The sequence below is a fragment of the Trichococcus sp. ES5 genome (assembly GCF_900067165.1).
GTDB lineage: Bacteria > Bacillota > Bacilli > Lactobacillales > Aerococcaceae > Trichococcus > Trichococcus flocculiformis.
Genome location: NZ_FJND01000014.1, coordinates 1 through 57,671, shown reverse-complemented (window position 1 = coordinate 57,671; position 57,671 = coordinate 1). Strand labels below are relative to the sequence as shown.

Below are 57,671 nucleotides of genomic sequence, written 5' to 3'. Positions count from 1 at the left end.
TTGAGTTGAAAGGAAAATATTTTGATGCCTTGGTTGAAGTTGGCCAAGAAGTGACTAAAGGTCAATTATTGCTGACTTTTGACATGAAGAAAATTCAAGAAGCTGGGTATTCTACTCAAGTTCCAGTCGTTGTAACAAACACTCCACAATATTCATCTGTTGATACAATTGTGCAAGGAAAGGTCAGTAAAGCGGAGGATGTACTGGTCATCAAAGTTTAAGGAGAGATTTAAATGGGATTAAGCAAAAATTTTTTATGGGGCGGTGCGACTGCTGCCAATCAAGCGGAAGGTGGTGTACTAGAAGGTGGACGTGGTTTATCCAATGTAGACTTATTGCCAACTGGACCGGATCGGAAAAAGGTAGCCTCAGGAGATTTGGAAATGCTTGAATGGAAAGATGATTATTACTATCCTGCAAAAGAAGCCATAGATATGTACCATCGATATATGGAGGACATTCAACTATTTGCGGAAATGGGTTTTAAAGTCTATCGCATGTCTTTATCTTGGTCCCGCATTTTTCCTAATGGAGATGATCTGGAACCGAATGAAGAAGGACTTGTTTTTTATGAGTCAATTTTTGAAGAATTAAAGAAACATAATATCGAACCGTTAGTAACGATTGCTCATTTTGACGTACCGATTCATTTGATTAAAGCATATGGTGGTTGGAGAAACCGTAAATTAGTAGACTTCTATTCCCGTTATGCAGAGACAGTTCTGAAGAGATATAAAGGTTTGGTGAAATACTGGCTGACGATCAATGAAATCAACATCCTGCTGCATCAGCCGTTTGTAGGTGGAGGGATCGTATTTAAAGAAGGCGAAAACAAACTGGAAATCAATTACCAAGCAGCACATCATCAATTGCTCGCCAGCGCTTTAGCAACGAAAATTGCTCATGAAGTTGATTCTGAAAATATGGTTGGGTGTATGTTAGCGGGAGGGAGTCATTATCCGTATACTTGCAGACCAGAAGATTATCAAGAAGCGATCAATCGCGATCGTGAAGGTTATTTCTTTATTGATGTGCAAGCCCGCGGGAAATATCCCAATTACGCATTAAAGAAATTTGAACGAGAAGGATTGAATATTCAAATGGAAGAAGGCGATCATGCTATTCTGGCTGCCTCACCAGTAGATTTTGTAACGTTCTCCTACTATTGTTCAAGAACTGTCAGTGCCCATTCTGAAGATTATACACAAGCAACCGGAAATTTATTCCCATCGATCAAAAATGAGCATTTGCCATCAACAGAATGGGGATGGCAAATAGATCCATTAGGATTGAGAAATTCATTAAATCAAATGTATGATCGTTATCAAAAACCATTATTCATTGTAGAAAACGGATTGGGTGCGATCGATATCCCAGATGAAAATGGGTATGTGGCTGACGATTACCGCATCGACTACCTGAAAAAACATGTTCAAGCTTTAAAAGATGCTGTAGAGATTGATGGCGTCGAACTGCTAGGATATACAACCTGGGGCTGTATTGACCTTGTTGCCGCAAGCACCGGGCAAATGAGTAAACGTTACGGATTTATTTATGTCGATCGTGATGACGAAGGGAAGGGTACTCTGAATCGAACGAAGAAAAAATCGTTTGAATGGTATAAAAATGTAATTGCTTCAAATGGTGAAGAATTATAGAATGCTTGCATCAAAGTCAGCTTTAATGTGTAGGATAATAATGAACAACAAAAGAATGGTGCCTAGTGCGCCATTCTTTTTTGCCTCCGGTGTACCTGCTCTTACCCGGATTTCTGTCGTCTTCAAAGCATGAAAAGGGTGTTGGGTGCGGAGTAGTCGGCCTCTACGATTGATTAAAGACTATATTACTGGGCCCCGCTTGTCGGATTTAGATACTTGTGTCATCATGGAAGTGTGAACGCCTTTAATGGCGAAATGATCAGTAAATGGAGTACGTAAATTATGGAATTAAGGGTTCTGAATTATTTTTTGACAGTGGTTTATGAAGAGAACATCACTAGTGCCGCTGAAAAGTTGCACATCACTCAGCCGACCTTGTCGCGCCAATTGATGCAGTTGGAAGAGGAATTAGGCGTTTCTTTGTTCCGGCGCGGCAAAAAGAAAATCACGTTGACCAGCGAAGGGTTGCTGCTGAGAAGACGGGCGGAGGAAATCCTCGATCTGACCAGCAGGACCGAACTGGAGCTGAAGGAGCAGAAAACGCTCATGAACGGCGAAATCGCCATCGGTGGGGGAGAAACGCAGTCCATGCGCGTTTTGGCTGATTTCATCAAGACCTTCAGCACGGAATATCCGCAAGTGACCTACAAATTGTACAGTGCCGATGCCGATGACATCAAGGATCGGGTCAACAAAGGGCTGTTGGACATCTGCCTGCTGACGGAGCCGGTCGATGTCGATAAATATGATTTCATCCGGATTCCCCAGAAAGAACGCTGGGGTGTCATCATGCGGAAGGACAGTCCGCTGGCGCAGGAGCGCTCCGTTGCACCTGAGGATCTGTTGGCTTATCCGATCCTGATTCCGGGGAGAGCATTGGTCCAGAACGAACTTGACAATTGGTTCGGCGACGCCTATGGGGCCTTGCATATCATCGGGCGCTACAATCTGATCTACAATGCGGCCATCCTGGTGGAAGCGGGCGTCGGGGCTGCGTTGTGTCTGGAAAAACTTGTCCCGGTCCGTGAGGAAACCGAGCTCTGCTTCCGGACCTTGGCGCCTGCCTTGGAGACAGGCGTGGTCATCGCCTGGAAAAAGAATCAGATTTTCCCGCCGGCAGTTGCTAAATTCATCGAGCTTCTTAAGAATGCCTTCAGGGCATGATTAATCATGCGAAAAAACTATTATCTTTTTCTACGGTTGCGTTTTAAACTGGTATTAAGAAAAATGATGTATGCATTATAGGCATGGATATTCAGAAAGGAAGATCATCAGTATGGATATGAGGACACTCAAGAAGCTTTCGCTGTTGTCCAGCTCATTTGTTGTTGTTTCCGGTGGAGCCATCGCGGTGAATGTGCCCGCCATCGCCCAGGATTTTCCGGAAATCCCGTTGCCGTTAGTTGAATCTTTGACAACGATGCCTTCCCTGTTCTTGATCGTTTCGGTTCTGCTCAGCCACGCCATCGCAAGGAAAATCGGCTATAAGAGGACGGTTCTTGTGGGGCTGGCTACGGTTCTGGTTTCAGGCTTGGTTCCGGTATTTGTGCATCATTTCTGGATCATTTTCCTTTCTAGGGCACTCTTCGGATTCGGGATCGGACTTTTCAATTCGCTCCTGGTCAGTTTTATCCGGCATTTTTATGAGGGGGCCGAGAGAGCGGCGATGATCGGGCTGCAGAGCGCTTTTGAAGGCATCGGCGGGATGACCATTTCCTTCCTTGTGGGGCAGCTGCTGAAAATTGACTGGCAAACTTCCTTTTGGGTCTACTTGGCGGCTCTGCCGGCGATGCTTCTGTTCGCGGCCTTGGTTCCGGATATCCCGGCTGAACCGGCTGCCGTTTCCAGTCAGCCACAGCAAACGGACCCTTTGAGCACACGCAGCAATGCGATGGACAAGGCGGTTTTCGGCTATCTGACCCTGCTCGTTGTGGCGGTGATGTTCTATATGACGATCACGGTCCGGGTCACGCCGCTCATGCTGGCGAACGGTTACGGCGACGCTACGAACGGAAGCTACATCCTTTCCCTGATTGGCATCGGTGCAATGACAGCTGGTTTTTTATTCGGAAAAGTTTTTGGGGCTGTCGGGAAATATACTTTGCCGCTTGCCTTGTTCGGGATGGGAATGGCTCTGGTCACGATCGGGCTCTCGGACACTGTATGGGTGACCGGTTTGGCTGCTGCATTCTGCGGCTTCTCCTTCCGTACTTTCATCCCTTATCTCTTCAACAAAGTCAACAGCTCGGCGTCGGGGAACGCGAATGCCGCCACATCGCTGCTGCTTGTCGGATTCAATATCGGCGCAGCCTTTTCCCCTTACGGTATCGTTCTGGTGGAGCGCCTGTTCCGGCTGACTTCAGAACGGGGAATTTTTTTCCTGGAAGGGGCACTGCTGCTGGGAGGCGGTATCCTCGGTGGCGGCTATCATTTTCTGGCGAAGCATGCTGAATCCAGTGCGGAGGAAGTGTGAGCAGCTCGGTTTCGGCGCAACATTGATCTCAATGGAGCGCTGAAACAGGGTCCTTGCTGGTCCTGCTTAGCGAATTGTGTTATTTTGGATATGTGAACGCATTCATTTTGAGAAAAACAAAAAAACTAAGACTGCATGAAAAAGCTAGACAACTTTAAGGAGGAAAAGAAAATGGCAACACACAAACAAGCCGTTCCACCACCTACCGTATTTTTTGGAGAAGAAGCCTTTCAACCGATCGACCACACGGAGGTCCGCTGGCTGGGCAGCGGCGGGATGTTCGTGAACACCCGCGGCACCTGCATCATGATGGATCCGATGCTGAAGGACTTCGATATGCCGCTTCTGATCGACATGCCGATTGCGCCTGAAAACATCCCGCATCTGGATGCTGTGCTGATTACGCACTGCGACAATGACCATTACAGCGTGCCGTCACTGCACGCAATGGAGCATGTCTCCAAAGCATTCCACGGGCCGCATTATGTGGCCGAACTGATGCAGGCGGAAGGATTTCCAGCAAGCGGACATACTATCGGCGACAGTTTCGAAATCGGACCGGCCAAAATAACGCTGACACCGGCGGACCATGCCTGGCAGAATGAAAAAGCCAAATACAATTACCGAGTATTCCGGTTGGAGGATTACTGCGGCTTTTGGATCGAGACACCGGATGGAATCATCTGGGCACCGGGCGATTCCCGGTTGATGAAGGAGCACTTGGAAATGCCGCAGCCGGATGCGATTCTCTTCGACTTTTCCGACAACGAGTGGCATATCGGATTGGAAGGGGCCATCCAAATGGCGAACACCTATCCTGAAGCACATCTGATTCTTTGCCATTGGGGCACGGTGGATGCGCCGGATCTGAACGTGTTCAACGCCGACCCGCAATCCTTGTACGACCGGGTGGTTAATCCGGAAAGGATCCATGCTTACGCACCGGGGCAGCCATTCAGCCTGAAAAAATCCTAAATGATGGGAGATTCGCGGATGAAACGATTATATTTGGTCCGTCACGGCGAGACTTTGTTCAATACCCAAGGAAAGATTCAGGGCTGGAGCGACTCGCCTTTGACGGAACGGGGCATCAAACAGGCTCAGGCCGTGCGGGATTATTTCGGATCGGAAGGCATCCGCTTCGATCATGCCTACAGTTCCACATCGGAAAGGGCCAGCGATACGCTGGAATTGATCACCGGCATGCCCTATGCACGTTTGAAAGGATTGAAGGAAGTCAATTATGGCTTCTTCGAAGGGGAGCGGGAGATGCTCAAACCGAAAGAGCCGCAGGAAATCGTGTCTTTCTTTGTGCCATTCGGAGGGGAAAATACGAATGATGTGGCGGAGCGGATGAGAAAAACGTTGACCGACGTGATGGAGAAGAATGACCATACGAATGTTTTGGCGGTTTCGCACAGTGGGGCCTGCTACAACTTTTTGAAGCTTTGGCAAGACCCGGCGGAGGAGTTGGCGAAAGGTTTCCCGAACGGGAGCATCTTCGTTTACGAATACAAACAGAAGGTATTCCGATTGGAGGAAGTCGTCAGGCCGGTTTTATAGCGCAATAAGACTGTACGTTTAAGAGGAACGGAGGAAGAAAGATGGAATATGTGAAATTCGGCAACACAGGAATGGATGTATCACGGATCTGTTTGGGCTGCATGAGCTTCGGGGATCCGGATACCTGGCTGCACAAATGGGCGCTGAAGGAAGAGGAAAGCAGACCGATCATCAAACGTGCTTTAGAATTGGGCATCAATTTCTTTGATACAGCCAATGTCTACTCGCTGGGAAGAAGCGAAGAAATCCTCGGACGCGCCATCAAAGACTTTGCCAAGCGGGATGAAGTGGTCATCGCGACGAAGGTTCACGGTAAGATGCACGAGGGTCCGAATGGCTCCGGGTTGTCCCGTAAGTCCATCCTGAGCGAAATCGACAACAGCCTGAAGCGCTTGGATATGGATTATGTGGACCTCTACATCATCCACCGTTGGGACTACAATACACCGATTGAGGAAACGATGGAAGCTCTGCACGATGTGGTGAAATCCGGAAAGGCCCGTTACATAGGAGCTTCCGCGATGTATGCCTGGCAGTTCCAAAAGGCCCTGCACGTAGCAGAAAAGAACGGTTGGACGCGCTTCGTATCGATGCAGAACCATCTGAACCTGCTTTACCGTGAAGAGGAGCGGGAAATGCTGCCGCTTTGCCGGGAAGAAAAAATCGCCGTGACCCCATACAGTCCGATGGCTTCAGGTCGTTTGACGCGCGACTGGTCGGAGACGTCCAAACGGATGGAAACGGACAATGTGGCGCGTTCGAAATACGACGCCACTGCCGATAAGGACCGGGTCATCGTCGAACGATTGGCCCAGATAGCCGCCGATAGAGGCGTTTCCCGTGTCGAAATCGCCTTGGCTTGGCTCCTGCAGAAGGAACCGGTCGTAGCTCCCATCATCGGGGCGACAAAGCTGGAGCACTTAGATAAACCGGTGGATGCCGTCTCTGTAAAGCTGACCGCTGACGAAGTCGCATTCCTGGAAGAACCGTATGTTCCGCATTTGATTGTCGGGCACAGCTGAGGCATTCAGACAGGCCAAAAAATCATTCTTGAGACTGATTCATTTACTTAAGATAAGTAGTATACTTTGTTCACGATAACTAGTCATAGCCCGCTCACAAGCTAGGTGCGAAGAATGGTTGTCCAAATCAATCAGCAAAGGAAAATGCAAAATGAAAGTAAAAAAGAAAATCAGTCTGACACCGTTCAGTAAAGTCAAGTCACTTATCCTTTCCCTGTTCGATTCCAAAGTCGAAGGCAAGAAAAAATGGCTGGTGTTGGGGATCATTCTTTATATCATCAGTCCAATCGACATTATCCCGGATTTTATCCCGATGGCCGGTTATGCGGATGATGTGCTGTTGCCGATCCTGTTTTTGGTCGCTGAAAAATTATTGAGCGACGGAGCGATTGAAGAACACGAACGCCCAATCAAAGAAGCCAAAAAAATATAATGCCTGGATTTTCCGGCCCCGTTCCTCGCCTAAATGGCAAAGGAGCGGGGCTTTTTCGCTGTTGGGACCTTGAGCACCCGGTTGGACGTGGCTGCTGCATTCCTTTAGAATGATCTTATGGATTCAATATAAGCTATTCTGAAGGCGAGGAAAACAATAGATGAATGAAATGATCGCGCGCATCCTGGCGCATCGCACGGTAAGGGATTTTGAAGAACGGCCTTTGAGCCCGGAACAGATAGAAACGATCGTCCGTAGTGCCCAAGCTGCATCCACCTCAAGTTTTGTGCAGGCCTATTCCATCATCGGAGTCACGGATCGCGACAAAAAACACGCATTGTCGAAAATCGCGCGTAACCAACATTTTGTTGCCGAGAATGGCCATTTCTTTGTATTTTGCGCCGATCTTCATCGCCACGATGTGATCGGAAAGATGGAAGGGAAGGATGTTGCAGACTCGCTTGAGAGCACCGAGAAATTCATGGTCAGCGTGGTAGATGCATCCCTGGCTGCCCAGAATGCAGCTTTGGCGGCTGAAGCGATGGGGCTCGGGATCTGTTACGTAGGCGGCTTGCGGAATGACCTCGAAAAAGTCAGCGAACTCCTGAAGATTCCCGATAAAGTGATCCCGCTCTTCGGACTGGCGGTCGGTTATCCGGCCAGCGTCAATGATCAGAAACCGCGCCTGCCTTTCGAACATGTTTATCATGAAAATGAGTATCAACAGAATGATGCACTCTATAGAGCGCAACTGGAGCAGTACAACGAAGAAATCCAAGCGTACTATCAGGCGCGGACCGAAGGCGAACGCTGCGACACGTGGACCGGACAGATGGCAGAGATGCTCTCCCATCCGCAACGCATGTACATGCATGACTTCGTTGAAAAGCAAGGGATGAACAAGCACTGATTCCAGAAATAGTTTCACTTGCATCGAACGGATATTCGTGTTATAGTTACATTTCAACGTCCAAGAACATATGCATCTTATATGTATGGAACCATGGCTTTTCTCTATTCTGCAGCGGATGCTGCAGGCAAACGGAACCAAAAATAAGCGAAGTTAAATTTATTATGTAGCGCCACACTGTGGTGCCCGCAACATGAATTTCCAAGATTTAGATTTGATAGTGAAAAAGCCGCGATTCCTGTACAGGAATACCTTTTTCTTTCTTATGATAATAAGTAGAGACACAAAAGGTACTCGATTGAGTGCCTTTTTGATTTCTCTGAATACAGAAAAAAAGGATATATGAGGAGGTTGAAAGATAGTAGCGTACGCATATGGTTACGCTAAAGAAGGAGCAAGAAATATATGAAGAACATCGTCTATACGAATTCGCAGAACGTGACTATTGAAATATCATGGGAAGCGTATTACAAAGAGATCGACATGCGCAAACAAGAGCGTTTGAAGAAAAAACAAGCGCAAACAAGCGGCAAATAAGGTCTAAGCGGCTCTCTATGAACGGAGAACTGTAAATAAAAAGCTCGGAATCCCTGGCTCACAGTTGTGGAGGCAGCGGCTTCCGGGCTTTTTTGTTGTTTCCGTTTCAAGGAGCGGGTGGTCCTGCATCCCAAAGTTTCGTTCGGCGAATCAAATTGTCGAATGCTACAAAATTATTCAACAATTTGCCCCCAATAGAGAGCTGATTTGTCGAATGTTCAAAAACATTCGACAATTTGGGCATAGCGAAAGGCAAGATTGACGAATACAGGTACTTTATTCGTCAATACGGGCATCTGGCCGGTGCTATCTGCAATAACCAAATAAAATTGCACGCTTCACCCACTCTATACCAATCCGATACCATTAAAGAATCGGACAACCCGAGGACTATTACCAAAAAGTAAGGCTCTGTCTCATCCCGAGACAGAGCCTTACTTTTCAATTCATTATCTTCCAGCGATATTCATCTTTTTCAAAATTGCCGACAGCGGCAAGGAAATGGCGATTCCGACCGCGTTCTGGACGAGGTTGCCGGGAATCGAAGCGAACGGGGTGATGGCATTGCCGTACAGGATCCATTCGCACAGATAATAACCGACCAGCATGATGGGAACCGAAAGCAGCGTGGCTAAAAGATTCACAGCAAAGCTGTTCCCTTGACGATCTTTCGACCAGGCCAATTTACCGACCAGATAGCCTTGCAAGCCGCGGGTTACTAATGTGAAGGGAGCCCACAGAACCCATCCGGCCATAAGGTCGAAGATGGCCATGCCGACCGCTCCGGCGATAGCGCCTTTTTTCGGCCCGAACAGGATGGATGCGAGGAAGAGCATCGCAGTGCCGAGGTGGATCAGTCCGCCGTTTGCCGTGATAGGCAATTTGATGTTCAGGAAGACCGTCGCTACGAATACGAGCGCAATCAGGATTGCCGTCAAAACCAAATCATACGTGCGTGTGTTTGAATAACCTTGTGCTTTTTGCATAGTGAAGCCTCCTAATTATTTTCTTTGTAAATGTCGATGAAAAGTTGGGCCAAATCCCCGTTTCCGGCGAAGCCGAGATCGCGCAGACCGTTGTCGATGATGGACAAAACATAGATAAGTTTGTCGATGAAGGCATTTTCGCCCATATGTCCGATGCGCAAGATCACATCTGCGTATTGTGCCAATGAAGTTGCGACCAACAGATTGTAGTTTTCGCTGAGGTGGTCCTGCAGGCGCAAGGCGCCGATTTCTTCCGGTATCCTGATGGCAGTGACTGTATTGGAACGGTCGGAATCCAGGAACAACTCCAATCCATACGCTTGGGCGGATCCGCGTACTGCGGAAGCAATCCTGTCATGGCGTGCAAAAACGGTCTCGATGCCTTCCTCCAGGATGTTGTCCAAAGCGGCATCAAGCGCTGCGACATCGCCAGCAGAAGTCGTGTAGGGCAAGTATTCTTTTTCCGCGTAGCCTTTGAAGACCTGTAGATTGGCATAAAAGGAAGCGATAGGCGTTTTGCGGTTGTCCATCGCTTTTTGCGCGTCTGCGCTGACTGAGACAATCGCCAGTCCGACCGGGGCCGAAATGGCTTTTTGGGTCCCGCCGCAACAGATATCGATTTTATTTTCGTCGACGTTAATCGGCTCGCCAACCATGCCGGCGACGGAATCGACCACCGTCAGGATGCCGTATTTCTTCAACAATGGACAAAGCTCGGCGACGTTGTTCAGTACCGATGTCGGCGTGTCGCAATGGACCAGGGTAGCATATTTGAAGTCGGAATCCTTCTCCAGATAGGCGCGTACCGCTTCAGCAGGGATGCCGCTGCGATGGTCGAAACTCAGGACGACCGGTACGCCGCCATAGATGCTGACGAAATCCTTGAAGCCTTCGCCGTAGATGCCGTTGTCCAGTACGAGCACGCGGTCGCCAGGTTCCGTCAGGCTTGCGCAAGCGGCCTCAAGAGCCAGGATCCCTTCACCAGCAAGTAACAGGACCTCATTTGTGGTGCCCATGACTTTGCCCATTTTTTGGCTGACCTCACGGTAATAGCGGACGAATGTTTTGTCAAAGTCGCTGTTGCTGGTTCTTTTTGCGCGGGCCAAACGTACATTTTCGCGTACCTCAGTCGGACCCGGGGCGTAATTCGGTTTGTATCTCATCAGGAAGTCCTCCTTCTCGTTTCGTATATTGCTGATAATTTTAGCAAATGCAAAGGACTATGGGACCGTCCAATCCGAGAGAAAGTGAACGGTCCAATTTTCCCAAAAATGGCTTCTCGCATGCGTTTTGCAAATGTTAACGTATCCAATTTCGGATTGCGTAAGTTTTTCCGCAAATCTCTTCCTTTTTTTCGGGGATTAGCGGACGTCAGGAAGCCTATACTGTGGAAAAGGACAGGCACACAGGCCAGGCTTGTCGATCAGCTCACAGCAAACGCTGTGAAACCAAGTACAGTGAGGAGCACTCCGATGCAAGACATCAGCGAGATTCAAAAAGACCTATCATCCTATACATTGAAAAATTTTGCGATATTCGCAATGTTCTTCGATCATATTTTTGCGGTATTTGTGCCGCAGGACAGTCTTGAAGGTGTTGCGCTGCGCGTAGTAGGGCGGATTGCTGCACCAATCATGTGCTATATGATTGCGGAAGGCTATCATTACACATCCAATCTGAAGAAATATATGGTACGGCTACTGTTGTTCGCCGCCGTCTCGCATTTTCCGTATGTCTGGTATTTCGGTCTCCCGTGGTGGCAGGCAACGAGCGTCATCTGGGGATTGGCGCTAGGATTGATCGCATTGGCGGCGGCCAAAAGGGAGGACTGGTCGCTTCCGCTTAAGGCAACAGTCGTTTTGGCATGCTGTCTGTTGGCGGTCCCGGCTGATTGGAACTACGTAGCGGTCTTGTGGATCCTGTTTTTTGGATTGTTCAGGGGACAAACCGAAAAGCAGCTGCTGAGCTTTGCAATCATAGGGATTCTGTTCCACATCATCCCTTCCATCAGCGAAATCGGCTGGACGCAATCCTACCAAGTCGGCATTTTTCTGGCGGTACCGCTGTTGCTGTTCTACAAAGGCCGTCAAGGCAAGAAATCCAATGTGATGAAGTGGGGCTTCTATGCTTTCTATCCATTCCATCTGTTGCTGTTGGAACTAGTGAAAATAATCGTATCCGCGTAATGGAGGGCTGAATATACATATGTTAATAAGACAAATTTGGCGCCGCGTTTTCATCGGCATCCTGACAGGGATGGTGCTGTCCGCTTGCTCCGGCTCGAATGAACAAACGGAAACGAATGAGTCTAAGACCGCTTCGTCTAGTTCGACTGCCGAAGCGGGAACTTCCGAAGAAGCAGCGGTGGTCCGGCCGGAAGAGTCAGAGCCATTGCTGTATGAAGGTGATCTGGAACTTCCGGTCAACGGGGCGACCGGCTATGCTTCGGTCCGGATGGATCTGAAAGCGGCTGCTGATGCAGGATCCGAAACGATTTCGGCACTGGAGGCGGGAACCGCTTTTGAAGTGGTGGAGGAAGTGGGCGATTGGTGGTATGTCCAGACCGAAACAGAATCAGGCTGGGTGCAACACCTTTATTGCTTCATCAACCTTCCGGACGTGATCCCTTCCATCATCTACGACAATACCAACACGTACGCATCCAAGTTCGTTTCTTCCGGAAAAGCGATCCCTGGCATAACCGGAGTGGCGCTTTATGACGGGAAAGCATACAATATGCGTCTGGGTAAGGTATCCGATATCGTGCCGGTGCTTTACAGCATGTCAAAGAAAATTTATTTAGCACAACAAGCTGCCTTGGCGGAGGGAAACACCTTGGTCATCTATGAGGGGTATCGTCCTTATTCCGCCCAGAAGATGACGGTGGATGCTTTGACGAATCTGGCTGCATCCGATCCGGAAGTGATGGCTGGAATCAATACCCATCCTTGGGACACCAACTGGTTTATTGCGACAAGCGTCTCAAATCATCAGATGGGCTATGCCATCGATGTCACTCTGGCGAAAATAACGGAACAACAGGAAATCGTCATCGGCGACTATGCTGCGACCGCCATAACGGGCTACACGGAATACACGATGCCGACAACCATCCATGAATTGAGTATGGCTTCGGCTACATTCACTGGACCGGTCAAATCCAGTTCCCCGACCGCCTGGCTCCAAGCCACCTTGGCAGATACGATGAATGAGGCGGCGATTCTCCTGCAGCGCTATTGCACCGATGCCGGACTGACCCCTTTGGCTTCGGAATGGTGGCATTTCAATGATCTGGACGCGCGCTTCGCTACCGAAGACAACAGCAGCAAAGGCGAGTACTTATTGGATGCAACGATGAGCGAGGCACCGGAAGCGGCTGAATGACGAGTAGACAAGGCTCAAAATGGACATAAAAAGAGGCACAATCGAATTTCTCGATCGTGCCTCTTTCCTATTTTGTACTGAAGCTTGATGGTCCCTACTGGGATTGAACCAGCGACCCCTACCATGTCAAGGTAGTGCTCTCCCGCTGAGCTAAGGAACCGTTAAACAGATGAATCACCTGCTCGTATATCTGATTATAACATATTTGCGCGAGAAGTGAAGAGGTAAATTAAAAAAAATGTGGAGCGAATAAGGCATGCATTCCACATGACAACAAGGTATACTGGAAAAGGATAATTTTACAGGAAAATTTGGAGGTTTAATATGGACAACAATGATATATTGATCCGCTTGCGCTATGCGCTGGATATCAAGGATGCGGATATGGTGGAAGTGTTCCGATTGGGTGGACTCGAAGTGACGAAGGAAACCGTACAGCAGATGCTCAAAAATCCAAAGAAGGATGACGCAACTGATGCTGCGGGCGCAACTGCACCTTCAAGCGATGATCAACTGGCTTGCGATAATGCGACACTGGAATCTTTCCTGAACGGACTCATCACTTCCCAACGCGGCAAACCGCAAGTGAAGCCCGGCGAACCGGAACCAAAGCCGGAATTTGTGCTGAACAACGGAAACGTCAACAATTTGCTGCTGAAGAAAGTCAAAATCGCGCTGACTTTGACAAACGAAGATATGCTGGAAATCCTGGAATCGGCAGGCGTCACCGTTTCGAAAAGCGAACTGAGCGCGGTCTTGCGCAAAGAAGGGCACCGCAACTACAAGCCTTGCGGCGATCGTTATGCGCGTAATTTCCTGAAAGGACTGGCGTTGCGTTACCGCGGATAGGCTTTATTTTACCCAGCCAAACCGTTTTTTGGCGAGTTATTCCGGTTCCGCAGAATCCTGCATTAAAAACAAAAAAACATGATTCTCCGCAAAAAAATGGGGGGAATCATGTTTTTCTCTTATTTCGAATACAGCAGAAAAGCTTTCGGCACCGGTGCGCTGAAGCGGACGAGCTCACCGGTCGCAGGATGGATGAAAGCGAGTGTGGTAGCGTGCAGCCCCAAACGCTTCATCGGATTGCTATGGGCACCGTATTTCTTATCTCCGGCAACCGGATGGCCCAAGGATTCCATGTGGACGCGGATCTGATTCTTGCGTCCGGTCTCCAGCTCCACTTCCAAGAGCGAATATTCCTTGTTTGCGCGGATCTTGCGGTAATGGGTCACGGCATGCTGGCCGCCGTTGTCTTTCGGACTGGAATGGACCTTCATGGCTTTGCTCTCGGTCAGCCACGAGGAAATCGTGCCTGCATCCTTCTTGATTTCGCCCTCGACCAGAGCGGTATAGATGCGTTCTTTGACGATTTCTTTCCAATTATTTTGCAGCTTTTCTTTCAGCTCTTCGGATTTTGCGAACAGCATGACGCCGGAGGTATCCCGGTCCAGGCGATGCACGACGAATATCCGGTTTGCTTTGTTGTCTTCTTTGACGTATTGGCTTAATTGGCGGTAAGCGGTTGGTTCTTTAGGATCGTCGGTTGCCATCGATAACAGGCCGGCATCCTTATTGATCACAATGATGGCTTCATCCTCAAACAGGATCTTGAGGCCTGACAGGGACGTTTTTTTGAGGGCTTCCTTGTTTGCCAAAATGCCGACAGTCTGCCCGGGTTCCAAGGGATGGTTGTGCTTGGTGATGGTCTTCCCGTCGACCGTCACTTGTCCGCGGGTAAGTATTGATTTGACTGAGTTGCGGCTTTGCTTGCTGAGGATCTGCAGCAAGAAGGGCAACAATTCGCTCGGTTCGGTCACAGGGTATTGGGTAACCCCTTTGGTGGACGGGCTTTTTTGGGGTTCTGTCGCCTTGACCTGACGATTGCGTTTATTGTTATTTGTATTCTTTTGGTTTGTTTTTTTCATCTGATTTCGCTCCTGACTCTGTTCGCCGCCTGAGTATCGCGGTCGTCTCTCTTCTGAAGTATAACAGAAAACTGAGCATCCATCCCGCCTAATCAGGACAAAAATGCAGCAAGTGGCATATAATTGAAACAAAAGGATATCAAAAGGAAGCGAGGGAGCAGTCATGGAATACATAAGCATCAGCGGTGCCAAGGAAGGCAATCTGAGGAACATCAGCGTGGACTTGCCGCGGAACAAATGGATCGTCCTCACAGGGGTATCCGGTTCCGGGAAAACGACGTTGGCGATGGATGTGCTCTATCAGGAATGCCAGCGCCAATATCTGGAGGCGATCGGCTACCAAGGGATCCGTAAACCGAACATCGATGCGATCCGCAATGTGTCCCCCGCCATCCAAATCCAGCAGCAAGCCTACAATAAAAATCCGCGTTCGACTGTGGGAACGGTCACGGACATCTATACCGATCTGCGGATGCTGTTCGAGAAGTTGAGCACGAGGGACTGCCCGGCTTGCGGGAAGGAATTCAGTTCGGCCGACTGCCGGGAGGAAACCGAAAAGACCGCCGATGACTTCAAGGTGTTCCAGTATTGCCCGCACTGCGATCAGCGGATGGAGAAGCTGACCCGCACGCATTTTTCCTACAATACTCGAGAAGGCGCCTGCGCTACCTGCCAAGGATTGGGAGAGGTAATGAAAGTTGCTGAAGAGAAGGTGCTCCATGAAGAGTTGTCGCCTGAGGAGGGCGCGATCGTTTTTTGGGAAAAACGCTACCGGGAGTATCAACTGGAGTCGCTGGTTGCCGCTAGTGTCCATTACGGGATTCCGCTGAAAACAAATATGCCTGTGAAGGAATTTACGTCGGCGCAGCGTTCACTGTTGCTTCAAGGGGCCGAAAGTGAAGCAGTGCGTCGGTTGTTCCCGGATCTGCCGGTGCCCCGAACGGTTGCCGAAGGCCGCTATGAAGGGGTATTGCCGAACCTTTGGCGCAGAATGGCGGATCAAAAAGGGAGTTCCAAACTCCGGGAAACCTATTTTGAATCGGTCATCTGCCCGGAATGCCACGGCGAACGACTGAACGAGCTGAGCAGGAGCGTGACCGTGAAGGGGATGCGCTTGCCTGGATTGTCCGCGTCATCATTGACCGGTCTCGTGGATTGGATCCGCGAACTTGATGCAAATCTGACGCATTCGGAACAACTGTTGGCGGGCGTCTATGTGGCGGATCTGAAGACTAAGCTGAAACGGATCCTGAAGTTGGGATTGGGCTATCTGTCGCTCGACAGGCAAACCATGACACTTTCAGGAGGGGAAGCACAACGGTTGAGGTTGGCGGCTGTCCTCGATTCGGATCTGACGGGTGTCGTCTACATCCTCGATGAACCGACAATCAGTCTGCATCCAAAAGATACGGAAGGGCTCCTGACTGTCTTGCGGACGCTGAGGGATAAAGGCAATACGGTTCTCATCATCGAACATGACACAGCTGTCATGGCGGCAGCGGATTATCTGATTGATATCGGTCCGGGAGCCGGGAAATATGGGGGCGAAGTCATCGGGTCGGGAACGCTGAAGCAACTGAAGAGTCAAGCGACATCCGTCACCGGTGCCTATCTGAATAGCACCCCGGAACCGCGCGGAATTTTCCGCAAAGGATCCGGTGATGGCATCGAAGTGAGCCAAGCGAACAAGCATAACCTCCACAATCTGACAGTCCGTTTCCCTATCGGCTGTCTCATCTGTGTCACCGGTGTATCGGGGTCCGGGAAATCGACGCTCGTCTTCGATGTGCTGGCGAAGGGGGATACGGACCAATCACAGAATTCGAATCAGGTGAAAGGGACCAGCTCCTTTGACCGGATTGTGATTGTGGAACAGGCTCCGCTCACCCGGATGAAGCGTTCGAATGTCGCGACATATTCGGATGCTTATACGGAAATCCGGAAAATCTTCAGCCGGCAGCAGACTGCCATCGAAAAAGGAATGACCGCCAATCACTTTTCCTTCAATGTGAAAGGAGGACGCTGCGAGCATTGCGAAGGATTGGGGGTTGTCACAAATAACCTGTTGTTTTTTGAAGATCAGGAAGTCCCTTGCCCCGTCTGTTCGGGCAGACGCTTCAAGGATGAAGTGCTGTCCGTGACTTACCGCGGCCATTCGATCACAGGAGTGCTTGGCTTGTCGGTTGAGGAAGGCGCGGAACTGTTTGCGGATTCGCCCAAAATCAGTGCCATCCTTGAACTGCTGCAGGAGGTTGGCCTCGGCTACCTCGAGCTCGGCCAGACGACAACGACTTTATCCGGCGGCGAAGCGCAACGGCTCAAATTGGCAGTGGAACTCCTCGCAAATCGGGGGAAAAAGAATCTCTATCTGATCGATGAACCGACTACTGGTCTGCACCCGCTCGATGTCGAAAAATTCCTGAAATTATTGGATCGGATGGTCGGTTCCGGCAGCACGGTGGTCGTTGTGGAACACAATCAACAGATCATCGGAGCGGCTGATTGGATCATCGACCTTGGTCCGGGAGGCGGGGATGCCGGCGGTAGGATCATTGCGGAAGGAACGCCATCCGACATCCGGAAAGACAAAAATTCGGTGACGGGAAAATTCATTTAAGGCCGACCAAGTGAAAAAGATTGACAGACACCGGAAAAATCGCTATCTTATTAGAAAGAGATTAGAAGGATAGGGGAGGCAAAACCATGCAAAAGATGATGTGTTGTATGTGCGGATGTAAGAAACATGCAGGAATATTCTTATCATCGTTTGATCTCCACAACCGGGCGTTTTTACCGGCTCTGTAGAGGGGATCATGGGGCAGATTGTGCATCCGTATCCAAGTGAAGCGCTGAAATGATGATGAATACTCGTGCATGTGTGTTTTGTTGACGCGCATGCACTTTTTTTGTGGAAACGATGGGAACCCATCGGAAATTAGGGCCAAGGAGGCAAAAATATGAACTTGCAACAATTGCGATATGTCATAACAGTGGCGAAATACGGCACTTTTAGGGAAGCTGCAAGGCAATTATATATGGCGCAGTCCAGTCTGTCGTCAAGCATCAAGGATCTGGAGGAAGAATATGGCATCCAGATCTTCGAGCGTTCCAAAAAAGGCATCGAAATTACCAAAGAAGGGGCTATGCTTTTGGAGTTCGCCGATCAGATCGTAGCCCAAGCGGATCAGCTGGATTACCGCTATCTGTCTGCAACCGAAAACAGAAGACTCTTTTCCGTTTCGAGTCAGCACTATGATTTTGCTTCGGAAGGCTTTGCCCGACTGGTTTCGGAAAAGAAGGAAGAATCATTGAATTTCCGCTTCCTGGAGACGAGCACTTCGAAAGTGATGGAAGATGTGCGCGATGCCGTCAGTGAAGTTGGCTTCATCTATCTGAATGATTTTAACGGGAAAGTCATCAAGCAGTATCTTGAATCCTTCGATTTGAAGTTCGATCCGCTGATTGCGTTCCAACCGCATGTGTTCCTCAGCGAATCACACCCGTTGGCGAAGCAAGCGAAGATATCCCAAGAAGATCTCCACGCTTATCCTGTCATTTCTTTTGATCAAAGCAAAAACAGCACCTTGCAGTTGATGGAAGAATCGATCCAAGTCGATCAAAATGCTCAGCGAATCAGTGCCAGTGACCGCGCGACCGTATTGAATCTGTTGTCCGTGACGAATGGCTACTTGGTCGGATCCGGTCTTCTGAAATCGAATACGCAGGACCATATCGTCGTGGTGCCGATGGATGTCGATCAAAAAAATACCATAGGCTTCATTTATTCGAAAGTGCGTCCGCTCAGCAAAATATCCAAGCGCTACATGGAAATCGTAAGGGAACTTTTGGAGGGAGATCAACGCATCGAACTGACGGATCATGTAGACTGAAATATCAGTATCGCGTGTTGTCCGATACTATGTGGATATCGGACAACGAGTAGAGCATTAGCGTTCGGATTGTCCGATACTATACGGATATCGGACAACGAAGCACAAATCCCAAGCCGCAAAAACATAGCAGCCAACCCCAAACAAACAGGAGGCTATCCCGCAAGCGGGATAACCTCCTGTTTGTTCATTCCGAGAACAAGGTGTCGATTTCCACCCGCAGTACCCGGTCGATGCTTGGGTTGCCATGGTCGCGGTAAGGGTAAGCACCTGATTCGAAGAGGATGTAGAGCTGCTTCCCATCCACGGCAATCTGTTCCAGATAGGACGGCATCGTGATTTCGGTGCTGGCGTTCTTGTCGGTGAAATTTTCGTTTTCCTTCAAGCGATCGAAAGAAAGCAGCGTCGAATCTTTCTTTCTGCCGGCAGAGCGCGACAGCATAAGCTTTTCTTGATAAAAAGCCAGTCCTTGGATCTCTTTGCCGATCTTGTCGACATCGTCGGGATAAGCCTCTTCTGTACTTTTTCCTGTATCAAGCGCATGGACTTCCTTTCCGTCCTCATCTTCTGTTGTGGAAATGAGGTAGCGGTGCATGACACTCGTCTCTTCGTCATCGAAATGCGCCACGTAGAGGTCATCACCGTGTACCGTGATCGTTGAAGCGCGTTTGATGTCAGGCAGTTCGATGCTGTCCGTATAGGTAATCGGTTCAGCGGAATCCGCGAAGTCATAGGCTTCAATATCCTTCAAAGACAGCGTGATGACCTGCGCGGTGTCGCCTTTTTCCGAGGTGACCCAGAGCAGCTCATGGTTGTTGTCGTAGGCGAGGCCGCCTGCATGCGGAATGCCGTCCAAGACGATTTCCTTGATGAAGGAACCGCTCTTCTTTTCCAGCACATAGATGACGGAATTGTGTTCTTTGGTTTGGCAATAAGCCGATATGAACAGGTAATCTTTGTTGACAGCCAAACCTTGCGGCGTCATAGTAGTGCAGATTTCTTCCTCTCCGTGTTCATGATGGAGCGTCAAAGTGGCATCCATTCCCGGGATGATGAAAATGTTGTCTTCCGGATCGATGCCATCCTCTTCAAAAGCCGCTCGGTACAGTTCGGGATAGTCGGACAATCCCTCCTTTAGTTCATCCAGTGAACCGAGGCTGGCTTCCGTGTTCGTTTCTTCGGCAAAAGTCAACCGTTCGATTTTTCCGTTCTTAGTCAGGAAGGCAAGCGTGACCACCCCTATCATGATGATGCCGATCAGTGCGAGCTTAAATTTTTCCATTTTCCTTGCCATATGATCACTTCCTAAACTATATATTTCGACGAATTTGTTATTGTATTCATTTTACTATAGGAGTTTATCAGTAACCAACGAAAAGCTTCCGACACAAAGACACGCAAGGTGGGACTGGTCTCACGAAAGTATTTGTTGATGTGGTAAAATCATGTTAGAGAAGCATTGAGAAAAGTTGGGAATGTCAACCAGTCAGAAAGTGAATCGCTATCCACAAGTATGGAGTTAGCGTATAATGGAAGAGCGGAATCAGGCAAAGTGAGTCGGTCCGATGAGGAACCATCAATAATGATCAGAAAGAGGATTTTACCATGTCGAAGTTAGGTTTGCAGCTCAGCCCGGCAGACAGCGAAAGCAAATGTTGGGTGGCGGAAATTACCGGAGCGGACGAAGTATACATTTTAAAAAGAGACTTCATCCCGGCCGAACCGGAAGGCGGATGGATCCTCTACGATGGCTGGTACCAGCTGAATGGAGCGGTGCCCGGTGTCACGGAGTTCAAAAAAGAATATATCCGCATCAAGGACGGAAAAGTCAGAAGGAACCTTCCATTCCGGGAACTCGTCGAAAGCCTGGATGAAATAAAAGCCGGTGAAGGCCCTCGTGTTGAAAGGATGCGCAAGGAAATCATCGCCATTTTGGATGAAATCAAAGAAGCTGCCTACTGTGAGCCTGTGGTGGAGGGCATCGAAAAACAAAAGGAAGATTTGGACATGGCGGATGAGCCGGATCAAATCAAAAACGCGCTCTACATGCTGAAAAAACAAAAGCAATCCTATATCCAGCAGTACCGAAAGATGTTCAACCTATAAAGAACGGAATCACCAAAAATGAAGAAAGACAGCAAAAAATACTGAAAACAATAAAATTTCCGGTATAATCTTATTTAAATGGAAAAATGGAAGGCGGTGGAACAATGATCAGAAAAGCAATGCCAACGGATCTGCCTGCAATCATGGAAATCATCAATGAGGCGAAAGTCACACTGAAGGTATCCGGCATCGATCAATGGCAAAAAGGGTATCCGAATGAAGCGGTCATTCTTCAGGATATGGCCGGAGGGTACAGCTATATCTACTTGCGGGACGGTATCCCAGCGGCAACTTTTGCATTTTTTTACGGCGAGGACCCTACCTATAAAGTCATTACCGAAGGCCAATGGCTAACGGATAATCCTTACACGGTCATCCATCGCATCACGATAAAAGGAACATTCCGTGGTCAGGGCGTTCTTGGGGAAATCGTCGCATGGGCTGGGGACGAATCGCGTAAAAGAGGCTATTCCAGTATGCGCATCGATACGCATCCCGACAACAAAAGCATGCAGCGGGCCCTGCAGAAAGCCGGCTACACCTACTGCGGCCACATCCTGACGAGCATCGGCGATATGCGTTGGGGGTACGAAAAGCTACTGTAAAAAGAACTCTGCAGATTTTCAAGAAGGATTGCGCCTGACCAAGAGGCGCAATCCTTTTCGCATGGAATGATCGATCAGTGGAAACGATGAGGAGATAATGAAATGAACGTGCACCTAAAAAATTTACCATTGAACGAAGAACTGATCCAGGCAGTGCGCCGTTGGGAAAATGACCCGGCTATTTCACCGTTCATCACGCCGCACTATGTTGAAACAAGTGAGCTGCCGTTGGTGACGGAAAGCGATGTCCGCGAGAGCCTGTCCAATCCGGACAAGCGAAATTATTTCATCTGCGTGGATGACAAGCCGATCGGGATTGCATCGATCATCCGTGACTTTCCTGCCCTGTTGAAGAATGACGGGAAAACAGCTTGGCTTGGAATCTATATCGGCGATCCGGATTGGCGCAACAAGGGCATCGGCAAAACGGTCATGGCTCTGTATGAAGAGAAATGCCGGAGTCTCGGCTATCGGCGCATCGAACTGGGTGTATTTTCCCACAATGCCGGCGCAATCAGATTGTATGAAAGATCCGGCTTCACACAAATAGGCGTCATTCCTCACTTCACCTATTCACAAGGCCAATGGCGCGACGACATCCGAATGGAAAAGATTCTCTGTCACAATCTAGGATAAAATCCATGCGGCAATCTATTGGAGGGAGGAAAAACAACGAATGAAAAAATGGTTGTTGGTTAGGGGAAAAGCGATGTTATTGACCTTCTTTGCGGCGTTGTTGGGGATGCTGACGCTATTCAGCTACAACAACTACGCGTGGTACGAAGAGCCGATCGCCAAGATAACCGCATCTGAAGCTGTTGGAACCGATGAAACGGTTGGTGCAGGTCAGGAAAACTATCCCATATACAACCAAAAACTGACGGCTGTACTGATGAACGGGGAGTCGAAAGGGACGCAAGTCGTGATAGAAAACAACTATTCCGACTCACTTGCTTACAGCCAGATTTACCGTTCAGGCGAGGAAGTGTTCCTTTCCCTCAACGAGAGTGCTTCGGGTGCCGTGACAGGAAAAATCGTCGGAGTAAAGCGAGATAAATATGTTGTCCTTTTTGGGTCCTTGTTTCTTTTCGTATTGGTGGCGGTAGCGGGGAAAAAAGGCCTACTTTCCCTCATCAGCATAGCGGGTAATATATTGCTGTTCAATATCGCTTTGGACAGCTATGAAATTGCAGATAACGCACAGCTATTATGGATAAGCAGTGCTGCAGTGATCGGATGGACCGTCCTGACACTGCTCTTGGTCAGCGGCCGAAACAGAAAGACTTACGCGGCTATCCTTTCTACTTTGATCGGAACATTCCTGACTTTGATCATCGCCTATGGGGTCATTGCCGGGACGAACGGGCAAGGCCTGCGCTATGAGGAAATGCAGTTTGTGACGCATTACCCGCGACGAATCTTCCTATCCAGCATATTGATCGGATCGTTGGGTGCGGTGATGGATGTCGCCATTACGATGACCGCGGCCATTCAGGAACTGTACGAAAAAGACCCCGCAATATCCGCCAAAGCTTTATTCCAGTCGGGACGCGAAATCGGCAAGGACATCATGGGAACGATGGCAAATGTGTTGCTTTTTGCCTATGTCAGCGGAGCGATTCCGATGCTCGTTTTTTATCTGGAGAACGGCTCCGATGTGTTCCATACCTTTTCGATGCAATTATCTTTGGAAATCACCCGGGCTTTGGCGGGCAGTTTGGGTATCGTTTTGACGGTTCCGTTGGCAATGCTCACAGCTGTCCGTCTGATTCCCAAGAAAGCGGGTGATCGGCGATGAGCGTGCAACTGGTATTGGCGCTGTTGCTTTTGCTGCTGATGGTTGTAGTGGGCGGCAGACGTGGTATTTCTTCGTTCCTGTCGTTGTTTTTCAACTTTGCTGTCCTCTATGTATTGGTGTTGCTGTTGATAAATGGCTTTCCTGCACTTGTTGTTACCCTGCTGGCTTGTGCGGTGGTCAGCTACATCAATTTATTCTACATAAACGGCGTGAATGTTAAAACGAAGGCGGCCTTTATTGCGACGATCGTTACGACTTTTTTTTTGTTGTTACTGACTATTGTTGTGCATCGGTTTGCGATGATCCAGGGCTTCGGTCCCGAGGAAGTGGAGGAGTACACCACGCTTTCCTTTTTTGTGAATGTTGATTTTGTCCAAATCGGAATTTGTACCATGATAACCGGAACGATAGCTGCCATTACGGACACGGCTATCTCCATTTCATCTTCATTGTATGAGGTCCATAACTGCAATCCGCAGTTGGGGGAAAAAGAATTATTCCGTTCGGGGATGACAATCGGAAAGGACATCATCGGAACAACGACGAATACGCTCTATTTTTCTTTCGTCGGCAGTTATCTCGCACTTTTTCTCTGGTTCAGGGACCTGTCTTATTCTTTCGGGGAGGCGCTGAACGCAAAAGTGCTCGTTTCGGAAGTCCTTTCCATGTTCGTCATCGGCATCGGAGTGACCGGCATTATCCCACTCACCGCGTGGGTTACGGCTCACATGTTGTTGAACGAATCATCGCGGGATTAAAATGCTTATTGCCAATCAAAGAAATTGCTCTATAATAGTTAGAGTTGAAAACAAAGCTTTTTGGATGAGGCAGATCATACAGTTTCGCATCCGGGAAGAGACGCATAATAGTAAGTATACAGATACACCATTCAGACAATCGGAGGAAAACAGATGAAAAAAATCGGCTTTGATCCACAGAAGTACATTGAAGAGCAATCGAAATATATTCTCGAACGGGTCAACAATTACGATAAATTGTATCTTGAATTCGGAGGGAAACTGATCGGCGACAAGCATGCGAAACGCGTATTGCCTGGTTTCGATGAAGACGCAAAAATCAAATTGCTGCAGAAACTAAAAGACCAAGCGGAAATTTTGATTTGTGTATATGCGGGGGATATCGAACGCAATAAAATCCGCGGCGACTACGGCATCACTTATGATATGGACGTCTTCCGCTTGATCGATGAGCTGAGGGATTATGGATTATCCGTCAACAGTGTCGTCATCACGCGCTATAACGGACAACCGGCCACAAAGGTGTTCATCAACAAACTCGAAAAACGCGACATCAAAGTCTATACCCATGGCGCCATCGAAGGGTATCCTTCCAATATCGAAAAGATCGTCAGCGAAGAGGGTTTCGGCCAGAACACTTATATTCCGACGACCAAGCCGATTGTCGTCGTTACCGCTCCGGGTCCCGGCAGCGGCAAGTTGGCTACCTGCTTGAACCAGCTGTACCACGAACGCCTTCAAGGGCGCGTGGCCGGCTATTCTAAATTCGAGACTTTCCCGGTCTGGAATGTTCCTTTGAAGCACCCGCTGAACATTGCCTATGAAGCCGCAACAGTCGATCTGAAGGATGTCAACATGATGGACAACTATCATTTTGAGACTTACAACGAAGTGGCGGTCAACTACAACCGTGATCTGGAGACTTTCCCGGTCATCAAACGGATCATCGAGCGCATCACCGGCAAGGAATCCGTCTACCAATCACCGACTGACATGGGCGTGAACCGAGTAGGCTTCGGCATCACCGATGATGAAGCGATCCGTGAAGCATCGAAGCAGGAAATCATCCGCCGCAGCTTCGACACGGAATGCGACTATAAGAAAGGTCTGAGTGATGAAGAGACGCGTGATCATATGCGTCTGATCATGGAAGAACTTGAGCTGAAGCAGGAAGACCGCGCGCCAGTAAAACCTGCCCGCGCATACGCGGAACGCTTGATGAAACGTACGGTTGACAACGAAATTCCTGCGGTCATCGCTTTCGAATTGAATGACGGAAGAATCATCACCGGCAGGACTTCCGATCTGATGGATGCCTGTTCCTCCGCCATCTTGAACGCGATCAAAGCCTTGGCAAACATTTCCGACGACATCCTGTTGTTGTCTCCGGTCATTCTCGAGCCGATCAAAAAGCTGAAAAGCGATGGCTTGCACAAGCGCATCCCGACATTGACTGCGAACGAGATCCTGATCGCTCTATCCATTTCGGCGGTCACCAATCCGACAGCCCAGTTGGCTTACGATAAACTTTCCGAGCTGAAGGATGTGCAGGCACACTCGACTGTCATCCTGAACAAAGACGATGATCAGATCCTCCGGAATCTTGGCCTCGATATCACCTGCGATCCGGTTTACCCATCCGAGAATTTATATTACGTTTAATAGAGTGTGATGATTCGCGTTTAGACACCCGTACGTTGGAGAAACCAGCAGCCGTTCACCTCTTTTGTGGACGACAGCTGGTTTCGAAACGGTAGTGGTGTCTGCAAATCAGAACACGTTTGCGATAAATCGTCAGAATCCAATTTCAAAGGCTATCCGCTCCCTATCATTTTCGGGAGCGGATAGCTTTTTTTCGGGGCTGATGCGGATCGTTATTGTCATTGGTCCTCAAAATGGATGCCCCTGGGACCGACCGAGGTGGAGAAGACAATCTGCGTGTAGGTCTTGCCGAACTGCTGCAGTTCGCCGATGAAAGTATCCAATTCCTTCGTCGTCGGAAAGGCGACCTTCAGGAGCATCGAAAATTCTCCGGTCACGCAGTTGCATTCCAGCACATTCGGAATGCTGTCTACGAAAGGATAAAAAACCGGCTTTTGCTTGGGATCGACCTCCAGATTGATGAAAGCCTTGATATTGTAGCCCAGCGTCTGTAGGTTAAGATGGGCGCCGTAATCTGTGATGACGCCGTTCCTTTCCAGCTGGGAGATCCTTGCGGAAATTGCCGGCGAAGACAAAAAGGTAGCCTCACCGATTTCCTTAAGCGAAGCCCGCGCATTTGTCTGCAAAATGTTCAAAATTTGCTTGTCGATTTTATCCATTGGAGGCTCCTTCCCTTGCTGTTGTTTGCTTTGTATTCTTAAGATTCTATATCAGACCTATCAAGGGAAGCAAACGAATGCTGACATGACTTAAGAAAATAAAGTTACATGGGAAATAGCGTGTGATTCTTCTGTGAGATGGTCGAATATGCAGGTTTTGTTCGCAACTTCCCTTAAACTATTTCATTCATTTTTCAGGGGTGGTATTGTTTGCACAATGAATTACAGAAAAATTTCAGGGGGCAAACAGAGATGAACATGAGAATTGAAGCAGACTCGATCGGAACGTTAGCAGTACCCACAGAAGCGTATTATGGTGTGCAATCGTCGCGTGCAAAGGAAAATTTCTCCATCACGGGCACGAATCTGCATCCGGAATTAATCAGCAACCTGGCGCGAATCAAGAAAGCCGCAGCTGTTGTGAACGCTCAATCCGGGAACCTGACAGCCGTTAAAAAGGATGCGATTGTCCAAGCCTGCGACGAAATTATGGCGGGATATTTTCATGAAGCCTTCATCGTGGATGCCATCCAAGGCGGTGCCGGTACTTCAGCCAATATGAACGCCAACGAAGTCATCGCCAATCGCGCCATCGAAATATTGGGTGGGAGAAAAGGCGACTACCGCATCGTTCATCCAAATGATGATGTGAATCTTTGCCAGTCCACCAACGATGTCTTCCCGACAGCGGGTAAAATGACCGTGCTGCAAATTCTGCCTGAGCTGATTGCCGAACTGGAAAAGTTGGAGAGCGCATTGGGTGAAAAGGCCGAAGCATTTGCCGGGGTCATCAAGATGGGGCGTACGCAAATGCAGGATGCGGTCCCGACTACGTTGGGGCGGACGTTCCGGGCTTATCAATCCTTCGTCAAGAGGGATATCCGCCACCTCATGAGTGCCGCGGAAGAGATGAAGAGCCTTAATCTCGGCGGGACCGCAATCGGTAATACCATCAATGCGACGCCGGAATACCTGGAGAACATCACAGCTTTTGTGAGCGAGGAAGTGGGGATTGTTTTCACGCAGGCGGATGATCTTTTCGATGCGACTCAGAACGTGGATGGCTTTGTCAGGATGTCATCGGCCATCAAGACGGCGGCGGTGAACTTGTCGAAGATGAGCAATGATCTGCGCTTGTTGTCGAGCGGACCGAGGGCGGGCATCGGTGAAATTAATTTGCCTGCCAAGCAAAATGGCTCTTCGATCATGCCGGGAAAAGTAAATCCGGTAATACCCGAAGTCGTTTCGCAAGTCGCTTTCCGCGTGATCGGAAACGATTTGACCATCACGATGGCCGCCGAATCGGGTCAGCTGGAGCTGAATGCCTTCGAACCGATCATTTTCCACGCGCTGTTTGAATCAATCGACTGCTTGACGCATGCAGTCGCCACTCTGACCGCCAATTGCATCACAGGGATCCAAGCGAATGAGATGATCTGCTACAAACAGGTGGAGGAGAGCGCCGGTATTGCGACCGCCCTTTGCCCGACAATCGGGTACCAAAAAGCCAACGCAATCGCCAAAGAATCACTGGAGACAGGGAAAACAGTCAGGGAATTGGTGCTTGAAAAAGGCTTGTTAACAATTGCGGAAACGGACAGCATCCTCGATCTAAAGCACATGGCCGGCATCCCAGCTGCGATATTGCTGAGGGATAAAGTCATCTGAGCGACAAATGAAAAGCAAGCCCGGGAGATGATCCTGGACTTGTTTTTTTGTTGGACATATAGGAATTTATAAAATTTTTTCAACTCAAAAGTGCATCACCGTAGGTGTTTCACAAGTTTGCAACATGTTTCATGCATCTAAAATGATGTCCAGCTTCACGGGTTAGCCCTTCGGAAAAAAGAATAAGGAACCTCTTGTCTCTGCGAGCCAAGACATACTGTTCGACTAATCTGCTGACGCAGAAAGTCTCTCAGCAATTGCGCTCTGCGATGCTCAGTTGCATGGGACTCTTAGGGATTCATCCCTTAGAGCCCCAGTACAAGGTGACCGTAGGGAACGTTGCGTGGACAGATTTCCTAAATTGTCATGACTCTTGCGATTTCAATCGCTTAGAGGCATGATACACTTGACCGATTAGGTCACAGTGTTTCCTTAATCAGGGCTGAACGAACCCGTTCAGCTTTCCTTATTGAATTGGATCAGGTGCCAAGTTTCCGGATAACACCGGTTTCTGATAAATGCTTTCCTTGCTTGGAAATAGTATAATTGGGGCACATAGAAAGGCTGATTTTCAGATTTACAGAAAATGGGGAGGGGATGATGATTTGAAAACCAGAGTCAAGGAAATTTCGGAAGAATTGAAATTAGTCATCTCAGGGAAGACGGTCGATGCTGTATTGCCGCCCTTACTGTTTGCCGTGGTCAACAGCCGTTATCAGTTGACTGTCGCCAGTATTATGGCTATTGCTTTGGCTTTGCTGTTGGCCATCATTCGGTTGGCACGGAAGCAACCGTTGCGCTATGCCATGGGTGGTTTGGTCGGAGTTATGTTTGCCTCCGCAATCGCTTATTTTTCCAACAATGCCGCCAATTATTACCTGCCCAAAATAGTATCCAGCGCCATGTTCGTATTGGCGGCGCTGGTGAGCCTCATCATGGGGAAACCGATGGCCGCGTTGACGAGCCATCTGACGCGCGGGTGGGATCTGGAATGGTATTGGCGTAAGGACGTGAAGCCGGCCTATCAGGAAGTGACAGTCATTTGGTTGCTGTTTTTTCTGATGCGATTGGCTTTGCAGGTCATTCTTTTCCGACGCGGTGATGTTGCCGAGTTGGCTTGGACAAATACGCTCCTGGGACTTCCGTTCACGCTTGCTGGATTGATCCTTAGCTATCTTTACGGCATTTGGCGCCTCCGCAACTTGAAAGGTCCCAGCGTGGAAGAACACCGGGAAGGCAAGCAGCAGCCGTGGGAAGGGCAGACACGTGGTTTTTAGTCGGAAGGGTTTCGGAAAGAAGGCATTTTGATGAAAAAAGCGAAAACAGTCGGAGCAAAGTGCCACTATAACAATCGCATTCTCAATAAATACCTAGTTCTGCTGCTGAGTCTGTTATTTTTTGGGTGTGGAACCTCGAATGATGACACTTTAAACCAAACTGATCTTCAAGAACTGACCAAAATCGAGGTGACCGAATACGAGGGGAAAGATTTATCTTCCTTGACCGATTTTCGGGAAAACTCCATCAAAGGTCCACAATATATAAACACCGATGTCTACACGCTGACGATCGATGGTTTGGTCGAGCAGCCGATTTCCCTGACCTACGACGAAGTGCTGGATAATCAGAAGTACACGAAGGTTGTGACCTTGCATTGCGTGGAAGGATGGAGCGTCGATATCCTTTGGGAAGGGATCCTGCTTGCGGATCTATTCGAAGCAGTGGACATTCAGGAAAGCGCCGATACGGTCATTTTTCATTCAGAGGATGGCTACAGTACAGCCTTGCCGTTGCAGACGATCATGGACAGGCAACTGATGATCGCCTATAAGATGAATGGGGTAGTGTTGCCACCAGAAAGAGGCTTTCCGTTCCAACTGGTGGCGGAGGATAAACTGGGATACAAATGGATCAAATGGATCACCCGCATCGAACTGTCCGATGACGCGGACTATCAAGGGTATTGGGAACAGCGGGGCTTTGACAACAAGGCGGATGTCAAACCACAAATAAAGTGACTTCAGTTATGATCAGACTGTATCCGCGCAGGTTTCCGCTTTCGGTACAGACTGAGTGGCCAGGGCTCTTGTCCTGGCCATTTTTTCGATAGGATTCAGTTTCCTCAAAACTATAGGCTGGAGTCCCGGCATTTGGTATGATGGACCTATCATTTTTAGGAGATTTGACAGAAAGAACGATAGAAAAAATAACAGTGATGATGAGGGACCGTATGATACTTGTAATAGATAATTATGATTCCTTCACCTACAACCTCGTCCAATACCTGAAACAATTGGATGAGAATGTTGTGGTGAAACGGAACGATAAGATAACGATCGATGAGATAGCGGCACTGGATCCGCTGATGATCCTGATTTCCCCGGGTCCGAGGACTCCTGATGAAGCGGGCATCAGTCTGGCTGTCGTCAGACATTTCGCAGGGACTGTCCCGATTCTGGGCATCTGTTTGGGTCATCAGACGATCGCCGGGCTGTTCGGCGCGGAAATCGTGAAGGCGAAAGAACCTGTCCATGGCAAGGTTCACGCCATCCAACACACAGACAAAGGCGTCTTCCAAGGCTTGAAAAACCCGCTGAATGTCACAAGATACCATTCCTTGATCGTGGAAAAGGTAAGCCTTCCGGATGCACTGGAGGTTACAGCTTGGACAGCGGATGGCGAAATCATGGGCTTTCTTCACCGGGAAGAGCTGATCGAGGGGGTCCAGTTCCATCCCGAGGCGATTCTGACGGAGCACGGTTTGGATATGTTGCACAACTTTTATGGGCGCGCCCAAAAAAAGCGGGAAGGGGCGGTTTCTGATGAAAAAAAGCGTGACTGATATCGTGATCAAGGAAATCGTTACCGGACTTTCGAGTTTCGAACTGTTCTCTTTGTTCCGCGGCCGCAAGCATTGTTTTTTTCTTGACAGCGGCATGGATCCGCAAAAGCTGGGGCGCTATTCCTTCATCGGATTCGATCCCGAACGGACGCTGACCGCCAAAGCGGGTGTGGATGCTTTTGCAGAACTAAAATCGTTGCTGGAAGACTATCAGCTGGATTATACAGGGGAACTCCCTTTCATCGGCGGAGCTGTCGGTTACTTCGGTTATGAATTACGTCACCAAGTAGAACGGTTGCCGAAGGAAGCGCACGATGATGTCCAGATTCCGGACAGCTTCTTCGGCATCTATGACGGGGCGATCGTGGTGGACCATCTTTTGGGGAAGGTACATCTAGCTTCGCCGGGGTTCTTCGGCGATCCGGAAAAGTGGGTGGCCGAGGTGGAAAAGGTCATCCTGGCAGCGGAAGAGATGCATTTTCCAGTTGCGGACTTTGAATTGGCCAGTGAAGCCAGACCGAAGCTCACCGCGAACATGACAAAAACCTATTATCTGGATGCAATCGCGCGCATCAAGGAATATATCCGGTCCGGCGACATCTATCAGGTCAACATGACCCAACGTTTTCAGTGCCGGACGGAAGCATCGCCCTACGAACTGTACACGCGCTTGCGCAATATCAATCCTGCTCCGTTTGCCGCATATCTGGACTTCGGAATGGGCCAGCTTTTGAGCAGTTCGCCGGAACGGTTCCTGCAAATCCGCAACGGCAAGGTGCAGACACGGCCAATCAAAGGTACCCGGCCACGCGGCGCTATCGAGCAGGAGGATAGCGCCAATCGCCAAGAATTGCTGGAAAGCGAGAAGGACCGTGCCGAATTGCTGATGATCGTCGATCTGATGCGCAATGATTTGGGTCGAGTCTGCAAAACCGGCAGCGTCAAGGTAACGGAAATGTATCATATCGAAGACTACAGCACGGTTTTTCAGCTTGTTTCGACAGTCGAAGGGGAGTTAGAGGAAGGCCTCCACGCGCTCGATTGCATCAAAGCCGCCTTCCCGGGCGGATCGATAACGGGTGCGCCGAAAATCAGGGCGATGGAAGTCATCGATGAAATCGAACCGACGCAACGCAACGTCTATACCGGATCAATCGGCTATGTCGGCTTTAACGGCGATGCCGATCTGAACATCGTCATCCGTACGATCCTACAGAAGGATGATACGGCCTATTTTCAGGTCGGCGGCGGCATCGTCTGGGATTCGGATGCGGTAATGGAATACGAGGAGACGCTTGTGAAGGCGAAGGCACTCATCGAAGCCTTGCAGGCGGAATTACCGGAAGGGGAAAACGAATGAAAGTATTTTTGAATGATGCCTATTCTGCAGAAAATGCAGCATTGCTCAGTCCGCTGTCGCCGGGTTTCATGTACGGTTACGGGGTTTTTGAGACGATCCGCGTTTCCGGTAAACAAGCGCTGTTTCTGGACCAGCATTACGCACGCATGGTCCAGGCGCTGTCCGTTCTGGGGATGACTTGCCCTTATCAAGAAACCGAGCTCCAGCCGATCATCGGAAAATTACTGGAGCTGAATGGCGTTTCCGAAGGCTTCGTAAAGGTCGTTTGCATCAAACCGACCCCAACAAAACAGGCACAACAGAAAGCGGATATCCTGATCCTGACAGGAACGAAAACTTACAAAGAGGAATATGCGAAAGGCTTGAAAGTATGTCTGGCTGATGCGAGAAGGAACGAATTCTCGAAAATTGTCGGCATCAAAAGTATGAACTATGCGGACAACATTCTGGAAAAGGAAGCGGCCGTTCAGAAAGGCTTTGATGAAGCCATCTTTTTGAACACGCATGACCATGTTTCCGAGGGGTGCGTTTCGAATGTTTTTTGGGTGAAGGACGGAATCGTATACACTCCGTCGCTGCATTGCGGTATCCTGGAAGGAACGGCTAGAGCGCGGATAATCAAGAAATGCGCTGCATTACAGATTCCGTTCCAAGAAGGAGCGTACGTTCTGGAGGAGCTTTTGAGTGCGGATGAAGTATTCGTCACCAATGCCTTGATGGATGTCATGCCGGTGAGTCTTCTGGAGGAGCGTCATTTGGACCTCGGGGCATATCAAGTGGTGCCCCAGCTCCGGGGAAACGGGCGCTAATCGGAGCACACCGTTGATTCCTGGCCGCAACTCCGATGAAGCCAGTTTTATCGGAGAACGCCTGCGAAATATAGGTTGAACTCCGGCGAAGCCTGCGTTCCCCGGAGCAAAAGAATAAAAAATAAACCGGGCAGCCCGCAAGGAAGGAAACCCTTATCAGATGGAAAAATGCGATCAAATCGAACGAAGTCTCATCAAAAAATACCGAAAACCCCTATGGCGGCCCTTCATCAAAGCGATCCAGGAATATGACCTGATCCAGAACGGCGATAAGATAGCCGTCTGCATCTCCGGCGGGAAAGATTCGATGCTGCTGGCCAAACTGATGCAGGAGCTGCAACGGCATGGCACGACACGATTCGAGCTGGTCTTTTTGGCGATGAATCCGGGCTACAGTGAACAGAATCAGCAACAGATTTTGGCCAATGCCGCATTGATGGACATCCCGCTGACCGTTTTCGAGTCCTCCATTTTCGATGTCGTGGAGAATGTGGATTCGTCCCCGTGCTATCTTTGCGCGCGGATGCGCAGGGGCAATCTGTACCAAAAAGCCCAAGAGCTCGGCTGCAACAAGATCGCTTTGGGCCATCATTTTGATGACGTCATCGAAACGATCCTGATGAATCTGTTCTATGGCGGGACGATCGAGACGATGATGCCGAAACTGCACAGCCGGAATTTTGAAGGAATGGAACTGATCCGACCGCTTTATCATGTGAAAGAAGCGGATATCATTGCTTGGAAAGACTATCATCAACTGACTTTTCTCCGGTGCGCCTGCCGTTTCACGGAAATGTACGATGATCAACCGAGCGATCTGGGAGGCTTCAAGCGCAAAGAGGTGAAGGCATTGATCAGGCAGCTTCGCGAAACGAGTCCGCTTATCGATGCGAATATCTTCCAGAGTGTGCAGAGCGTGAACCTCGAAAAAATCATTTCCTGCCGCGATGGGGACGGAAGGCATCATTTTCTGGAAAAATACGCTGATGGGGCTGAACGCCCGCAGCCGGATATGGTAGAATGAACCGAGCCTCCGCAAAATCGGAGAACATTAACGAGGAGTGAATAAAATGACCCTGTCATTCGAAGAAAAAAAAGCGATATTTGATGATTACGAGGAATTGACGGCTGTACCGGTTTCGATGAACCGGATCAATTATCATTTCAATGCGAGTGCGGTGGACCACAAAATCGCTGTCCGCTTCCTGCATCCAAACGGCAATGCCTTCATATATGCAGGCTATCTGCCGAAAGAAGAGACGGATAAAGGCTATATTTCCGTATTGGAAAGCGACGAAGGAACGATCCGTTTCCTTTTGGAAAAAGCGATTTCCTTCCTGAAAAAAACCGCAGACGGCTATGTGGAAGGTTACTCGGAAAAATGGGTGGATCGGTCCGGAGATGTTCTGTTGCTGATCTACGATAATCCGATGTGGTCGGTTGCGTTGAAGAACGGTCAAATGGAAGGAATCTTCAAGACACGTGATGCGGCTGTCGGTTATCTGAATGATGAAGGTTTCTCGCGCACCAATTAACCGTTAAAAGCATGTGAAAGGAGGGCTGTCATGGAAATCAGACAATTGCTTGCGGACTATTCTCCCTTTAATGAACAGGAAGAAAAAGATCGTGAGCTGATGCTTCGGTATCTTGATCAATTCGATGATCTGTTCAAGCGCGAGAATCAGTTAGCCCACTTCACCGCTTCGAGTTGGGTCGTCAATCGCGATCGTACCAAGGTGCTGATGGTTTACCATAACATCTACCAGTCTTGGGCTTGGATGGGTGGTCACATGGATGGCGAAACCGATTTTCTGGCGACAGCCATCCGGGAAACGAAGGAAGAGACCGGTATCGAGCAGGTAACGCCGATATCGCAAGAGCTCTTTTCGCTCGAAATATTGAGTGTGGACGGGCACGTCAAAAACGGCAAACAGGTAGGGACGCATGTGCATCTGAACCTGACTTACTTGCTGGAGGCGGACGAAACGCAACAGACGAGCGTCAAACCGGACGAAAACAGCGGTGTCGCCTGGATGGGGTTGGAAGAGGCGCTCACCAAGTGCAGCGAGCCTTACATGAGGATCATTTACGCCAAGCTGAATGATAAATTGAACAGAATACAATAGCCGCTCAGCGCCGATGGTTCTCATTTTCGATCGCCAACGAAAAGTGGCATAATGGCAGTGGAGAGCATCGACTTCGCCGAAGAACTTCTTCGGCGGGTCGGTGCAGCCGCTATTTTTTTTGTCCATTTGCACTGTCGGGATCGGTATGAAAAAGATCAAGGAGGATTTTATATATGAATAAAATTGTTCCGCATTTTTGGTTTGATACGCAGGCTACAGAAGCAGCCGAATTCTATACCTCGCTGTTCGATAATTCCAAAATCACAAACATCAGCCAAATCCAAAATCCACCACCATATGGAACGGCCGATATTGTCTCGATGACGTTGGCTGGTCAGGATTTCATGGCGATTGCGGCAGGTCCGTATTTCCGCTTCAATCCATCCATTTCCATCCGAATCGATTGCGCATCGATGAAGGAAGTCGATTTCCTTTGGGAAAAGCTTTCCGATGGCGGCACGGTGCTCATGCCGTTGGACGCTTATCCCTTCAGCAAAAGGTATGGTTGGACAGAAGACCGCTACGGCCTGTCCTGGCAGGTCATGCATGTCGGCGAACGGGAGATAGAACAGAAATTGACACCAACCTTGATGTTCACAAAAAAAACAATGCGGCAAAGCAGGGGAGGCCATCCTTTTCTATGAGGCTGTATTTTCAGATACTTCAATCGATGCAATGGATTACTACGGAGTGGGTGAGGAGCCGGATGCGCCAGGGACGGTAAAGTTCGCTTCTTTCAAGTTGGAAGACCAAGCGTTCGCAGCCATGGACAGTGCTCAGGCCCATGATTTTGAATTCAATGAAGCCTTCTCTTTCATCGTCAATTGCGAAAATCAGGAAGAAATCGATTACTATTGGGAAGCCCTTTCTTATGTCCCGGAAGCGGAAAACTGCGGATGGCTGAAGGATAAATACGGGGTATCTTGGCAAATCGTTCCAACGGACATGAACGAGATGATGCAGACCGCGGATCTTGAAAAATTGGCACGCGTCACAGAGGCGACTCTGAAAATGAAAAAATTAGACCTTGGGGAACTGAGAAGAGTTTACGAAGGATAGTCAATTGGTCACTTGCGCTTTATTTGAAAGAAGGAAGCAAGATGAATAAGGAGGTTTGGTGGAAAGGGTTCTTCTGGAGCATCAACTTGTTATTTTTGGCGATTTTGTTGGGATTTTCAGGTGTTGCTTCGGCCACTACCATGAATGCGGAAAATTTGGATACTTTAGCTGCAGGTGAAACGATTGAAGGGCCTGGTTTCTTTGCGGGCAATGTGGTGAAGGTGGACGGAAATGTTGAAGGGACTACGTTTGTGTCCGGGCAGGATGTCCGGATCAACGGCAACATCAACGGCGATCTGTTCGTGGCTGCCCAATCGATTACCATCAACGGGACGGTGATCGGCAATATTTATGGAGCGGGGCAAGCGCTCACCTTTGATGGGCAGTCGGAAAGCGATGTTTTCTTTGCCGGTCAGAATATCGCCATCGGTCAGGATGCATCTGTAGGCAGGGATATCTTCGTTGCAGGTGCAACCATCCTGCAGGAAGGGGTTATCCAACGCAACCTCTTCGGGGGTGAAGCCGAGATCGTGCTCAGCGGCCAAATTGGCGGGGATGTCAATCTGCAAACGGATAGTCTGAAACTTCAGGACGGCGCGAACATAGCCGGCAACCTCAACTACAAGGGCGGAAACGAAGCTGACATCGGGACTGGTGCAACGATCGCAGGAGACACGGATTGGGAATTTGCCGAAACGATGGATAGGGGAACAACTGTCATGCGGGAAACGCGCAGGCCGTTCATGACAGTTGTCTGTTTCCTCTGGAGTTTGGCGAGCGCTTTGCTGATTTGGTTCCTTATCCGGATCTGGCGCCCCGCTTTCTGGCAAAATACAGCCCGGCCATTGACTGAACGGCCGCTGAAGACGTTGGGAGCCGGTCTGCTGACATTGTTGGTGGTGCCGCCGATGATCATCTTGGCGATGGTCACCGTCATCGGCATTCCGATTGCGATTATCCTTGGTACCGTTTATCCGATTGCTTTATATCTGTCGCGGATTATTGTGGCGGTATTCATCGGGCAGTGGTTGGCGAAACGCTTCAAATGGCCCGAGCTGCATAAAGGCGTCTGGTTGGTATTGTTGGGATTGATCATCCTCGGTGCTTTGCGGATGCCGCCTTACATCGGCTTCCTGAGTTCCTTGCTGATCGTGATGGCAGGGTTGGGATCGCTGGTGATGGCCCATCATCGGGTTGCACCTGAAACGGCAAGCGTGCAGACCGAGTTGGATCTGTAGCCGGATCAGCAGGATGGGAACAGGAATGGGAATGCGAACGCATCATTTTCTTTTACCAAGAATGCGGTCTGTTTGCTATAATGGACTTTGAGGTGAATTCATGAGATTCGTAGTGGCAAGGACATTCAAAAAGAACGGCAGTGCGGCAATCGCAATCGATGCAGTGCCATCCATTTTTGGCTATTCGGAGGAATTGGAGCAACGATTCGGCCGGAAAATCGAGGTGCTCCTCCTGAGCGGGGACTCCGCGGAAGCCTTGGAAGAGGCGTGGCCGGAGTACGCACCGATTGCGGTGACAGAAGACAAAGAAAGCTTCGAACGCATGATAGAAGAAAAAGTCAACCGGAAAAAATAGCATCGGATCGGCTTGGCAGCACATGGGAATGCTGCCAAGCCGGTTTTTTTCGATTTTACTCCGGTGAACGCTTGCCTAACCGGAGCAGAGACTTCAGATTCGCCCTCAACTACGGCGAAAACTGCCTGGCCGGAGCAGCCGGCCCAAGATCCGACATTCCTCCGGTGAACGCTATCTTCACCGGAGCAGGCACCGTTTTTTCGATGCGCATCAGCCCGTCCTTGGCCGTGCGGGAACCCATCTGGTATAATCGGAGCAGAATCAAAAAAGCATGCCAAAGCAACGAGAGGAGAGGCAAGAAACATGACCTTAAAACAATTAAGATACATGCTGGCAGTCGCCCAATACAAATCGATCAATGAGGCCGCCAAAAAATGCTTCATTTCACAACCGAGCCTCTCGAACGCCATCAAGGATCTGGAGGAAGAAATCGGCCTGGAACTGTTCATCCGGACCGCCAAAGGCATCACGCTGACAGCGGAAGGCAGCGAATTTCTGAAGTATGCCCAACAGGTGATCGAGCAAGCCGAATTGCTGGAACAGCGTTACCTCGACAAAAAACCGGCCAAACAGTTGTGTTCCATTTCGACCCAACATTACGCGTTCGCTGTCAGCGCATTCGTGAACATGATCAAAAAGAGCGGAGCGGATGAATACAAGTTCACGCTGCGTGAGACACGCACCCATGAAATCATCGAAGACGTCAAGAGTTTCCAGAGTGAAATCGGCATCCTCTATCTGGATTCGTTCAACCGCAATGCACTCCAAAAAATTTTGCGGGAGAATCAATTGGAGTTCCATCCTTTGTTCGAAGCAGAACCGCATATCTTTGTGAGCGTCCGCAATCCATTGGCGGCCAAACAAAGCGTTACCTTGGCGGATCTCGAGGATTACCCCTACCTCTCGTTCGAACAGGGCGAGCATAATTCCTTCTATTTTTCGGAGGAGATCCTCAGCACCGTTTTCCATAAAAAAAGCATCCTGGTCAGCGACCGGGCAACTTTGTTCAACTTGGTGATCGGCCTTGACGGCTACACTATCTCCACCGGTGTACTTAGTGAAGAGCTGAACGGCACAGATATCGTTTCCGTACCTTTGGATGTAGAGGACAGGATGGTGATCGGTTGGATCGCCAACAAGAAAGCCGGGATCAGCCGGCAGGCGGCCGCCTACATCAAAGAGCTGAAGGCAGTGATCCGGACCTATGGGAATTAAAAGGTCCGGTCTATTTTGGGTATAGTTTTTTGCTATAACTAAATATATTTTTTTGGTGTTACTCTATATCTTCATTCCATGGCATACTATTGGAAATAAATGACTTCTTTCGGGAAGTCATCAACTGACATGATCAATCATACACAAAGTAAGCGCGCTTGAAAAATTGCCACTTTGAACAAATTGAGGGAGGACATGGTTATGAAGATTAGAGAGATGATCAGCAAAGGAGAACCGACCGTTTCATTTGAAATTTTTCCGCCGAAAAGCAGCTATGCCCTTGAGACGGTATTCGACACCTTAACTGAATTGAAGGACCTGCATCCCGATTTTATTTCCGTGACCTACGGCGCTGGCGGGACAGCCCAAAGCAACACGGTCGAAATTGCATCGCGCATCAAAAAGGATTTCGGAATCGAATCGATCGCCCATTTGACCGGCTGCACCTCGACAAAAGAGGGCATGAAAAGGACACTGACATCGATCAAAGACAGTGGAATCGAAAACATCCTGGCTTTGCGTGGGGATATCCCGCAGGAAAAATTGGCGGACAAAAATTGGAATCCGGAATACCGTTATGCTTCCGAGCTCATCGACGACATCAAAGCAGCAGGCGATTTTTCGATCGGAGCTGCCTGCTATCCGGAAGGACATGTCGATTCCATCAACAAAGTGGATGACCTGAAAAATCTGAAAAGGAAAATGGACCATGGCGCTGACTTCATGATCACGCAGCTTTTCTACGACAATGATCTTTTCTATCAGTTCAAGGAGAAACTGGATCTTGTCGGCATCGAACAGCCGGTCATCGCCGGGATACTGCCGGTGCTGAACATCAAACAGGTGAAACGGATCCAGGAAATTTCCGGCTGCAACCTGCCGCCGAAATTTCTGCGCATACTTGATAGATATGCGCACGATCCGGCATCCCTGCAGGAAGCCGGTATTGCTTATGCAGTCGATCAGATCATCGACCTGCTATCTTCAGGTGTGGATGGTGTGCACATCTACACGATGAACAAGCCCGACGCGACAAGAAGAATCATGGAGAACATCTCCTGTGTCCGCAAAGCGGTCTGCAGAAAAGAGCCGCAAAGATGAAGACGGATCTGAAGCTGGTCGCAAAGTATTTGGGCTTCGGCAACAAACAACCGGACGAACGGACAAAGCACGACATGGAGAACATCGCTGCCCAGTTTGAGCAGGCGGTAACCGGGAAATGGACATATGGCCATTATCTCCTGGACCATTCAATTGAAGACTTGATCAAGCTGGAGGGGACTGCAGTGGTTCTTGAAGGGAAAAGCATCAACCGCACGCTTAAGCGCTGTAAAGAAGTCTATATCATGGTCTGCACATTAGGCGCGCAAGGGGACCTCCTCATTGAGCGCAATAAAATGATGTCGCCGACTTTGGGCATGATCGCTGATGCTTGTGCATCCGCATTCGTCGAGACGATTGCGGACAGTTGTCAGCAGGAAATCGAAAGCCAACTGCCAGCGGGAGCCGCACTGACTTTCCGCTACGCGCCCGGATACGGGGATCTTCCTTTAGCCACCAACAAAACGCTGCTAGGGGAATTGCAGTCGGACAAGCGGATCGGGGTCCATCTGACGGATTCGATGCTGATGACACCAAGAAAATCGATTGTGGCGATTTTGGGCGTTCTGGAGGAAGGCACATCCAAAGGCAAGAATCATCGCTGCGGAAACACAAGCTGCAGCGAATGCGATCTGAACGACAGCTGCACGGCCAGAAGTTAAGCCAGGGGGACAAAAAATAATGGATATCAGAAAACAAATTGGGGAAGAATTGCTTCTCTTCGATGGAGCGATGGGCACGATGCTCCAGAAATATGGGATGAAAGCCGGCCAAAACCCGGAAGCGTTGAATCTGGAGGATCCCGAGCTGCTCAGTCGGATCCATCGGGAGTACGTCGAAGCCGGTGCGCAGTTCATCACGACAAATACTTTTGGTGCGAATGCCTACAAACTGGAGGAGACCGGTTACTCCGTTACGGAAGTGATCACTACTGCTGTTGAAATCGCCAAAACGGCAACGGCAGGGACCGAGGCGAAAGTGGCGCTCGATATCGGACCGGTCGGAAAGATGATGAAACCGATCGGATTGCTCGATTTCGACCAGGCTTACGATTACTTCCGCGAACAAGTGATGATCGGGGCTGCGGCCGGAGCGGATCTGATCCTCATCGAAACGATGTCGGATCTGGCGGAAATGCGCGCAGCCGTGTTGGCGGCAAAGGAAAACTGCGACCTGCCGATCTTTGCGACGATGACCTTTACGGAGGACGGCAACACTTTGACCGGAACCGAGCCGGAAATCATGGCGCTCTCCTTGGATGCATTGGGTGTAGATGTGCTGGGCGTAAACTGCTCATTGGGGCCAAAGGAATTGATTCCCATCATCAAAAGGATTTTGGCCTTCACGAATACGCCGGTGATGGTGCAGGCCAATGCCGGTATCCCTGTGACGGAAGCTGGGGTCGCCAAATATAACGTCGCTTCCAAGGATTACCTTGAGGTGGCCAAGGAATTGGCCGGTTTGGGTGTCTCCGTGATCGGCGGGTGCTGCGGCACGACCCCGGAATACATCCGTGATCTGCAGCAGGCCAAGGCGTCTTTTGCGAAAAGGGAAATTAATCAATTGAAGCGGTACGTCTGTTCCGCGCAGAAAAAAGTTTGCCTGGATGGCCAGATCACCCTCATCGGTGAGCGGATCAACCCGTCAGGCAACAAGGCTTTGAAGGAACAATTCGTGGCGGGAAATCCATTGGCGGCCATCAAAGTCGCTTTCGAACAGGTCCAAAAAGGTGCGGATGTGCTGGACGTCAACACCTCTTTGCCGATGATCGACGAAACGGACTATATGACAAAAATCATCGATGGGATGAGCGGCCTAGTGGAAGCGCCGTTGCAGTTCGATTCGACCAAACCGGAAGTGCTTGAAGCAGCTTTGAGACGCTACAGCGGCGTTGCAATCGTCAATTCGGTCAACGGAAAAGAATCCTCTATGGCTAAAATCTATCCGATCGTCCAGAAATACGGCGCCTTTGTCGTGGCCTTGTGTCTGGATGAGGCGGGCATTCCGGATGACGCGGCTGGCCGGACCAAGGTCGCGCAGAAATTGATTGACCGAGCGGGGGAATACGGCATCGGTGCCGAAAGATTGCTTGTTGATTGCCTTGTGCTCACGGCGGCAGCCCAGCAGAAAGCGGTCATGGAGACGTTGAAGGCGTTGCGTTGGGTCAAGGAAAACACGGAAGCATTGACTACTTTGGGACTGAGCAATGTTTCCTATGGACTGCCTTTCCGAGCCTTGATCAACCGTACCTATTTTGCGATGGCTTTGACTTCGGGACTGGATACGGTCATCATCAATCCAGGGGCCGATGGAATCGTCGACACGATGCGGGCCTTTAATGTTCTCTCAGGACAGGACGAAGGCGCCATCGACTATATCGACTACAACAACAAAAAGGCTGTGGTCAAATCTGATGGGCCCAAGCTGGAAAACGTGGTCCGTTCCTACCGGGAAATGCTGTTGGAGGGCGACGAAACAGGCATCATGAAGGCAACAAACGCGCTGCTTAAAGATAATACGCCGTTGGCGGTCGTGGACGATCACATCGTGCCGGCATTGGATGAAGTCGGCAAACTCTATGAGCAGAAAAACATCTTCCTGCCTCAGCTGATCCGCGCCGCCGAAACGGCCGGTAAAGCCTTCGAGACGATCCGTGCAAAACTTGCTGGAGGCAATGAGAAGCTGGAATCGAAGGGAACCATCGTGATGGCTACCGTAAGAGGGGATATCCACGATATCGGAAAGAATCTGGCAAAAGTTCTGCTTGAAAACTATGGCTACGACGTCATCGACCTGGGCAAAGATGTTCCGATCGAAGAGGTTGTGGCGGTCGCCAAGCAACATCAAGTCAAATTGGTAGGACTTTCTGCGTTGATGACGACGACCGTCACTGCGATGGAGGACACAATCTCGGCCCTGCGCGAGGCGGATTTGTCTGTGAAGGTCTTCGTCGGAGGAGCCGTACTGACAGAAAAGTACGCCAAAGCCATCGGCGCGGATTACTACTGCAAAGATGCCCGAGCCGGTGTCACAGTAGCCGAAACAGTTTTCGGACAAGCTTAAAAAAATCCGGCGACGAGTCATACGTGATGACTTGTCGCCGGATTTTTATTCGTTGTGTCAGTGGTGGACAGGATGTCTCTTTTTTTGGTCCGATTTTGCCCGTAACAGGAAAGCGCTGATGAAGAAAGCGACAGCATACATCGCCAAGATGGCATACAAGACATTGTTATACGAGCCGGTCTTCGCGATGATGAGGGCGCTCAGCTGGTTACCGGACAAACCGGCAAAAGCCCAAGCCGATAAAGTCAGTCCATGGACAGTACTGATGGTCTCCATTCCGAAGCGGTCCGCCAATAGCGGTGGAAGACTTGAAAAACCACCGCCGTAACCGGCGTTGATGACACATAGCAACAAAATGATCAGCGGCGCGATGGCATTGTCCACTCCGTTCGCTAAAAGCGTAATCGTCGTAGCTCCAATCGATAGCCCGAAAATCCAAATATAAATGGTATTCCGGTCCTTTAGCCTATCGGCGAACGCCGAAAATCCGAGCCTTCCGCCGGCATTGAAAATCGCAGTCAAGGAACTGATCGTGGCAATTGCGCCAAAACCAATGGAATGAAGCAGATCCTTTTCCTGGGAGATGAGTGCCAGTCCGCAAGTGATGTTGAGATAAAACATCAGCCAGATGCCGATGAATGTCTTATTCTTGAAGATATCAAGCGTATGGGTGCCTTTTGCCTGTGCGCTCACTTCGACCCAATCCGCCGGCTTCTTCAAAAGAAGATGACCCGCGAACATCATGATGAAGTAGACAACAGCCAGGATGTAGAATAGCTTGTAGAGACGAGAAGGATCAGCGAGTGTACCGTCTGAGTTTGTTGCACCCAGCAACATCTCGATGATTGGGCTGGCGATTACTTTGGCCAACCCGAACCCTGCAACCGCTATTCCAGTGGCGAGGCCTTTGTTATTCTTGAACCAAAGCATCAAGGTCTTTACCGGCGAAAGATATCCGATACCGCACCCGATGCCCATCAAAACGCCATAGCTCAGGAAAATCCCGATCAGCGACTTTTGCTGGATGAAAAAGCCGGTACCAGCCATTCCTGCTGCGAAGCACACAGCTGCAATCAAGGAAGCCTTATGGATATCCCTTTCGACGATTTTACCGGCGAAAGCTGCCGACATCCCGAGACAGAAAATTGCCAGACTGAAGGCCCATTCGACCTCGCTTTTCGGCCTTCCGATATATTCGGCGATTCCTCCTTTCAGCAAAGACCAACAGTAGACTGTGCCGATGCTGCAATGGATCAGCAGTGCCGGGATAGCGGCTCGCATCCATTTATTTTCGATATTGTTCATTTTGAAGCCCCCCTTAGGTAATGATAATATGGATTGCGTGAATATTTTATCAAGCTATCGTAATCATACTCTCGATCCGCAGGGAATGCAATCGCTTTCCCGAACAGTGAGAGAGGGCGGTTTGTCTAATCCGGACAATGTTTTTTCCCTAGGAGGCCGCCCAGATGGAATTCTCTGGAAAAATCGAAAATTTGTCGGTAATATGAACTATGTACAGAAAGGGAGGAATCAGCGGATGAAAGTTGAGATCAGGAAAGCGGATCTTCAGGATTTGGTTGCATTGAAAATAATTGAGGATGCGTGTTTTCCGGAAGCCGAGGCAGCGACGCTAGCATCACTCAGCGAGCGGCTGAAACTGTTCCCTGAAAGCTTCCTTGTTGCCGAAGTCGAGGGCGAATTGGTGGGGTTCGTGAACGGGGCAGTCATCGATGAAACGATCATCCGCGATGCCCACTACCATGATGCTGGCCTGCATAATCCGGAGGGTGCTTATCAAAGCGTATTCGGTTTGGATGTGGATCCGGCTTTCAGAAGGCAGGGAATTGCGGAAAAGTTGCTTATGGCACTGATAGATGCCAGCAGGAAAGCGGCCAGAAAAGGCTTGACGCTTTGCTGCAAAGAAGAAAAGATCCCTTATTATGAGAAATTCGGGTTGGTGAACAGCGGCAAATCAAGTTCAACGCATGGGAATGCTGTTTGGTATGACATGATTTTGCACTTTGAAGAAGAAAGGGTAGAACAAATGAATCCGAAAATCATATTGGCGAGCCAATCGCCAAGACGCAGCGAGTTGCTGTCCTTATGCATAAAGAATTTCGCGGTCCAGGCTGCGGATATCGACGAAAAAGCGATAGAAGAACGCATCTTCGCCGAAGCGGGACAGGATCCGTTCGTTGAAACGGCCACTGAGCTGGTGGAAACGTTGGCGCGGGAAAAAGCGGCGGTTATCCACCGTGAGAACAGCGAAGCGATGGTCATCGGCTCCGACACTGTGGTCATGTTGGACGAAAAAATCCTCGGCAAACCGGTTGATGAGGCCGATGCCTATGCGATGTTGCGCGCACTGGCTGGTAAGACCCACTCGGTCCTGACCGGCGTCAGCATTTTATGGGGCGAAAAGGAAGAGACCTTTGCTTCTGAGACGAAAGTCAGCTTCTTTGAGTGGGATGATCGCATGGAGGCGGAAGTGAAGGCATATGTGGCATCGGGCAAGCCGATGGACAAAGCCGGAGCATACGGCATCCAAGAGGAAGCTGCGCTTTGGGTTTCCGGGATCGAAGGGGACTACAATACGATTGTCGGGTTTACAGTCGCCTTGGTCGATAAAGCCATCCATCGGTTGCTGACGGAAGCACAGACAGAGAAGTAGTTGTTGAAAGCAAAGAAACGATCGCGCTCAGCTGGATGCAGCTTACGCGATCGTTTTTTTTTTACTCGTGTATTCAGGACTTTGAATCGGAAAGCTGGATTTTGCGGATGACGCGCGCCGGGTTCCCTGCAATCACGACATTGTCAGGAAAAGATTTAGTCACGACACTGCCCATACCGACGACAACATTGTCCCCCAGCGTGACCCCCGGACCGATTACGGAAGAGCCTCCGATCCAGACGTTGTCACCGATCGTGATCGGTTTGCCGTACTCCGTTCCACTGTTCCGTTCGACCGGATCAATCGGATGGGTGGCCGTATAAAAGCTGACGTTCGGTGCGATCATCACGTTGTTCCCGAATGTGACCGGGCAGGTGTCCAGTATCGTGCAATTGAAGTTCGCATAGAAATTCTCGCCGACAAAGATATTGGAACCGTAGTCCAATGAAAGCGACGGCTCCATGTAGATTTTCTGGCCGGTCTTCCCGAACCAGTTTTTCAACAGCTCGCTGCGCTTGCGGGGGTCTATTTCGTCGTTGAATGCGCGCATGTTTTCACGTGCGTTCTGCCTTAAGGCGACGAGCTCCGCATCACCGGCCAAATAGGGTTCTCCGGCGATCATTTTTTCTTTTTCTGATTTCATTTTATACTCTCCTGACATATAGTATTTTTACTAATTATAGCCCAATATTCACCAACTTGATCAATAAAATGAATCAGAGGCTATTTTACTTTTTCGTTTACAAAAAAATTTATGCCAGTATCAAGGCATGGTGGATTTTTCGGAAATCTGCCTGTTAAATTTTTGTATTGTGAAACCGCATGAAGGCCACGGTTTTGAAGTGCCCATGCATTATCTCGACAGACAACTGCCGCCCAACCTGGAAACGGAAAAGATTTTGGTGACGGTGCCTTCCTACGAGCACTACTACGAATGGGGAAAACGTTATGGGGAAGCTTACGACCAATCGGATCTGCGCACTGCCATCATCGCTTCTTCCGATCTGTCGCACGTGCTGAAGCCGGAGGGGCCTTACGGCTACCATTCGGCGGGGCCTTTGTTTGATAAATTAGTGGTCAAAGCCATTAAGGAAAAGGATGCCGGGCAGCTGTTGCGGTTGGATGCCGGGTTCCTTGAAAGGGCATCGGAGTGCGGGTTGCGCTCCATCCTGTTCCTGATGGGAGCGTTCGAAGGCAGGGCATATGAAGCGGAAGTGCTCTCCTACGAAGGTCCTTTCGGGATCGGTTACCTTGTCGCAACCTTCATGTCTTCGGAGTCCGAAGAGCAAATCAAGGATGCGTGAAGTTTGTAAAACAAGTTTTTGGAAGGTTGTGTCATTCATTTTTTAATAAAAAGAGGCGATAAAGTATGAAGAGAACATTTTTCACCTCGGAATCGGTCATGGAGGGGCATCCGGATAAGCTCTGCGATCAGATAGCCGACGGGATATTGGATGCCATTCTGAAGGAGGATCCGTTCGCGCGGGTGGCTTGCGATGTTTCCGCCAGTACTGGCTTGATCACGGTTTTCGGCCAGATCACGACTGTCAGCACGGTGGATATTCCGGCCATCGTGCGGTCCATCATTCAGGCTGTCGGCTACACGGACAGCGACTTTGGTATCGATGGGAAGGCTTGTTCCGTCCTGATCGGTTTGGACAGGCAATCACCGGATATCGCTGCAGGGGTCGGCTCCTCTTTGGAAAAGCGGCTCGGATCGGACGATGAAGCGGACCAATTGGGAGCAGGCGATCAGGGATTGATGTTCGGCTATGCCTGCAAGGAAACGCCGGAGTTGATGCCGCTGCCGATCATGTTGGCTCATAGGCTGGCCAAAAAGGTTGCCGAGCTGCGGAAATCAGGGGAACTGCCCTATCTGAGGCCGGACGGAAAAACGCAGGTGACCGTGGAATATGCGGACGGCCATGTCAAAAGGATCGAAGCGGTCGTGATCGCCTGTCAGCATGACGAATCGGTCGATCAGGAACGGATCAGAGAGGACATGCTTCGAATGGTGATTCCGGCCGTTATCCCGGCGGAGCTGTTGGATGATCAGACGAAATATTTCGTCAATGCCACCGGCCGTTTCGTCATCGGCGGTCCTGCAGGTGATTCGGGATGGACCGGTAAAAAGATTATCGTCGATACTTATGGTGGTTATGCACGGCATGGCGGAGGCTCCTTCTCCGGGAAGGACCCGACCAAAGTCGACCGCTCCGCCGCATACGCTGCCCGATATGTGGCGAAGAACGTCGTGGCTGCCGGCTTGGCAGACAGCTGTGAAATCCAGCTGGCCTATGTCATCGGAGTGGCGAGGCCCGTTTCCGTCCGTGTTGAAACCTTCGGGACGGCTAGCCTCTCCGAAGAATTAATCGAAGAACTGATCAAGAAACACTTCGACCTGCGTCCAGCTGCAATCATCTGCAATTTTGATCTGCGGAAGCCAATCTACAGAAATCTTGCTTGTTATGGTCATTTCGGCAGGCCCGAATTGGATCTTCCTTGGGAGCGTACCGATAAGGCCGATTTGCTGGCTGATGAAATGAAAGCTTTGAATAAGGATATGGAAAATCAGGAAGGGAATGCTGGACAAGGATAGTAAGCTGGATAGGCAGGAAAGCAAACGTTTGCTTCTGTATGTATGGTGACCCAGAGACTGGACAGTTGCCTTTGGTGAAAATAAATAGCCCTCCGGATGATCCACAGCAGCGGAACAGCCAGAGGGCTATTTTTTCTTATTTATTCAAATATTCTGCCAGTCCGGCGTTGCGGAGTTTGCAGGAAGGGCATTCGCCGCAACCACCGGGGACACCCATATAACAAGTACGGGTATGTTCCTCGATGTAGGCGAGGCAACCCAACTGATCCGCCAGCTCCCATGTCTGGGCCTTTGTCAGGTACATCAACGGCGTTTCGACGTTGAAATTGTAATCCATGGCCAGGTTCAGGGTTACGTTCATCGATTTGACGAACACATCGCGGCAGTCCGGATAACCGCTGAAGTCTGTTTCGCACACGCCTAGGATGATGTTGCGGATGTCTTTGGACTTGGCAAAGATGCCGGCCAGCAACAGGAACAGAGCATTCCGACCGTCGACGAAGGTATTCGGGTAGTCTTCGGCATCTGCTTCCTTGATTGTCTGCGACTCGTCCATCAAGGCGTTCGTCGTGACTTTACCCATGACCTGCGCGTCCAGGATGTGGTGTTCGACCCCAAGATCTTTGGCGATCCATGCCGCACGTTCCAGTTCGATGCCATGGCGTTGGCCGTAGCTGAAGGAAAGGGCTACGGTGTTTGCCGCGCCGTACTTTTGGAGGGATTGGATCAGGCAAGTCGTGGAATCCTGCCCGCCTGAAAAGATGACCAATGCTTGTTTTTGCGTTGTCCCGTTCACATTTTCCATCTAGCGGTTATCGACTTTCTCGGGATAAAGATCGTGCTGCGCCAATCGTTGCCAAGCCACGTCTGCCCATCTTGTGTCGGGTTTGCCGTAGTTGCAGTAAGGATCGATCGAGATGCCGCCTCTCGGTGTGAATTTGCCCCACACCTCGATGTATTTCGGCACCATCAACGCAATCAGATCCTTCATGATGATGTTCATGCAATCCTCGTGGAAGTCGCCGTGGTTGCGGAAACTGAAAAGGTAGAGTTTCAACGATTTGCTTTCGACCATGATCTCTCCCGGGACGTAGGAAATGTAGATGGTCGCAAAATCGGGCTGTCCCGTCATCGGGCACAGGCTTGTGAATTCGGGGCAGTTGAATTTCACAAAGTAATCATTATCAGGATGCTTGTTCGGAAAAGTCTCGAGGACTTTCGGATCGTAGTCCTGCGGATATTTAGTCTGTTGGTTGCCTAATTGGGTGATGCCGTTCAGATCGGCTTCATTTCTGCCTGCTGTCATTGTTGTTCCTCCTTGCGCTTAAGATTTTAATAGTGCAATTTTGTAAAATCGTTTTTCCAGCGCCTGCACCAAAAAGTAGCCGACAAATGCCGGTACCGATTGGCCGATGCAGAGGCTGACGACAAGCGGCAGGAACGGGATGGCCAACAGTTGCGACAGGTAGATCGGCACAACGATTCCAGGGACGAAGATGATCGGCAGGATCAGGCACCACTTCGGCAGGTTGTATTTGCGGACAGCGTAAACGAGCAAAGCCGTGATGATACCGACCAAGGTTCCTCCAATCATGTCAATGATCCCAAGTCCACCGAAGAACAGGTTCGACATAAGATTGGCGAGACCAGCCGGGATGATCAGAAACGGGTTAAAATAAGCTAGGGCGTAAAGAGTTGTGGCGATGCGGATTTGATATTGTCCAAAAGCGAAAGATTGCGTCAGAGCCATGATGACGATGTACATAGCGATGTACATTGCTGAGAAAGTCAATTTTTGTGTTTTTGTGAATGTTTTTTGCATCGATCCACCTCCTAATATTTTTTACAACGCCTTACAAGAATAGACAAAAAAAGACGCACGGATGCCGAGAAGGTTGTCTCTAAGGAGAGAACAAGCCAACTCAAAAAACATTCCTGCGTTTTGATTGCATGATTCTATTACCCTAGTTTTATTTTACGACAGGATGGTTACGAACTGTCCCGAACAGTTTAACAAAGAATGGCGTCCTTGCCAAGAGTGGTTTTCGAAGTTTAGCGAGCCAAGTTTGTCTAAGGGAATTCATTTGATTATAATGAAGCTAAAGATAACGTTATCATAGTCGCTTATTAAGAGTGGATAGGTTCAATCAGCAGGAAGGATGAATAAAATGGACTACATCAAAAGCCACATCAAAAAAAGCATTTTTATTGAAGCACCACTGAGCAAAGTATGGCAATACGCCGCCAATGTGGGAAATTGGCAAGACATTTATGAGGATCTGAAAATCTTCAAGCAGATCAGCGGGGCCGGCGGGCTGGGCAGTGTCTACAAAGCAGATTACGATATGTTCGGGAAAATGGTGCCGGTGAACATCGAGGTGCAGCAGGCGGAGCTGTTTCCTGAGGAGTTCGTTATGCGTGCAGCCATCCGGGTGGACACGTTCGATCCGAAGGAAGATTCTTTCGTCCGCCAAAATTACACGGCCAAAGCGGAGGAGGCCGGAACAACTTTAAACTTGGAAAGTATTCAGAATATTCCCTACATTGATAAGCACAAAACGTTCGATAAAGAAGAGTATCTGGAAAAACGGGATGAGGTTGCGCAGCAAGCCATTGAACGGATCAGGCTGTTCTGCGAGGACCAGCAACGGAAAAGGAACGGGACTACAACAAAAGTTTCGTTCCTTTTGCATTTTTCTGTTATACTGAAGCGACTAAAAAGTGAAAGTAGGACAAGATGGAACATACAACATTTGAAAGCTTCGCAATCAGCGAAGAAATCGTTACGGCACTAAAGGCATTGCGTTATTTCAAACCGACGCAAGTACAACAGGAGGTCATCCCGCTGACCTTAAAGGGCAAAGATATCATTGTCGAATCGCAAACCGGCAGCGGCAAGACCGTCAGTTTCGGCGTACCGTTGTGCGAGAGTGTAAGCTGGGAGGAAAACCGTCCGCAGGCGCTGATTTTGGTTCCGACAAGGGAGCTGGCTTTGCAGGTGAAAGAGGACATCACCAACATCGGACGGCTGAAGCGGATCAAGGCTACTGCTGTCTTCGGCAAAACTTCCTTCGATACGCAAAAATCGGAATTGAGACAGAAAAGCCATATCGTAGTCGGCACTCCGGGCAGGGTATTGGATCATCTGCAAAAAGGGACAATGAAATTTGACAAGATACGCTACCTGGTACTTGATGAGGCGGATGAGATGCTGAATATGGGCTTCATTGAGCAAGTGGAAGCCATCATCGATTTCCTTCCGAAACAAAGACAAACGCTGCTGTTCTCCGCGACCATGCCGAGTGAAGTGGTTCGTTTGGCAAGCTTCTACATGAAAAACGACCGCGTATCGGTGAAAATGGAAAGCGATGAGGCATCCAAGCCGAAGATTCTGCAATCCTTCATCCGTGTCCAAGAATCGGGCAAAGCCAAGCAACTATTGGATCTGCTGACCGTTGAGAATCCGGACAGTTGCATCATCTTTTGCAATACGCAGGAAGCCGTAAACGGACTGTACACATTCTTAAGTAAAGCCGGTTTGCCGATTGATAAGATGCATGGCGGGATGGTGCAGGATGACCGCACTGCCGTTATGGAAGATTTCCGCAAAGGCAGGCTGCGTTATTTGGTGGCTACGGATGTGGCTGCGCGCGGGATTGATGTCGATAACGTGACCCATGTCGTCAATTACGATGTTCCCGAGGAGAAAGAAAGTTTCATCCACCGTACCGGCAGAACCGGCCGCGCCGGCAAAACGGGGGTAGCCTTGACCTTGGTTACGCCTAGTGAGGAAAGAAGCTGGCAGGGAGTGAAAGACTTTGCGCAGCAGGAAATCACTGAAATCAATCCGCCGAGCGCTCGCTTCGTGCAGCATCATAAAGCGACTTTCGAAAAGAAACTGCAGGAACGCCCCGTCATCAAACAGGCACGGAACCGGGAATTGAACAAGGACATCACCAAAGTCTATTTCAACGGCGGCAAGAAGAAAAAACTGCGCGCCATCGATTTCGTCGGCACGCTGACCAATATTCCCGGCATCGATGCGGATGATATCGGCATCATCACGATCCAGGAAAACGTGACATACATCGAAATCCTGAATGGCAAAGGCCCTTTTGTGATTTCCGAGATGCAGAACCGCACCGTCAAAGGCAAAGCATTGAAAGTGCATAAAGCAAAGAAATAGATGCAGCAAAATTGAACGCTTGAATGCGACGACCCGCATGTCTCCGTTAATTGAGGAGCTTGTCGGGTCGTTTTCATGTACTCGCCTCAAGATTTCGGGTGGCATTCCTGCCCGGCACAGGCTATACTAATAACCAGAAAGTGGTGAACCAATTGAAACCAGTCGCAACGTATGAAGAAATAGAACAACAACGCGGAGACAAATCGATTCTGTATGTGGACGTCAGGAGTCCGTCAGAATATGCGAAGTCGACCATACCGGGTGCCGTAAATGTACCGGTCCTGGATGATGAGGACCGGAAAGTGGTCGGGACGCTTTACGTCGCCGGCAAAATCGACGATGCTAAAAGCCACGGCATCCAAACTATATCTCCGAGATTGCCTGAGATGTTCAGTCTTTTCCAGGAATATACGAAAGCCTACGACCAAGTCGTCATCTTCTGCAGTAGGGGAGGGTTCCGCAGCAATTCGATTTTTTCCTTGCTTAAATCTTTGGGGATGAATGTCCACCGAATGGAAGGCGGCTACAAAAACTACCGCAGCACGATCAATAATCTGATTCCCGTATTGTTCGAAAAGATCCAGTTTGTGACCCTCTATGGCAACACTGGGACTGGGAAAACAGCCATCCTGGAGCAACTGAAGAAACGTGGAGCCAATGTGCTTGATTTGGAGGCCTGCGCCAACAACAGAGGGTCCGTCTTCGGAGGCGTCGGTCTGAAGAAGAAACAGCCGCACAACCAAAAAATGTTCGAAAGTCTGTTGGTCGAGAGCGCAACCGGCTGGAAGGAACCGCTGGTCGTCTTTACTGAAGGCGAAAGCAAGCGGATCGGACAGGCCGTACTGCCGCCTGCGTTGATTGATGCGATGCAAAAAGGCATAAACCTGAACATCGAGGCTTCATTGGATTACCGGATCGGACAGATCAAAAAGGATTATCTCCACAGCAATGAAACAGAGCTTCTCGCGGCCCTGGACCGCTTGAAATCTTATCTGAATGAGGCGCGTGTCGAGGGCTACAAGGAACAAGTGCGCCAGCACGATTTCGAAGCTGTCATCGCAGATCTATTGGTGAAATACTATGATCCCCGCTACAACTTCAACAAAAAGGAATTTTCCGCCGTTTTCCGCAACGAAGACGCCGCAGCAACGGCCGAAGCCATTCTGGAATGGATGAAGCAGAGGAACGATTGACTAGAGAGAAAATAAAACAGAGCAGCTGCCCTTGATGATTGGGGTGGCTGCTCTGTTTTTTTGGATATTTTGCAAGAAGATACTCGTTATATTAAGACGCTCGTGCTCTGGTTGTCCGATTCTTCGGGGTTATCGGACAATGCGAAGACCATATATGCCTTAGTTGTCCGATTCTTCGGGGTTATCGGACAACTCGAAGAACATATATGACTTGGATGTCCGATTCTTTCCGGTTATCGGACATCGCGCAGAGCATTCGTAATCTGGCTGTCCGATTATGTCTAGTTATCGGACAGCTAGTAGTCTTCTTCCGCCAAGCTCCTCAGCGCTTTGGCTGCGTAGTCGATTTCCTCCACCGTATTGAAGCTGGAGAAGCTGAAACGGACCATACCGTTTTTTTCTGTTCCGAATGCTTGATGGATGAGCGGCGCGCAATGGGCGCCGGGACGCACTGCGATTGCGTAATCCATGAAGAGAGCATCGCTGAGGTCGCCGGAGGACCAGCCCTCCAGATTCAGCGAAACGACCGGCGCACGCTCAACGTCCTCCATAAAGCTGCCGTAGATGGTGATTCCCGGGATGTCCTTGATTTGGTCATGGAAGCGGAAAGTCAGTTCCTGCAACTGGCAAGTGATTGTCGCCAGCCCTTTTTGACTGATGTAATCCACACCGGCGGAAAGGCCCGCCAAGCCATGGACATTCTGGGTGCCCGGCTCGAACAAAGTCGGCATCTCTGTCGGGTATTGCTTGTCGAAAGAATGGAAGCCACTGCCGCCGGTGAACACCGGCACGAATTCCAAGGGCCTGTCGCCGAGGCAGATGCCCCCCGTTCCTTGAGGGCCGTAGAGTCCTTTATGGCCGGTGAAGCAGAGGATATCGATGTGCTGCTTCACCATGTCGATGGCGAGGACGCCTGCGCTCTGGGAAGCATCGACGATGAAAATCAGGTCGTGCTCCCGACAAAAAGCGCCGATCCGTTCCAGATCCGCCGCGTTGCCGGTGACATTCGAGGCATGGTTGACCACGACTGCACAGGTATCTACTCGCAACAAGCGCTCGAAATCGGAATAAAGGAGCGTCCCAAACTCATCAACGCCGACAAAGGATAGGGCAGTGCCCTGTTCTTCCAATTGGTAAAGCGCACGCAGCACGGCATTGTGCTCCGTCAAGGTGGTGATGATGTGGTCATCCGGGTTCAACAAGCCCTTCAGGACCATGTTCAGCGATGCGGTGGCGTTTGATGTGAAAGCGACGTTTGCCGCATCCGGCACACCGAATAGGGCGGCCGTTTTTTGGCGCAGCCTTTCCGTCAACCGCAATGCGTTCAGGGAAACGGTATGGCTCCCCCTGGCAGGGTTGCCCAGCTGAGCGTCGGCGATGGCATGATAGACAGCTTCAGCCACCGCCGCCGGTTTCTTCAGCGTGGTTGCACTGTTGTCGAAATAATAAAGTTCAGTCATGCCATTCCTCCACAGTTTTTATCCGGTTCTCAAAACGCACTTCGTAGCAGCCATCGTTGGAAATGGCCTGCTCCGACAACAACAAGCGGACAGCGTTCAGTTCGTCGAGATGCGTCTGCAGCACCAATCCGCATCCGGCCGAAATCTGTTCCGGCATGGGAATCAGCCGGCATTCCCTATCGGCATCCAGGACAATAGCTTCAGCGGCTGCCGCGGCCTGAGACGTCGGAAACGCGACGATGCCGTAATGTTTGCGGTCGATCATGGCGATACGGTCTTGGCGGTGCGCAGGATCTCAACGATGCGGTACATGTTCGTGAAAGTACCAACAGCCAATTTGTCCTTCACGCCGTAAAATTCTCCGCAAATGCCGCACGTAAGCACCTCGACGCCGTCTTCCTCCAGCGCTTTGAGGTCGTCCAACACGGCTGAACCTTCCGTCGTCAGCAACGCGCCGGCATTGTAACACAGTACTTTATCGGGCAGGACTTCCTGCTCCGTCAGGGAGAAGAGGAAGCTTTTCATCAACGTACGGCCCAATTCTTCGCTGCCGTTGCCGATGAAGTCGCTGTTCAATACGACGACATAACTTGCTCCGGATGGTGCGACTGTGTCGGTGGCTTGCTCCGGAAGCGCGGTGTGTTCGGCGGCGTGTGCTTCGTTACCGGCATTCGGATCCGAAAGCTGGACTTCATAAAGGGAATCGTTGATTTTTTCGACTTGGACTGAAAGCTTCAGTTGCTCCGCCATCTTGGCAAGGTTCTGCGTCGCAATCTCATTGTCCACGCTGATGAGTATGGCCTCCCCGTTGCTCTCCTTCAAAGCCCTTTTGGTCAGAATGACCGGCATCGGACACGCTTGTCCGACTGCATCTATTTTTTTCATGATCGTTTCCTCCTGGTTAAGTCATATTTTTTCATGCTTTTCTCAATGGACGACCGTGATCTTCTTGGCGTCCTTTTCGGTCACTTCGCCGATGATGGCGCAGGGCAAGCCCAATGCTTCAATTTCAGCAAGCAGAGCGGCCGCTTCTTCGACTGGGACGCTCACCAGCAAGCCGCCGGATGTCTGCGGATCGAAAAGGATTTCCTCCAAGGCATAGTCATCGATCTGGAAATCGACATCGGCTTCCAAATGGTTGCGGTTGCGCTGTCCGCCGGCTGTGATCAGAAATTCCTTGGCTCCCTGATAGGCTCCGCGCAGGCAAGGCACACTGTCGGCGTAGACCGTTGCGGAACAGCGGTCGCTGACCATTTCCGACAGGTGCCCCAACAGGCCGAAGCCGGTGATATCCGTGCAGCTGTGGACGGTGTACTTTTTCAGGATTTCCGCCGCATAACGGTTCAGCGTCGTCATCGAGGTGACCGCTTGATCGAAGGCTTCCTGCGCCATTTCACCTGCGCTGTAAGCCGTCGTGATGATGCCGGTCCCCAATGGCTTCGTCAGCAGCAGGACATCGCCTGGTAGACAGGTATCATTACGGTAGATTCGATCGGGATGGACTCTTCCCAATACCGATAGACCGTATTTGGGCTGGGGGTCGTGTATCGAATGTCCGCCGACCAGCACGCCGCCTGCCTCCTGGACTTTCTTGAAGCCACCCGCCAAAATTTTCCCGAGTGTATCGGTGCTTTTTGTTTCGGGCCAGCAGACGATGTTCATGGCCGTCAGCACTTCGCCGCCCATCGCAAAGACATCGCTCAAGGCGTTGGCAGCAGCGATTTCCCCGAAGAGCGAGGCATCCGCGACCATTGCGGGAAAGAAGTCCAACGTCTGGATCATGGCCGTCTCGGCGTCTATCCGGAACACCGCCGCATCATCGGACGAGTCGAAACCGACCAAAAAATTCGGGTTTTCCTGTTTCGGAAACTGGCTGAGCAGATCGCCCAGCACGCCGGGGCCAATTTTCGCATTGCACCCCCCGCAGATAAATAGTTCATTTGATAATTCCTGTTCCATATTTCTCACTCCTGTAGGTCATGACGTACTGTCAAAGTTTAGCTCTGCCAGACGTTCAATTTTGTATTTTTTCATTGATTTAACGGGGTTAACGACAAAAACAACTTGCCACCCCCCAATTTTTGGTTAATAGTAATGGTAACTACACCGCACTATTTCCCCAAAAGAAAGGAAGATGACAAGTTGCTACCTCTATTATTAACCTATTTAGTTGATATTATCAAGCGTCAACGAATGATTATTCTTGCGTTAATGAAGCTAGTAATCCTGTTGACGAAAAATTCCCGTATGCCTCAGTTAACTGCTCCGGATAATTTAAATTACCAGAAGCTCAAAGTCGATGAACTGCCTTTGATCGAAAAAGTTGAAAAGTTGGACTATCATCTGCTTCT

General features: G+C 49.8%; 58 protein-coding genes and 1 tRNA gene (1 of these 59 running past the window's edge). 44 read left to right on the top strand and 15 right to left on the bottom strand.

Going from position 1 to position 57,671, the window contains the following annotated elements; translation table 11 throughout:
* The 10 genes from TES5_RS10835 to TES5_RS15695 form a co-directional block, all read left to right on the top strand.
* Positions 1-221: the 3' portion of a beta-glucoside-specific PTS transporter subunit IIABC gene (locus TES5_RS10835; RefSeq protein WP_068561967.1), read on the top strand. Its footprint begins 1,636 nt before the window's first position; 221 of the gene's 1,857 nt are visible here — the last part of the coding sequence; its start codon lies beyond the left edge, outside the window; its stop codon occupies positions 219-221.
* Between the two features lie 12 nt (positions 222-233).
* Positions 234-1,658 (top strand): 6-phospho-beta-glucosidase, encoded by a 1,425-nt coding sequence (locus tag TES5_RS10830; protein WP_068561965.1) that lies wholly within the window; start codon positions 234-236, stop codon positions 1,656-1,658.
* Positions 1,659-1,940: 282 nt separating this feature from the next.
* Positions 1,941-2,822 (top strand): LysR family transcriptional regulator, encoded by an 882-nt coding sequence (locus TES5_RS10825; RefSeq protein WP_068561964.1) that lies wholly within the window; start codon positions 1,941-1,943, stop codon positions 2,820-2,822.
* Positions 2,823-2,934: 112 nt separating this feature from the next.
* Complete coding sequence (locus TES5_RS10820; protein WP_068561962.1) at positions 2,935-4,131, top strand: MFS transporter; 1,197 nt, start codon at positions 2,935-2,937, stop codon at positions 4,129-4,131.
* Between the two features lie 171 nt (positions 4,132-4,302).
* Positions 4,303-5,106 (top strand): MBL fold metallo-hydrolase, encoded by an 804-nt coding sequence (locus TES5_RS10815; RefSeq protein WP_068561959.1) that lies wholly within the window; start codon positions 4,303-4,305, stop codon positions 5,104-5,106.
* Between the two features lie 18 nt (positions 5,107-5,124).
* Entirely contained in the window at positions 5,125-5,694 is a 570-nt protein-coding gene (locus TES5_RS10810; protein ID WP_068561958.1) for a histidine phosphatase family protein, read from the top strand.
* A 41-nt stretch (positions 5,695-5,735) separates the two neighbouring features.
* Positions 5,736-6,716 (top strand): aldo/keto reductase, encoded by a 981-nt coding sequence (locus TES5_RS10805; protein WP_068561955.1) that lies wholly within the window; start codon positions 5,736-5,738, stop codon positions 6,714-6,716.
* A 151-nt stretch (positions 6,717-6,867) separates the two neighbouring features.
* Entirely contained in the window at positions 6,868-7,149 is a 282-nt protein-coding gene (locus tag TES5_RS10800; protein ID WP_068561953.1) for a DUF1232 domain-containing protein, read from the top strand.
* Between the two features lie 160 nt (positions 7,150-7,309).
* Positions 7,310-8,059, top strand: a complete 750-nt coding sequence (nfsA, locus tag TES5_RS10795; protein WP_068561952.1) for an oxygen-insensitive NADPH nitroreductase — start codon at positions 7,310-7,312, stop codon at positions 8,057-8,059.
* Between the two features lie 405 nt (positions 8,060-8,464).
* The gene (locus TES5_RS15695) at positions 8,465-8,596 is read left to right on the top strand and encodes a hypothetical protein (RefSeq protein WP_255356057.1); all 132 of its coding nucleotides are present in this window, start codon (positions 8,465-8,467) and stop codon (positions 8,594-8,596) included.
* Positions 8,597-9,045: 449 nt separating this feature from the next.
* Here TES5_RS15695 and TES5_RS10790 read toward each other — a convergent pair whose 3' ends face one another.
* Both TES5_RS10790 and TES5_RS10785 read right to left on the bottom strand, forming a co-directional pair.
* Positions 9,046-9,582, bottom strand: a complete 537-nt coding sequence (locus TES5_RS10790) for an ECF transporter S component (RefSeq protein WP_068561950.1) — start codon at positions 9,580-9,582, stop codon at positions 9,046-9,048.
* Between the two features lie 11 nt (positions 9,583-9,593).
* Complete coding sequence (locus TES5_RS10785) at positions 9,594-10,745, bottom strand: pyridoxal-phosphate-dependent aminotransferase family protein (RefSeq protein WP_068561948.1); 1,152 nt, start codon at positions 10,743-10,745, stop codon at positions 9,594-9,596.
* Positions 10,746-11,054: 309 nt separating this feature from the next.
* On the opposite strand from TES5_RS10785, the gene TES5_RS10780 reads away from it, so the two are divergent.
* Positions 11,055-11,768, top strand: coding sequence for a TraX family protein (locus TES5_RS10780; RefSeq protein ID WP_068561946.1), 714 nt, complete (start codon positions 11,055-11,057; stop codon positions 11,766-11,768).
* 19 nt (positions 11,769-11,787) lie between these two features.
* Positions 11,788-12,966: an SH3 domain-containing protein gene (locus TES5_RS10775; protein WP_068561944.1), complete on the top strand. Its 1,179-nt coding sequence runs from the start codon at positions 11,788-11,790 to the stop codon at positions 12,964-12,966.
* Between the two features lie 88 nt (positions 12,967-13,054).
* Here TES5_RS10775 and TES5_RS10770 read toward each other — a convergent pair.
* Positions 13,055-13,126 (bottom strand) — tRNA-Val (locus tag TES5_RS10770).
* A 164-nt stretch (positions 13,127-13,290) separates the two neighbouring features.
* Here TES5_RS10770 and TES5_RS10765 point away from each other — a divergent pair.
* The gene (locus tag TES5_RS10765) at positions 13,291-13,815 is read left to right on the top strand and encodes a YehS family protein (RefSeq protein WP_068561942.1); all 525 of its coding nucleotides are present in this window, start codon (positions 13,291-13,293) and stop codon (positions 13,813-13,815) included.
* 119 nt (positions 13,816-13,934) lie between these two features.
* Here TES5_RS10765 and TES5_RS10760 read toward each other — a convergent pair whose 3' ends face one another.
* The gene (locus TES5_RS10760) at positions 13,935-14,894 is read right to left on the bottom strand and encodes an RluA family pseudouridine synthase (protein ID WP_083546502.1); all 960 of its coding nucleotides are present in this window, start codon (positions 14,892-14,894) and stop codon (positions 13,935-13,937) included.
* Between the two features lie 163 nt (positions 14,895-15,057).
* On the opposite strand from TES5_RS10760, the gene TES5_RS10755 reads away from it, so the two are divergent.
* Together TES5_RS10755 and TES5_RS10750 are read left to right on the top strand one after the other, a co-directional pair.
* A complete protein-coding gene (locus TES5_RS10755) occupies positions 15,058-17,511 on the top strand; it encodes an ATP-binding cassette domain-containing protein (protein ID WP_068561940.1) in 2,454 nt (817 codons plus the stop codon).
* Between the two features lie 340 nt (positions 17,512-17,851).
* Entirely contained in the window at positions 17,852-18,784 is a 933-nt protein-coding gene (locus TES5_RS10750) for a LysR family transcriptional regulator (RefSeq protein ID WP_068561937.1), read from the top strand.
* Positions 18,785-18,971: 187 nt separating this feature from the next.
* Here the strand turns inward: TES5_RS10750 and TES5_RS10745 are convergent, their stop codons facing one another.
* The gene (locus TES5_RS10745; protein ID WP_068561935.1) at positions 18,972-20,078 is read right to left on the bottom strand and encodes a YncE family protein; all 1,107 of its coding nucleotides are present in this window, start codon (positions 20,076-20,078) and stop codon (positions 18,972-18,974) included.
* Positions 20,079-20,389: 311 nt separating this feature from the next.
* Between TES5_RS10745 and TES5_RS10740 the strand changes: the two genes are divergently transcribed.
* The 6 genes from TES5_RS10740 (at position 20,390) to TES5_RS10715 (ending at position 25,713) form a co-directional block, all read left to right on the top strand.
* Positions 20,390-20,890, top strand: a complete 501-nt coding sequence (locus TES5_RS10740; protein ID WP_068561933.1) for a hypothetical protein — start codon at positions 20,390-20,392, stop codon at positions 20,888-20,890.
* Between the two features lie 104 nt (positions 20,891-20,994).
* Positions 20,995-21,495, top strand: a complete 501-nt coding sequence (locus TES5_RS10735; RefSeq protein ID WP_068561931.1) for a GNAT family N-acetyltransferase — start codon at positions 20,995-20,997, stop codon at positions 21,493-21,495.
* A 102-nt stretch (positions 21,496-21,597) separates the two neighbouring features.
* Positions 21,598-22,131 carry a GNAT family N-acetyltransferase gene (locus TES5_RS10730; protein ID WP_068561929.1) on the top strand — a complete coding sequence of 178 codons (534 nt, stop codon included), beginning with the start codon at positions 21,598-21,600 and terminating at the stop codon, positions 22,129-22,131.
* Positions 22,132-22,171: 40 nt separating this feature from the next.
* Positions 22,172-23,293 (top strand): YibE/F family protein, encoded by a 1,122-nt coding sequence (locus TES5_RS10725; RefSeq protein WP_068561928.1) that lies wholly within the window; start codon positions 22,172-22,174, stop codon positions 23,291-23,293.
* A complete protein-coding gene (locus TES5_RS10720) occupies positions 23,290-24,051 on the top strand; it encodes a YibE/F family protein (RefSeq protein ID WP_068561926.1) in 762 nt (253 codons plus the stop codon). The genes TES5_RS10725 and TES5_RS10720 overlap by 4 nt, the downstream gene beginning before the upstream one ends.
* Before the next feature lie 153 nt (positions 24,052-24,204).
* Positions 24,205-25,713, top strand: coding sequence for a DUF1846 domain-containing protein (locus TES5_RS10715; RefSeq protein WP_068561924.1), 1,509 nt, complete (start codon positions 24,205-24,207; stop codon positions 25,711-25,713).
* Between the two features lie 218 nt (positions 25,714-25,931).
* Here the strand turns inward: TES5_RS10715 and TES5_RS10710 are convergent, their stop codons facing one another.
* Positions 25,932-26,372, bottom strand: coding sequence for an Lrp/AsnC family transcriptional regulator (locus tag TES5_RS10710; RefSeq protein WP_068561922.1), 441 nt, complete (start codon positions 26,370-26,372; stop codon positions 25,932-25,934).
* A gap of 252 nt (positions 26,373-26,624) precedes the next feature.
* Between TES5_RS10710 and TES5_RS10705 the strand changes: the two genes are divergently transcribed.
* The 17 genes from TES5_RS10705 (at position 26,625) to TES5_RS10625 (ending at position 43,208) form a co-directional block, all read left to right on the top strand.
* On the top strand, positions 26,625-28,040 hold the full coding sequence (locus tag TES5_RS10705; protein ID WP_068561920.1) for an aspartate ammonia-lyase: 1,416 nt from the start codon (positions 26,625-26,627) through the stop codon (positions 28,038-28,040).
* A 605-nt stretch (positions 28,041-28,645) separates the two neighbouring features.
* A complete protein-coding gene (locus tag TES5_RS10700; protein WP_068561918.1) occupies positions 28,646-29,317 on the top strand; it encodes a DUF3159 domain-containing protein in 672 nt (223 codons plus the stop codon).
* A gap of 30 nt (positions 29,318-29,347) precedes the next feature.
* Entirely contained in the window at positions 29,348-30,058 is a 711-nt protein-coding gene (locus TES5_RS10695) for a molybdopterin-dependent oxidoreductase (RefSeq protein ID WP_068561916.1), read from the top strand.
* Between the two features lie 212 nt (positions 30,059-30,270).
* Positions 30,271-30,882, top strand: coding sequence for an anthranilate synthase component II (locus TES5_RS10690; protein ID WP_068561914.1), 612 nt, complete (start codon positions 30,271-30,273; stop codon positions 30,880-30,882).
* The gene (pabB, locus tag TES5_RS10685; protein ID WP_178137835.1) at positions 30,863-32,242 is read left to right on the top strand and encodes an aminodeoxychorismate synthase component I; all 1,380 of its coding nucleotides are present in this window, start codon (positions 30,863-30,865) and stop codon (positions 32,240-32,242) included. The genes TES5_RS10690 and pabB overlap by 20 nt, the downstream gene beginning before the upstream one ends.
* Entirely contained in the window at positions 32,239-33,051 is an 813-nt protein-coding gene (locus TES5_RS10680; RefSeq protein WP_068561912.1) for an aminotransferase class IV, read from the top strand. Before pabB ends, TES5_RS10680 begins: the two co-directional genes overlap by 4 nt.
* Before the next feature lie 160 nt (positions 33,052-33,211).
* Positions 33,212-34,075 carry a tRNA lysidine(34) synthetase gene (locus TES5_RS10675; protein ID WP_068561910.1) on the top strand — a complete coding sequence of 288 codons (864 nt, stop codon included), beginning with the start codon at positions 33,212-33,214 and terminating at the stop codon, positions 34,073-34,075.
* Between the two features lie 46 nt (positions 34,076-34,121).
* On the top strand, positions 34,122-34,586 hold the full coding sequence (locus TES5_RS10670) for a hypothetical protein (RefSeq protein ID WP_068561908.1): 465 nt from the start codon (positions 34,122-34,124) through the stop codon (positions 34,584-34,586).
* 30 nt (positions 34,587-34,616) lie between these two features.
* A complete protein-coding gene (locus TES5_RS10665) occupies positions 34,617-35,177 on the top strand; it encodes an NUDIX hydrolase (RefSeq protein ID WP_068561906.1) in 561 nt (186 codons plus the stop codon).
* Between the two features lie 173 nt (positions 35,178-35,350).
* Positions 35,351-35,821 carry a VOC family protein gene (locus tag TES5_RS15395; RefSeq protein ID WP_198143340.1) on the top strand — a complete coding sequence of 157 codons (471 nt, stop codon included), beginning with the start codon at positions 35,351-35,353 and terminating at the stop codon, positions 35,819-35,821.
* Entirely contained in the window at positions 35,808-36,236 is a 429-nt protein-coding gene (locus TES5_RS15390; RefSeq protein ID WP_198143344.1) for a VOC family protein, read from the top strand. The genes TES5_RS15395 and TES5_RS15390 overlap by 14 nt, the downstream gene beginning before the upstream one ends.
* Before the next feature lie 41 nt (positions 36,237-36,277).
* A complete protein-coding gene (locus TES5_RS10655) occupies positions 36,278-37,474 on the top strand; it encodes a hypothetical protein (RefSeq protein WP_068561904.1) in 1,197 nt (398 codons plus the stop codon).
* A 100-nt stretch (positions 37,475-37,574) separates the two neighbouring features.
* On the top strand, positions 37,575-37,829 hold the full coding sequence (locus TES5_RS10650) for a DUF6718 family protein (protein WP_068561902.1): 255 nt from the start codon (positions 37,575-37,577) through the stop codon (positions 37,827-37,829).
* A gap of 303 nt (positions 37,830-38,132) precedes the next feature.
* A complete protein-coding gene (locus TES5_RS10640; protein ID WP_068561898.1) occupies positions 38,133-39,044 on the top strand; it encodes a LysR family transcriptional regulator in 912 nt (303 codons plus the stop codon).
* A gap of 201 nt (positions 39,045-39,245) precedes the next feature.
* Positions 39,246-40,145 (top strand): methylenetetrahydrofolate reductase [NAD(P)H], encoded by a 900-nt coding sequence (gene metF / locus TES5_RS10635; protein WP_068561896.1) that lies wholly within the window; start codon positions 39,246-39,248, stop codon positions 40,143-40,145.
* Complete coding sequence (locus TES5_RS10630) at positions 40,142-40,807, top strand: vitamin B12 dependent-methionine synthase activation domain-containing protein (protein WP_068561894.1); 666 nt, start codon at positions 40,142-40,144, stop codon at positions 40,805-40,807. Before metF ends, TES5_RS10630 begins: the two co-directional genes overlap by 4 nt.
* Before the next feature lie 19 nt (positions 40,808-40,826).
* Positions 40,827-43,208, top strand: a complete 2,382-nt coding sequence (locus TES5_RS10625) for a homocysteine S-methyltransferase family protein (protein WP_068561892.1) — start codon at positions 40,827-40,829, stop codon at positions 43,206-43,208.
* A gap of 57 nt (positions 43,209-43,265) precedes the next feature.
* Here the strand turns inward: TES5_RS10625 and TES5_RS10620 are convergent, their stop codons facing one another.
* Positions 43,266-44,504 carry an OFA family MFS transporter gene (locus TES5_RS10620; protein ID WP_198143342.1) on the bottom strand — a complete coding sequence of 413 codons (1,239 nt, stop codon included), beginning with the start codon at positions 44,502-44,504 and terminating at the stop codon, positions 43,266-43,268.
* A 244-nt stretch (positions 44,505-44,748) separates the two neighbouring features.
* On the opposite strand from TES5_RS10620, the gene TES5_RS15385 reads away from it, so the two are divergent.
* Positions 44,749-45,882, top strand: coding sequence for a Maf family nucleotide pyrophosphatase (locus TES5_RS15385; protein ID WP_198143339.1), 1,134 nt, complete (start codon positions 44,749-44,751; stop codon positions 45,880-45,882).
* Positions 45,883-45,955: 73 nt separating this feature from the next.
* Here the strand turns inward: TES5_RS15385 and TES5_RS10610 are convergent, their stop codons facing one another.
* Positions 45,956-46,525 carry a sugar O-acetyltransferase gene (locus TES5_RS10610; protein ID WP_068561888.1) on the bottom strand — a complete coding sequence of 190 codons (570 nt, stop codon included), beginning with the start codon at positions 46,523-46,525 and terminating at the stop codon, positions 45,956-45,958.
* 169 nt (positions 46,526-46,694) lie between these two features.
* Here TES5_RS10610 and amrB point away from each other — a divergent pair, with 169 nt between their 5' ends.
* Together amrB and metK are read left to right on the top strand one after the other, a co-directional pair.
* Positions 46,695-47,186, top strand: a complete 492-nt coding sequence (gene amrB / locus TES5_RS10605) for an AmmeMemoRadiSam system protein B (protein ID WP_178137834.1) — start codon at positions 46,695-46,697, stop codon at positions 47,184-47,186.
* Positions 47,187-47,251: 65 nt separating this feature from the next.
* The gene (gene metK / locus TES5_RS10600; protein WP_068561883.1) at positions 47,252-48,481 is read left to right on the top strand and encodes a methionine adenosyltransferase; all 1,230 of its coding nucleotides are present in this window, start codon (positions 47,252-47,254) and stop codon (positions 48,479-48,481) included.
* Between the two features lie 136 nt (positions 48,482-48,617).
* On the opposite strand, the gene queC is transcribed toward metK, so the two are convergent.
* From queC to TES5_RS10585, 3 genes are read right to left on the bottom strand one after another with little or no spacing between them, the layout of a single operon-like run.
* Positions 48,618-49,286 (bottom strand): 7-cyano-7-deazaguanine synthase QueC, encoded by a 669-nt coding sequence (gene queC, locus TES5_RS10595; protein ID WP_068561881.1) that lies wholly within the window; start codon positions 49,284-49,286, stop codon positions 48,618-48,620.
* Entirely contained in the window at positions 49,287-49,787 is a 501-nt protein-coding gene (gene queF, locus TES5_RS10590; protein WP_068561879.1) for a preQ(1) synthase, read from the bottom strand.
* An 18-nt stretch (positions 49,788-49,805) separates the two neighbouring features.
* Positions 49,806-50,303: a QueT transporter family protein gene (locus TES5_RS10585; RefSeq protein WP_068561877.1), complete on the bottom strand. Its 498-nt coding sequence runs from the start codon at positions 50,301-50,303 to the stop codon at positions 49,806-49,808.
* A 346-nt stretch (positions 50,304-50,649) separates the two neighbouring features.
* On the opposite strand from TES5_RS10585, the gene TES5_RS10580 reads away from it, so the two are divergent.
* The 3 genes from TES5_RS10580 (at position 50,650) to mnmH (ending at position 53,860) form a co-directional block, all read left to right on the top strand.
* On the top strand, positions 50,650-51,276 hold the full coding sequence (locus TES5_RS10580; protein WP_068561875.1) for an SRPBCC family protein: 627 nt from the start codon (positions 50,650-50,652) through the stop codon (positions 51,274-51,276).
* Positions 51,219-52,667: a DEAD/DEAH box helicase gene (locus TES5_RS10575; RefSeq protein WP_068561873.1), complete on the top strand. Its 1,449-nt coding sequence runs from the start codon at positions 51,219-51,221 to the stop codon at positions 52,665-52,667. The genes TES5_RS10580 and TES5_RS10575 overlap by 58 nt, the downstream gene beginning before the upstream one ends.
* 152 nt (positions 52,668-52,819) lie before the next feature.
* Complete coding sequence (gene mnmH / locus TES5_RS10570; RefSeq protein ID WP_178137833.1) at positions 52,820-53,860, top strand: tRNA 2-selenouridine(34) synthase MnmH; 1,041 nt, start codon at positions 52,820-52,822, stop codon at positions 53,858-53,860.
* 296 nt (positions 53,861-54,156) lie between these two features.
* Here mnmH and TES5_RS10565 read toward each other — a convergent pair whose 3' ends face one another.
* Genes TES5_RS10565 through selD form a run of 4 tightly spaced genes read right to left on the bottom strand, consistent with a single transcriptional unit; the run spans position 54,157 to position 57,279 of the window.
* A complete protein-coding gene (locus tag TES5_RS10565; protein ID WP_068561871.1) occupies positions 54,157-55,320 on the bottom strand; it encodes an aminotransferase class V-fold PLP-dependent enzyme in 1,164 nt (387 codons plus the stop codon).
* Positions 55,313-55,585, bottom strand: coding sequence for a putative Se/S carrier protein (locus TES5_RS10560; RefSeq protein WP_068561869.1), 273 nt, complete (start codon positions 55,583-55,585; stop codon positions 55,313-55,315). Before TES5_RS10560 ends, TES5_RS10565 begins: the two co-directional genes overlap by 8 nt.
* Positions 55,582-56,205 (bottom strand): sulfurtransferase-like selenium metabolism protein YedF, encoded by a 624-nt coding sequence (gene yedF / locus TES5_RS10555; protein ID WP_068561867.1) that lies wholly within the window; start codon positions 56,203-56,205, stop codon positions 55,582-55,584. The genes TES5_RS10560 and yedF overlap by 4 nt, the downstream gene beginning before the upstream one ends.
* Positions 56,206-56,247: 42 nt before the next feature.
* Positions 56,248-57,279 carry a selenide, water dikinase SelD gene (gene selD, locus TES5_RS10550; RefSeq protein WP_068561865.1) on the bottom strand — a complete coding sequence of 344 codons (1,032 nt, stop codon included), beginning with the start codon at positions 57,277-57,279 and terminating at the stop codon, positions 56,248-56,250.
* Positions 57,280-57,671 lie beyond the last annotated feature (392 nt).

Bases quoted from the DNA above. Each gene is read 5' to 3' on its own strand.
- TES5_RS10830 (WP_068561965.1), top strand. From the start codon at position 234: ATGGGATTAAGCAAAAATTTTTTATGGGGCGGTGCGACTGCTGCCAAT.
- TES5_RS10825 (WP_068561964.1), top strand. From the start codon at position 1,941: ATGGAATTAAGGGTTCTGAATTATTTTTTGACAGTGGTTTATGAAGAG.
- TES5_RS10820 (WP_068561962.1), top strand. From the start codon at position 2,935: ATGGATATGAGGACACTCAAGAAGCTTTCGCTGTTGTCCAGCTCATTT.
- TES5_RS10815 (WP_068561959.1), top strand. From the start codon at position 4,303: ATGGCAACACACAAACAAGCCGTTCCACCACCTACCGTATTTTTTGGA.
- TES5_RS10810 (WP_068561958.1), top strand. From the start codon at position 5,125: ATGAAACGATTATATTTGGTCCGTCACGGCGAGACTTTGTTCAATACC.
- TES5_RS10805 (WP_068561955.1), top strand. From the start codon at position 5,736: ATGGAATATGTGAAATTCGGCAACACAGGAATGGATGTATCACGGATC.
- TES5_RS10800 (WP_068561953.1), top strand. From the start codon at position 6,868: ATGAAAGTAAAAAAGAAAATCAGTCTGACACCGTTCAGTAAAGTCAAG.
- nfsA (WP_068561952.1), top strand. From the start codon at position 7,310: ATGAATGAAATGATCGCGCGCATCCTGGCGCATCGCACGGTAAGGGAT.
- TES5_RS15695 (WP_255356057.1), top strand. From the start codon at position 8,465: ATGAAGAACATCGTCTATACGAATTCGCAGAACGTGACTATTGAAATA.
- TES5_RS10790 (WP_068561950.1), bottom strand. From the start codon at position 9,582: ATGCAAAAAGCACAAGGTTATTCAAACACACGCACGTATGATTTGGTT.
- TES5_RS10785 (WP_068561948.1), bottom strand. From the start codon at position 10,745: ATGAGATACAAACCGAATTACGCCCCGGGTCCGACTGAGGTACGCGAA.
- TES5_RS10780 (WP_068561946.1), top strand. From the start codon at position 11,055: ATGCAAGACATCAGCGAGATTCAAAAAGACCTATCATCCTATACATTG.
- TES5_RS10775 (WP_068561944.1), top strand. From the start codon at position 11,788: ATGTTAATAAGACAAATTTGGCGCCGCGTTTTCATCGGCATCCTGACA.
- TES5_RS10765 (WP_068561942.1), top strand. From the start codon at position 13,291: ATGGACAACAATGATATATTGATCCGCTTGCGCTATGCGCTGGATATC.
- TES5_RS10760 (WP_083546502.1), bottom strand. From the start codon at position 14,894: ATGAAAAAAACAAACCAAAAGAATACAAATAACAATAAACGCAATCGT.
- TES5_RS10755 (WP_068561940.1), top strand. From the start codon at position 15,058: ATGGAATACATAAGCATCAGCGGTGCCAAGGAAGGCAATCTGAGGAAC.
- TES5_RS10750 (WP_068561937.1), top strand. From the start codon at position 17,852: ATGAACTTGCAACAATTGCGATATGTCATAACAGTGGCGAAATACGGC.
- TES5_RS10745 (WP_068561935.1), bottom strand. From the start codon at position 20,078: ATGGCAAGGAAAATGGAAAAATTTAAGCTCGCACTGATCGGCATCATC.
- TES5_RS10740 (WP_068561933.1), top strand. From the start codon at position 20,390: ATGTCGAAGTTAGGTTTGCAGCTCAGCCCGGCAGACAGCGAAAGCAAA.
- TES5_RS10735 (WP_068561931.1), top strand. From the start codon at position 20,995: ATGATCAGAAAAGCAATGCCAACGGATCTGCCTGCAATCATGGAAATC.
- TES5_RS10730 (WP_068561929.1), top strand. From the start codon at position 21,598: ATGAACGTGCACCTAAAAAATTTACCATTGAACGAAGAACTGATCCAG.
- TES5_RS10725 (WP_068561928.1), top strand. From the start codon at position 22,172: ATGAAAAAATGGTTGTTGGTTAGGGGAAAAGCGATGTTATTGACCTTC.
- TES5_RS10720 (WP_068561926.1), top strand. From the start codon at position 23,290: ATGAGCGTGCAACTGGTATTGGCGCTGTTGCTTTTGCTGCTGATGGTT.
- TES5_RS10715 (WP_068561924.1), top strand. From the start codon at position 24,205: ATGAAAAAAATCGGCTTTGATCCACAGAAGTACATTGAAGAGCAATCG.
- TES5_RS10710 (WP_068561922.1), bottom strand. From the start codon at position 26,372: ATGGATAAAATCGACAAGCAAATTTTGAACATTTTGCAGACAAATGCG.
- TES5_RS10705 (WP_068561920.1), top strand. From the start codon at position 26,625: ATGAACATGAGAATTGAAGCAGACTCGATCGGAACGTTAGCAGTACCC.
- TES5_RS10695 (WP_068561916.1), top strand. From the start codon at position 29,348: ATGAAAAAAGCGAAAACAGTCGGAGCAAAGTGCCACTATAACAATCGC.
- TES5_RS10690 (WP_068561914.1), top strand. From the start codon at position 30,271: ATGATACTTGTAATAGATAATTATGATTCCTTCACCTACAACCTCGTC.
- pabB (WP_178137835.1), top strand. From the start codon at position 30,863: ATGAAAAAAAGCGTGACTGATATCGTGATCAAGGAAATCGTTACCGGA.
- TES5_RS10680 (WP_068561912.1), top strand. From the start codon at position 32,239: ATGAAAGTATTTTTGAATGATGCCTATTCTGCAGAAAATGCAGCATTG.
- TES5_RS10675 (WP_068561910.1), top strand. From the start codon at position 33,212: ATGGAAAAATGCGATCAAATCGAACGAAGTCTCATCAAAAAATACCGA.
- TES5_RS10670 (WP_068561908.1), top strand. From the start codon at position 34,122: ATGACCCTGTCATTCGAAGAAAAAAAAGCGATATTTGATGATTACGAG.
- TES5_RS10665 (WP_068561906.1), top strand. From the start codon at position 34,617: ATGGAAATCAGACAATTGCTTGCGGACTATTCTCCCTTTAATGAACAG.
- TES5_RS15395 (WP_198143340.1), top strand. From the start codon at position 35,351: ATGAATAAAATTGTTCCGCATTTTTGGTTTGATACGCAGGCTACAGAA.
- TES5_RS10655 (WP_068561904.1), top strand. From the start codon at position 36,278: ATGAATAAGGAGGTTTGGTGGAAAGGGTTCTTCTGGAGCATCAACTTG.
- TES5_RS10650 (WP_068561902.1), top strand. From the start codon at position 37,575: ATGAGATTCGTAGTGGCAAGGACATTCAAAAAGAACGGCAGTGCGGCA.
- TES5_RS10640 (WP_068561898.1), top strand. From the start codon at position 38,133: ATGACCTTAAAACAATTAAGATACATGCTGGCAGTCGCCCAATACAAA.
- metF (WP_068561896.1), top strand. From the start codon at position 39,246: ATGAAGATTAGAGAGATGATCAGCAAAGGAGAACCGACCGTTTCATTT.
- TES5_RS10630 (WP_068561894.1), top strand. From the start codon at position 40,142: ATGAAGACGGATCTGAAGCTGGTCGCAAAGTATTTGGGCTTCGGCAAC.
- TES5_RS10625 (WP_068561892.1), top strand. From the start codon at position 40,827: ATGGATATCAGAAAACAAATTGGGGAAGAATTGCTTCTCTTCGATGGA.
- TES5_RS15385 (WP_198143339.1), top strand. From the start codon at position 44,749: ATGAAAGTTGAGATCAGGAAAGCGGATCTTCAGGATTTGGTTGCATTG.
- TES5_RS10610 (WP_068561888.1), bottom strand. From the start codon at position 46,525: ATGAAATCAGAAAAAGAAAAAATGATCGCCGGAGAACCCTATTTGGCC.
- metK (WP_068561883.1), top strand. From the start codon at position 47,252: ATGAAGAGAACATTTTTCACCTCGGAATCGGTCATGGAGGGGCATCCG.
- queC (WP_068561881.1), bottom strand. From the start codon at position 49,286: ATGGAAAATGTGAACGGGACAACGCAAAAACAAGCATTGGTCATCTTT.
- queF (WP_068561879.1), bottom strand. From the start codon at position 49,787: ATGACAGCAGGCAGAAATGAAGCCGATCTGAACGGCATCACCCAATTA.
- TES5_RS10585 (WP_068561877.1), bottom strand. From the start codon at position 50,303: ATGCAAAAAACATTCACAAAAACACAAAAATTGACTTTCTCAGCAATG.
- TES5_RS10580 (WP_068561875.1), top strand. From the start codon at position 50,650: ATGGACTACATCAAAAGCCACATCAAAAAAAGCATTTTTATTGAAGCA.
- TES5_RS10575 (WP_068561873.1), top strand. From the start codon at position 51,219: ATGGAACATACAACATTTGAAAGCTTCGCAATCAGCGAAGAAATCGTT.
- TES5_RS10565 (WP_068561871.1), bottom strand. From the start codon at position 55,320: ATGACTGAACTTTATTATTTCGACAACAGTGCAACCACGCTGAAGAAA.
- TES5_RS10560 (WP_068561869.1), bottom strand. From the start codon at position 55,585: ATGATCGACCGCAAACATTACGGCATCGTCGCGTTTCCGACGTCTCAG.
- yedF (WP_068561867.1), bottom strand. From the start codon at position 56,205: ATGAAAAAAATAGATGCAGTCGGACAAGCGTGTCCGATGCCGGTCATT.
- selD (WP_068561865.1), bottom strand. From the start codon at position 57,279: ATGGAACAGGAATTATCAAATGAACTATTTATCTGCGGGGGGTGCAAT.